51 protein-coding genes and 1 pseudogene (2 of these 52 running past the window's edge) are annotated in these 56,238 nt (G+C 67.8%); 31 read left to right on the forward strand and 21 right to left on the reverse strand.

Going from position 1 to position 56,238, the window contains the following annotated elements:
* On the reverse strand, positions 1–733 hold the 5' portion of the coding sequence (locus AC3IFE_RS21900) for a chemotaxis response regulator protein-glutamate methylesterase (protein WP_089469513.1). 266 nt of this gene lie to the left of the window's left edge; the window shows 733 of its 999 coding nt (coding positions 1–733); the start codon lies at positions 731–733; its stop codon lies off the left edge, out of view.
* Positions 734–1,048: 315 nt separating this feature from the next.
* On the opposite strand from AC3IFE_RS21900, the gene AC3IFE_RS21905 reads away from it, so the two are divergent.
* Positions 1,049–1,483, forward strand: coding sequence for a hypothetical protein (locus AC3IFE_RS21905; protein WP_489191935.1), 435 nt, complete (start codon positions 1,049–1,051; stop codon positions 1,481–1,483).
* A gap of 54 nt (positions 1,484–1,537) precedes the next feature.
* Here the strand turns inward: AC3IFE_RS21905 and AC3IFE_RS21910 are convergent, their stop codons facing one another.
* Positions 1,538–1,762: a hypothetical protein gene (locus AC3IFE_RS21910; protein WP_050013757.1), complete on the reverse strand. Its 225-nt coding sequence runs from the start codon at positions 1,760–1,762 to the stop codon at positions 1,538–1,540.
* 274 nt (positions 1,763–2,036) lie between these two features.
* Between AC3IFE_RS21910 and AC3IFE_RS21915 the strand changes: the two genes are divergently transcribed.
* The 4 genes from AC3IFE_RS21915 (at position 2,037) to AC3IFE_RS21930 (ending at position 5,161) form a co-directional block, all read left to right on the forward strand.
* Positions 2,037–2,726, forward strand: a complete 690-nt coding sequence (locus tag AC3IFE_RS21915; RefSeq protein ID WP_301739380.1) for a DUF969 domain-containing protein — start codon at positions 2,037–2,039, stop codon at positions 2,724–2,726.
* A complete protein-coding gene (locus AC3IFE_RS21920; protein WP_489191936.1) occupies positions 2,723–3,673 on the forward strand; it encodes a DUF979 domain-containing protein in 951 nt (316 codons plus the stop codon). The genes AC3IFE_RS21915 and AC3IFE_RS21920 overlap by 4 nt, the downstream gene beginning before the upstream one ends.
* Before the next feature lie 19 nt (positions 3,674–3,692).
* On the forward strand, positions 3,693–4,715 hold the full coding sequence (locus tag AC3IFE_RS21925) for a DUF2891 domain-containing protein (RefSeq protein WP_489191937.1): 1,023 nt from the start codon (positions 3,693–3,695) through the stop codon (positions 4,713–4,715).
* A gap of 122 nt (positions 4,716–4,837) precedes the next feature.
* Positions 4,838–5,161: a hypothetical protein gene (locus tag AC3IFE_RS21930; protein WP_089469517.1), complete on the forward strand. Its 324-nt coding sequence runs from the start codon at positions 4,838–4,840 to the stop codon at positions 5,159–5,161.
* 41 nt (positions 5,162–5,202) lie between these two features.
* On the opposite strand, the pseudogene AC3IFE_RS21935 reads toward AC3IFE_RS21930, so the two are convergent.
* Positions 5,203–5,298, reverse strand: a pseudogene (locus tag AC3IFE_RS21935) (nuclear transport factor 2 family protein); the annotation flags it as partial.
* A gap of 1,043 nt (positions 5,299–6,341) precedes the next feature.
* Here AC3IFE_RS21935 and AC3IFE_RS21940 point away from each other — a divergent pair.
* Positions 6,342–7,412 carry an asparaginase gene (locus AC3IFE_RS21940; protein ID WP_489191938.1) on the forward strand — a complete coding sequence of 357 codons (1,071 nt, stop codon included), beginning with the start codon at positions 6,342–6,344 and terminating at the stop codon, positions 7,410–7,412.
* A gap of 57 nt (positions 7,413–7,469) precedes the next feature.
* Here AC3IFE_RS21940 and AC3IFE_RS21945 read toward each other — a convergent pair whose 3' ends face one another.
* Positions 7,470–8,444 (reverse strand): LysR family transcriptional regulator, encoded by a 975-nt coding sequence (locus tag AC3IFE_RS21945; RefSeq protein WP_089469520.1) that lies wholly within the window; start codon positions 8,442–8,444, stop codon positions 7,470–7,472.
* A 142-nt stretch (positions 8,445–8,586) separates the two neighbouring features.
* Here AC3IFE_RS21945 and aspA point away from each other — a divergent pair, with 142 nt between their 5' ends.
* Both aspA and AC3IFE_RS21955 read left to right on the forward strand, forming a co-directional pair.
* Complete coding sequence (aspA, locus tag AC3IFE_RS21950; RefSeq protein WP_489191939.1) at positions 8,587–9,993, forward strand: aspartate ammonia-lyase; 1,407 nt, start codon at positions 8,587–8,589, stop codon at positions 9,991–9,993.
* A 77-nt stretch (positions 9,994–10,070) separates the two neighbouring features.
* On the forward strand, positions 10,071–11,576 hold the full coding sequence (locus AC3IFE_RS21955) for an amino acid permease (RefSeq protein WP_489191940.1): 1,506 nt from the start codon (positions 10,071–10,073) through the stop codon (positions 11,574–11,576).
* An 82-nt stretch (positions 11,577–11,658) separates the two neighbouring features.
* On the opposite strand, the gene AC3IFE_RS21960 is transcribed toward AC3IFE_RS21955, so the two are convergent.
* Entirely contained in the window at positions 11,659–12,342 is a 684-nt protein-coding gene (locus AC3IFE_RS21960; RefSeq protein ID WP_089469523.1) for an alpha/beta hydrolase, read from the reverse strand.
* A 33-nt stretch (positions 12,343–12,375) separates the two neighbouring features.
* Entirely contained in the window at positions 12,376–12,666 is a 291-nt protein-coding gene (locus tag AC3IFE_RS21965; protein ID WP_489191941.1) for a hypothetical protein, read from the reverse strand.
* A gap of 259 nt (positions 12,667–12,925) precedes the next feature.
* Between AC3IFE_RS21965 and AC3IFE_RS21970 the strand changes: the two genes are divergently transcribed.
* The 8 genes from AC3IFE_RS21970 (at position 12,926) to AC3IFE_RS22005 (ending at position 20,212) form a co-directional block, all read left to right on the forward strand.
* On the forward strand, positions 12,926–15,313 hold the full coding sequence (locus AC3IFE_RS21970) for an MCP four helix bundle domain-containing protein (protein WP_489191942.1): 2,388 nt from the start codon (positions 12,926–12,928) through the stop codon (positions 15,311–15,313).
* Positions 15,314–15,335: 22 nt separating this feature from the next.
* Positions 15,336–16,064, forward strand: a complete 729-nt coding sequence (locus AC3IFE_RS21975; protein ID WP_489192057.1) for a methyl-accepting chemotaxis protein — start codon at positions 15,336–15,338, stop codon at positions 16,062–16,064.
* A complete protein-coding gene (locus AC3IFE_RS21980) occupies positions 16,061–16,642 on the forward strand; it encodes a hypothetical protein (protein WP_489191943.1) in 582 nt (193 codons plus the stop codon). The genes AC3IFE_RS21975 and AC3IFE_RS21980 overlap by 4 nt, the downstream gene beginning before the upstream one ends.
* 22 nt (positions 16,643–16,664) lie before the next feature.
* Positions 16,665–17,624 carry a chemotaxis protein CheX gene (locus AC3IFE_RS21985; RefSeq protein ID WP_489191944.1) on the forward strand — a complete coding sequence of 320 codons (960 nt, stop codon included), beginning with the start codon at positions 16,665–16,667 and terminating at the stop codon, positions 17,622–17,624.
* 37 nt (positions 17,625–17,661) lie between these two features.
* On the forward strand, positions 17,662–18,027 hold the full coding sequence (locus AC3IFE_RS21990; protein ID WP_006486240.1) for a response regulator: 366 nt from the start codon (positions 17,662–17,664) through the stop codon (positions 18,025–18,027).
* A gap of 143 nt (positions 18,028–18,170) precedes the next feature.
* The gene (locus tag AC3IFE_RS21995; protein ID WP_489191945.1) at positions 18,171–18,755 is read left to right on the forward strand and encodes a hypothetical protein; all 585 of its coding nucleotides are present in this window, start codon (positions 18,171–18,173) and stop codon (positions 18,753–18,755) included.
* A gap of 10 nt (positions 18,756–18,765) precedes the next feature.
* Positions 18,766–19,218, forward strand: coding sequence for a DUF3592 domain-containing protein (locus tag AC3IFE_RS22000; RefSeq protein ID WP_489191946.1), 453 nt, complete (start codon positions 18,766–18,768; stop codon positions 19,216–19,218).
* Between the two features lie 40 nt (positions 19,219–19,258).
* The gene (locus AC3IFE_RS22005) at positions 19,259–20,212 is read left to right on the forward strand and encodes a hypothetical protein (RefSeq protein ID WP_489191947.1); all 954 of its coding nucleotides are present in this window, start codon (positions 19,259–19,261) and stop codon (positions 20,210–20,212) included.
* Between the two features lie 23 nt (positions 20,213–20,235).
* Here AC3IFE_RS22005 and AC3IFE_RS22010 read toward each other — a convergent pair whose 3' ends face one another.
* Positions 20,236–21,114: a LysR family transcriptional regulator gene (locus AC3IFE_RS22010; RefSeq protein WP_489191948.1), complete on the reverse strand. Its 879-nt coding sequence runs from the start codon at positions 21,112–21,114 to the stop codon at positions 20,236–20,238.
* Positions 21,115–21,251: 137 nt separating this feature from the next.
* On the opposite strand from AC3IFE_RS22010, the gene AC3IFE_RS22015 reads away from it, so the two are divergent.
* Together AC3IFE_RS22015 and AC3IFE_RS22020 are read left to right on the forward strand one after the other, a co-directional pair.
* Complete coding sequence (locus tag AC3IFE_RS22015; RefSeq protein WP_489191949.1) at positions 21,252–22,691, forward strand: MFS transporter; 1,440 nt, start codon at positions 21,252–21,254, stop codon at positions 22,689–22,691.
* Positions 22,692–22,884: 193 nt separating this feature from the next.
* Entirely contained in the window at positions 22,885–23,679 is a 795-nt protein-coding gene (locus AC3IFE_RS22020; RefSeq protein WP_489191950.1) for an enoyl-CoA hydratase, read from the forward strand.
* A 244-nt stretch (positions 23,680–23,923) separates the two neighbouring features.
* Here the strand turns inward: AC3IFE_RS22020 and alr are convergent, their stop codons facing one another.
* Positions 23,924–25,045, reverse strand: a complete 1,122-nt coding sequence (gene alr, locus AC3IFE_RS22025) for an alanine racemase (protein WP_489191951.1) — start codon at positions 25,043–25,045, stop codon at positions 23,924–23,926.
* 274 nt (positions 25,046–25,319) lie between these two features.
* On the opposite strand from alr, the gene AC3IFE_RS22030 reads away from it, so the two are divergent.
* Entirely contained in the window at positions 25,320–25,691 is a 372-nt protein-coding gene (locus AC3IFE_RS22030) for an MAPEG family protein (protein WP_089469534.1), read from the forward strand.
* Between the two features lie 49 nt (positions 25,692–25,740).
* Here AC3IFE_RS22030 and AC3IFE_RS22035 read toward each other — a convergent pair whose 3' ends face one another.
* On the reverse strand, positions 25,741–26,688 hold the full coding sequence (locus AC3IFE_RS22035; protein ID WP_089469535.1) for a LysR family transcriptional regulator: 948 nt from the start codon (positions 26,686–26,688) through the stop codon (positions 25,741–25,743).
* 118 nt (positions 26,689–26,806) lie between these two features.
* On the opposite strand from AC3IFE_RS22035, the gene AC3IFE_RS22040 reads away from it, so the two are divergent.
* From AC3IFE_RS22040 to AC3IFE_RS22080, 9 genes are all read left to right on the forward strand, one after another.
* Positions 26,807–30,346: an ABC transporter ATP-binding protein/permease gene (locus AC3IFE_RS22040; RefSeq protein ID WP_489191952.1), complete on the forward strand. Its 3,540-nt coding sequence runs from the start codon at positions 26,807–26,809 to the stop codon at positions 30,344–30,346.
* Between the two features lie 519 nt (positions 30,347–30,865).
* Positions 30,866–31,618: a glutamine ABC transporter substrate-binding protein GlnH gene (gene glnH, locus AC3IFE_RS22045; protein WP_489191953.1), complete on the forward strand. Its 753-nt coding sequence runs from the start codon at positions 30,866–30,868 to the stop codon at positions 31,616–31,618.
* Positions 31,619–31,633: 15 nt separating this feature from the next.
* Positions 31,634–32,341: a glutamine ABC transporter permease GlnP gene (gene glnP / locus AC3IFE_RS22050; protein WP_179233505.1), complete on the forward strand. Its 708-nt coding sequence runs from the start codon at positions 31,634–31,636 to the stop codon at positions 32,339–32,341.
* The gene (gene glnQ, locus AC3IFE_RS22055; protein ID WP_011547980.1) at positions 32,338–33,066 is read left to right on the forward strand and encodes a glutamine ABC transporter ATP-binding protein GlnQ; all 729 of its coding nucleotides are present in this window, start codon (positions 32,338–32,340) and stop codon (positions 33,064–33,066) included. Before glnP ends, glnQ begins: the two co-directional genes overlap by 4 nt.
* 20 nt (positions 33,067–33,086) lie before the next feature.
* Positions 33,087–34,136, forward strand: a complete 1,050-nt coding sequence (locus AC3IFE_RS22060) for a C45 family autoproteolytic acyltransferase/hydrolase (protein WP_489191954.1) — start codon at positions 33,087–33,089, stop codon at positions 34,134–34,136.
* Positions 34,137–34,151: 15 nt separating this feature from the next.
* Positions 34,152–35,486, forward strand: a complete 1,335-nt coding sequence (locus tag AC3IFE_RS22065; protein WP_489191955.1) for an aspartate aminotransferase family protein — start codon at positions 34,152–34,154, stop codon at positions 35,484–35,486.
* A 25-nt stretch (positions 35,487–35,511) separates the two neighbouring features.
* Positions 35,512–36,066 (forward strand): carboxymuconolactone decarboxylase family protein, encoded by a 555-nt coding sequence (locus tag AC3IFE_RS22070; RefSeq protein ID WP_089469541.1) that lies wholly within the window; start codon positions 35,512–35,514, stop codon positions 36,064–36,066.
* A gap of 207 nt (positions 36,067–36,273) precedes the next feature.
* Entirely contained in the window at positions 36,274–37,173 is a 900-nt protein-coding gene (lpxO, locus tag AC3IFE_RS22075; protein WP_489191956.1) for a lipid A hydroxylase LpxO, read from the forward strand.
* 166 nt (positions 37,174–37,339) lie between these two features.
* A complete protein-coding gene (locus AC3IFE_RS22080) occupies positions 37,340–38,125 on the forward strand; it encodes an extensin (RefSeq protein ID WP_489191957.1) in 786 nt (261 codons plus the stop codon).
* A 95-nt stretch (positions 38,126–38,220) separates the two neighbouring features.
* Here the strand turns inward: AC3IFE_RS22080 and ahpF are convergent, their stop codons facing one another.
* The 4 genes from ahpF to AC3IFE_RS22100 form a co-directional block, all read right to left on the reverse strand.
* Positions 38,221–39,819: an alkyl hydroperoxide reductase subunit F gene (ahpF, locus tag AC3IFE_RS22085; RefSeq protein ID WP_089469544.1), complete on the reverse strand. Its 1,599-nt coding sequence runs from the start codon at positions 39,817–39,819 to the stop codon at positions 38,221–38,223.
* Positions 39,820–39,942: 123 nt separating this feature from the next.
* Positions 39,943–40,506, reverse strand: coding sequence for an alkyl hydroperoxide reductase subunit C (gene ahpC / locus AC3IFE_RS22090; protein ID WP_034179823.1), 564 nt, complete (start codon positions 40,504–40,506; stop codon positions 39,943–39,945).
* A 179-nt stretch (positions 40,507–40,685) separates the two neighbouring features.
* A complete protein-coding gene (locus AC3IFE_RS22095; protein ID WP_489191958.1) occupies positions 40,686–40,895 on the reverse strand; it encodes a CopG family ribbon-helix-helix protein in 210 nt (69 codons plus the stop codon).
* A 98-nt stretch (positions 40,896–40,993) separates the two neighbouring features.
* A complete protein-coding gene (locus AC3IFE_RS22100) occupies positions 40,994–41,890 on the reverse strand; it encodes a LysR substrate-binding domain-containing protein (RefSeq protein ID WP_089469547.1) in 897 nt (298 codons plus the stop codon).
* Between the two features lie 178 nt (positions 41,891–42,068).
* On the opposite strand from AC3IFE_RS22100, the gene AC3IFE_RS22105 reads away from it, so the two are divergent.
* From AC3IFE_RS22105 to AC3IFE_RS22115, 3 genes are read left to right on the forward strand one after another with little or no spacing between them, the layout of a single operon-like run.
* Positions 42,069–43,235 (forward strand): branched-chain amino acid ABC transporter substrate-binding protein, encoded by a 1,167-nt coding sequence (locus tag AC3IFE_RS22105; protein WP_489191959.1) that lies wholly within the window; start codon positions 42,069–42,071, stop codon positions 43,233–43,235.
* A 33-nt stretch (positions 43,236–43,268) separates the two neighbouring features.
* Positions 43,269–43,793 carry an L-2-amino-thiazoline-4-carboxylic acid hydrolase gene (locus AC3IFE_RS22110; RefSeq protein ID WP_489191960.1) on the forward strand — a complete coding sequence of 175 codons (525 nt, stop codon included), beginning with the start codon at positions 43,269–43,271 and terminating at the stop codon, positions 43,791–43,793.
* Positions 43,786–45,042: a Zn-dependent hydrolase gene (locus tag AC3IFE_RS22115; protein WP_489191961.1), complete on the forward strand. Its 1,257-nt coding sequence runs from the start codon at positions 43,786–43,788 to the stop codon at positions 45,040–45,042. Before AC3IFE_RS22110 ends, AC3IFE_RS22115 begins: the two co-directional genes overlap by 8 nt.
* Before the next feature lie 35 nt (positions 45,043–45,077).
* Here AC3IFE_RS22115 and AC3IFE_RS22120 read toward each other — a convergent pair whose 3' ends face one another.
* The 8 genes from AC3IFE_RS22120 to AC3IFE_RS22155 form a co-directional block, all read right to left on the reverse strand.
* Complete coding sequence (locus AC3IFE_RS22120; protein WP_089469551.1) at positions 45,078–45,914, reverse strand: c-type cytochrome; 837 nt, start codon at positions 45,912–45,914, stop codon at positions 45,078–45,080.
* Positions 45,915–46,190: 276 nt separating this feature from the next.
* The gene (locus AC3IFE_RS22125) at positions 46,191–47,456 is read right to left on the reverse strand and encodes a hypothetical protein (protein ID WP_489191962.1); all 1,266 of its coding nucleotides are present in this window, start codon (positions 47,454–47,456) and stop codon (positions 46,191–46,193) included.
* Positions 47,453–49,276, reverse strand: a complete 1,824-nt coding sequence (gene glmS / locus AC3IFE_RS22130; protein ID WP_489191963.1) for a glutamine--fructose-6-phosphate transaminase (isomerizing) — start codon at positions 49,274–49,276, stop codon at positions 47,453–47,455. The genes AC3IFE_RS22125 and glmS overlap by 4 nt, the downstream gene beginning before the upstream one ends.
* A 118-nt stretch (positions 49,277–49,394) precedes the next feature.
* Positions 49,395–49,883 (reverse strand): Biofilm PGA synthesis auxiliary protein PgaD, encoded by a 489-nt coding sequence (locus AC3IFE_RS22135; RefSeq protein WP_089469554.1) that lies wholly within the window; start codon positions 49,881–49,883, stop codon positions 49,395–49,397.
* The gene (gene pgaC / locus AC3IFE_RS22140) at positions 49,861–51,132 is read right to left on the reverse strand and encodes a poly-beta-1,6-N-acetyl-D-glucosamine synthase (protein WP_089469555.1); all 1,272 of its coding nucleotides are present in this window, start codon (positions 51,130–51,132) and stop codon (positions 49,861–49,863) included. The genes AC3IFE_RS22135 and pgaC overlap by 23 nt, the downstream gene beginning before the upstream one ends.
* Positions 51,129–53,222, reverse strand: a complete 2,094-nt coding sequence (gene pgaB, locus AC3IFE_RS22145; RefSeq protein ID WP_489191964.1) for a poly-beta-1,6-N-acetyl-D-glucosamine N-deacetylase PgaB — start codon at positions 53,220–53,222, stop codon at positions 51,129–51,131. Before pgaB ends, pgaC begins: the two co-directional genes overlap by 4 nt.
* Before the next feature lie 13 nt (positions 53,223–53,235).
* Entirely contained in the window at positions 53,236–55,755 is a 2,520-nt protein-coding gene (pgaA, locus tag AC3IFE_RS22150; RefSeq protein WP_489191965.1) for a poly-beta-1,6 N-acetyl-D-glucosamine export porin PgaA, read from the reverse strand.
* A gap of 104 nt (positions 55,756–55,859) precedes the next feature.
* Positions 55,860–56,238 carry the 3' portion of a hypothetical protein gene (locus tag AC3IFE_RS22155; RefSeq protein WP_489191966.1) on the reverse strand. The gene runs 401 nt beyond the window's last position, so the window shows 379 of its 780 coding nt (coding positions 402–780); the start codon falls outside the window, past its right edge — the gene reads right to left on this strand; its stop codon occupies positions 55,860–55,862.

Consider the following 56,238-nt stretch of genomic DNA (forward strand, 5'->3'; position numbering starts at 1 on the left):
ACGGCGTCGCGGCCGGTTCCCGCGTGTATTCGAGCGTGCCGTCGCGCGTGATGCGCAGGTGATCGTCGGTCGCGGCGAGCAGCGCGACGCCCGGCTGCGGGCGGTCGCCTTCGTGCGCGACGCGTACGGCGAGCCGGGTCTGACCGTCGAGCCATTGCGCCATGCCTTCGGCGAATGCGCGATCGACGTGCTGCACGATCACGATCGGCGCGTTGAAATCGGCCGGCAGGCTGCCGAGGATCGACGCGAGCGCGCCGGGGCCGCCGGCCGATGCGCCGATCGCGACCAGCGGGCCGCCGCGCGCAGCCGCGCCCGCGACGCGCGCGCCGGCCGGCGCGTCGAGCAGGCGGCCGATCTGGTCGATTTTCGCGAGCAGCAGTTTCGTCGTGTCGCCGGCCGCGCCGTCGCCGAGCCTTGGCGTATCGACCGCGTCGAGCGCACCGGCGCCCATCGCCTCGAACACGCGCCACGCGTTCGCGCCGATGCAGCTCGTCACGATCAGGATCGCGCACGGTCGTTCGGAGCGCATGATCCGCCGCGTCGCTTCGATCCCGTCGAACTTCGGCATGATCAGATCCATCAGCACGATGTCGGGCGGCTGCGCGGCGCACAGTTCGACGGCCTGCGCGCCGTCGGTCGCGACCCACAGCACGCGGTGCTCGGGCCGGCGCGCGATCGCGCGGCGCATCGCCTCGACGGCAAGCGGGAGGTCGTTGACGATGCCGATGTTCACAAGCGGAATTCTCCGGTCGGTTCGTCGTGTTGTTGGAGGTGGGCCGGGTTCATGGAAGGTACAGCCTGTGCGGCGCGGCCGGACGGCATCGGCGGCCGGGCGGCGCGGCATTCTTTTCGGTTGGCGACGCCCGAATGCTGTCATGCGGCGCGGGCGGCGGCAATCGAAAAATTTGCGCATTGTGCCGTTTCAGTGCGTTTCCTCTATGGCGATGCCGCATTGCGTGCAAGCGGGCCAGTCGATCCTGTCCGGACCGGCCGCAAAAGCCCGCATGTTACCGTGCCGGCATCGACAAAAAGGACAGGAGAGAACCGGATGACCGCGCCCGATACCGTCCTCGTCAGCCGCGACCCGTACGCGCCGATCGTGATCGAGCAGGACGGCCGTTTGCTGTACCGGATCTACATCGAGAGCGGACACGCGTCGTTCTACCGCGATTTTCCGGTCGACCTCGATGTGGTGCGCGTGCTGCGCGACGACGCCGAACGCTATTACTTCCTGTTCGCGGCGCTTCACCATCCGTACCAGTTGAGCGCGACGAACCTCACCGACGCGGAGCGCGAGCGTTATTTCAGCACGATCCTGTTTGCCGGCCGCGACGAGGTCGAAGCGTTCATGACGGCGCTCGACCGCGCCAGCAACGGCGCGGTGGCGAATTTGCCGAGGATCTTCACGCAGGCCGACTACCGGCAACCGCGCGAGGGCCGGTGGTTCGGCGTGGGCGTGGGCGCGGGCACGCCGGCCGCGTAGCGGGCCGCGCCGTGGCATCGGGGGCCGCGCGGCGGACGCGCCGCCGCCGCGCCGTCAATGGCTGCGCGCGTAGCCCTGGATCAGCGCGCGCATCATCCCCTCGACCGTCGCGTCGCGCAGGTCGTCTTCCTGCTCGGCTTCCTCGACGAGCGCGGCATAGGCCGTCGCGAGCGTCACGCGGTCGACTTCATGGCGTTGCTCCATCAGCGTCACCATCCCGTCCTTCGCCAGATGCGCGGAGAACGCGCGGCTGCCGATGGTCTGGAATACGTCAATCATGGCGGCTCTCCCTTACGTTGCCGATGCTTTCCAGTGTAGTCGGCGTCCCACGGCCGCGCCACGCGCGCCGCCCGGCCCGCCCGATTCGTCCGATGAAACGCGGTCGACACGTGCCGCGTGCACGGTGTCCGCGGCTTCAACGTTTACCCGAACCGCCAAATTGTCGACTTTTTATCGATAAAGTCTCGTGTTAGATTTCGCCGTCCGAGCCCGAGGCAAACCGGGCCGGCAGCGCACGGCCGACGTGCCGCGCGTCCAGACACAAGGAGGGGAAATGCTGGTGCTGATTGGGGTGCCGATCGTCGTGATCGGCTTCGCGCTGCGCTTCAATGCGCTGCTGGTGGTCACGATCGCCGGGCTCGCGACCGGGCTGGCGGGCGGGCTGAATCTCGTCGACATCGTCAGCGCGTTCGGCAAGGCGTTCACCGAGAACCGCTACATGGGGCTGATCTGGCTCACGCTGCCGGTGATCGCGCTGCTCGAGCGCAACGGGCTCAAGGAGCAGGCGAAGCGGATGATCGCGCGCGTGCAGGCGGCTACCACAGGCCGAGTGCTGATGCTGTACTTCGTGCTGCGCCAGGCGAGCGCCGCACTCGGCCTCACGTCGCTCGGCGGCCACGCGCAGATGGTGCGGCCGCTGATCGCGCCGATGGCCGAGGCCGCCGCGGTCGGGCGGCACGGCGAGCTGCCCGAGGCGGTGCGCCAGCAGATCCGCGCGCATGCGTCGGGCGCCGACAACGTCGCCGTGTTCTTCGGCGAGGACATCTTCATCGCGATCCAGTCGATCCTGCTGATCAAGGGTTTTCTCGAACAGAACGGCATCGCCATCGAGCCGCTGCACCTGTCGGTGTGGGCGATCCCGACCGCGATCGCCGCGCTGCTGATTCACTGCACGCGCCTCGCGCTGCTCGACCGCCGGCTCGCGCGCGGCTTCGGCCTGGTGAAGCAGGAGGGCGCGCGATGATCGGCCTCGAACCGCTGTACACGCTCGCGGGGCTGATGTTCGCCGCGTTCGCGTACTTCAACCTGACGGATCGCACGAACCCGCGGCGCGTCGTCAATTTCGCGTTCTGGGCCGTCTACGCGGCCACGTTCCTGTTCGGTGCGCTGCTGCCGCATTTCATGACGGGCTGCCTGGCTATCGCGCTCGCGCTGATCGCCGGTTCGGGCAAGCTCGGCCGCGGGCGGTCCGACGAGGCAGGTCAAGCGGCGGCCGTGCGGCGCGAGACGCTCGCGCAGCGCTTCGGCAACCGGTTGTTCCTGCCCGCGCTGCTGATTCCGCTCGTCACGCTGATCGGCACGTTCGCGCTGAAACTCGTGCCGTTCGTCGAGCCGAAGAGCGTGACGCTCATCTCGCTCGTGCTCGGCACGATCGTCGCGTTCGTCGTCGCGCTCGCGATGCTGCGCGATTCGCCCGTGCATGCGCTGAAGGAAGCACGCCACACGATGGACGCGGTCGGCTGGGCCGCGATCCTGCCGCAGATGCTCGCGGCGCTCGGCGCGCTGTTCGCGGTCGCGGGCGTCGGCGGCGTGGTGTCGGGGCTCGTGAAGGAGTGGGTGCCGATCGATTCGCCGTTCGCGGTGGTCGCGGCCTATACGGTCGGCATGGCGCTGTTCACGATGATCATGGGCAACGGCTTCGCCGCGTTCCCGGTGATGACGGCCGGCATCGGCCTGCCGCTGATCGTCCACCAGTTCCACGGCAATCCGGCGATCATGGGCGCGATCGGGATGCTGAGCGGCTTCTGCGGTACGCTGATGACGCCGATGGCCGCGAACTTCAACATCGTGCCCGCGGCGCTGCTCGAACTGAAGGACAAGAACGGCGTGATCAAGGCGCAGTGGCCGACCGCCGTGCTGCTGCTGGCCGTGAACACGCTGCTGATGTACGCGTTCGTATTCCGCTTCTGATTCGATGGACGAGATCCTCATGACCGACCGACTTACCCCCGAATTCGCGTCGAAATTCGCGTCGCTCGCGCTCGCGCACCTGACCCGCGAATATCCGAACAAGCTCGCGCATGCGCTCGAAGGTCCGCACGACGTGCAGGGGCCGCGCGCGCTGCACCCGATCTTCTACGGCAGCTACGACTGGCACTCGTGCGTGCACGGCTACTGGCTCGTGCTGCGCGTGCTCGAACGCTATCCGGCATTGCCGGAGGCCGAGCGCATCGTCGCGATCGTCGACGCGCACTTCACCGACGCGAACGTCGCCGGCGAGCGCGCGTATCTCGCGCTGCCGCACAACGCCGGCTTCGAGCGGCCGTACGGCTGGGCATGGCTGCTCGCGCTCGTCGCGCAGCTCGAGCGGCTCGCGCTGAAGGGCGTGCTGCCGCAGGCCGCGCGCTGGGCGAAGACGATGGCGCCGCTGGCCGACCTGTTCGTGTCGCGCTTCGAGACTTTCCTGCCGAAGGCGACCTATCCGCTGCGCGTCGGCACCCACTTCAATACCGCGTTCGCGCTGGCGCTCACGCTCGATTTCGCGCGCGATACGCAGCGCGACGGGCTCGCCGCGCTGATCGTCGATACCGCGAAGCGCTGGCACCTGAACGACGTCGCCTGCCAGGCGTGGGAGCCGTCGGGCGACGAATTCCTGTCGCCCGCGCTGATGGAAGCCGAACTGATGCGCCGCGTGCTGCCGGCCGCCGAATTCGACGGCTGGTTCGCGCGCTTCCTGCCCGACCTCGCGCGCGGCGAGCCGGCGACGCTGTTCGAGCCGGCGACGGTCAGCGACCGCAGCGACGGCAAGATCGCGCATCTGGACGGGCTGAACCTGAGCCGCGCGTGGTGCCAGCGTTCGCTGGCCGGCGCGCTGCCGGAAGGCGATGCGCGGCGCGCGAAGCTGCTCGAGGCGGCCGACCGGCATCTCGCGAGCGCGCTCGCGCACGTGGCCGGCGACTACATGGGCGAGCACTGGCTCGCGACGTTCGCGTTGCTCGCGCTGGACGCGTAGCGCGCGAGGGCGAAACCCTGCCGGCGGCAAGGTCATCGACGCGCGGCTATACTCGCCGCTCGGACCGCTTCGCGCTGCATGCGTGGCGCGAAACGCGCCATCCGCCAGTTCGCCGCCATGCCATGGACAAGCTTATTTCCTACGTCGCCGCGATCCACGGGCTCGCCGGCTCCGTGTCGATCGTGTCGCACGCGACATCGCACGATCGCTGGACCGACGAGGACGTCGAGGTCACCCGCGAGGAAACCGAATACCGGTTCGACACCGGCGCGATCGTGCGCCGCTCGGTCGAGCAGGACCGTGCGCCTTCCGACCTGCTGTGCGCCGAATGCTGGATTGACTACGACGTGCTGCGCCATCCTGATGCGCAGCCGATCAACCCGTCGCGGTTGACGTTCGACAACGCGTGCCGCGAAACCTTCTGGCTGCGGTACCCCCTCGCGTGAACGTGCGCGCATGCATGCGTGCTTGAGGCCGCATCAGTCCTGCGGCCGACGAAGCGCGTGCCGGGGGTGTCGGCGCCGCCGGTGTCGTCGAATACGCAGTCCTCGGTCATGAAGCCCATCAGCGCGTGAGCGTCATGCGGACTGAGCTCGGGACGGGATGATTAAGTTGATTTTTTGAAAATCAATCGGATAAGTTATAAATATATTGATTTTTAAATTTCCGATATTCAACAATCGTTTAAATTTTCCCCATGATCTCATGGCAATGAGCTTGCTGGTGTTCTTCGAGCAAGATTGCCAACAGAGACGATGAATAAAAAGGCCTGCCGCCTGATGTATGCCAGGTGCCGGGGAATGGTACTGGCCCTCGAGGAAGCGGCAAGCACCTTGGGCGCACGCGCTTGCCGATTGCCGCTGCTTCGCGGGCGGCGAGCCATCCATTGATCGGTATGCAGGTGGTCCAGATGCACAGCGGATTGCCGCAGGTAAATACCACGAAACCATCGGATACCGGGGAGGGCAGTCAATAGCTCTATTGTGTTATCCCGTTTTGCAATGCAGATTGATCTAAAAAGCGGAGCACCAGGGATGCCTCGGTAACTCTCGATTTAGGTTCAGGAAAACGCGCGACGTTGACTCGCGCCCCAGGTTCTATCGGTGCATGCCGATCGATGGGGCAACGCAGCGCCGTTTCGGAATTGATGCTGCACCGGCCGAAATATGCGGGCCTCACTGCCAACGCGTTGGCGTACATGCGGCAACTCGGTCCGGACGTGCTTCAGGGGTGATCGTGTGCCCTACGTGTCGGACGCTACCCGCCAGCTGATTGAATCAGTCGGGGCAGCGATCGAGATCGACGAATATCGATAGCGTCCACGGCTGCTGGCGTTTCCGTGACGCCTGACGCGACGCGCGTACCTCGATCCGCCTCCGGCCCGGCACAGGCGCGAGCTTGCCGGCAGTTCCCGCTGCAGCGCGCCGCTGAGCGGTAAATAGCTGACCGATCGGAGCGTCTTTGTACTAATTCAGTCCATCTTTCGTGGAAGGCGACCGCCTTTGCGTCGCATGCAACACCGCTTTCCATGACGACGGCCGACGCGCGGCGGCGACGACTCGCTACACTGCCGTACCGGTTGGACGGGCCCCGGCATCAGGCCCGCGAGCAAGGAGACAGAAGAGGATGGACACCCCACGCGCAGCGGTCGTCACGTACCGCGGGAATGCGATCGAGAACACGCACGTCGCCCATGTGGCGGTCGTCGATGCACGCGGCCGGCTGCTGGCCCGGTTCGGCGATCCGTTCCGGATGACGCTCGCGCGGTCGGCGGCCAAGCCGGCCCAGGCGCTGTCGGTGATCGAGACGGGCGCGCCGGAGCGTTTCGGCTTCGACGACGCGGACATCGCGCTGATGTGCGCATCGCACAGCAGCGAGGATCGTCACATCGAACGCACGCGCGCGATGCTCGCGAAGGTCGCCGCGCACGAATCCGATCTGCGCTGCGGCGGCCATCCGCCGTTGTCCGACGCGGTGTACCGGGCGTGGATCAAGCGCGACTACACGCCGACCGGCGTATGCAGCAACTGTTCGGGCAAGCATGTCGGGATGCTGGCCGGCGCGCGGGCGATCGGCGCCGCGATCGCCGATTACCATCTGCCCGACCATCCGATGCAGGTGCGTGTGAAGCGGGTGATGGCCGACGCATGCGGCCTGCGCGACGACGAGGTCGAATGGGGCATCGACGGCTGCAACCTGCCGACGCCGGCGTTCTCGCTGGACCGGCTGGCGCGCCTGTACGCGTCGCTGGCCGACGGCGCGGACGCGGTGGAAGCGGTGGAAACGGGCGGCGCGCTCACGGGCCGCATTCGCGCACTGGCGCGCATTCACCGTGCGATGACCGCCCATCCGGAACTGGTCGCAGGCGAAGGGCGCTATTGCACGGTGCTGATGAATGCGTTCGGCGGCCAGGTGGTCGGCAAGCTCGGCGCGGATGCGTGCTATGGAATCGGCGTGCGCGCGTCGGAACGCACGCGGCAACTCGGTGCGGACGGCGCGCTCGGCATCTCGGTGAAGATCGAGGACGGCAATCTCGACGTGCTCTATATGGTCGTCAGCGAAATCCTCGAGCGGCTGCAGATCGGCACGGCCGCGCAGCGCGCGCAACTGGGCGGCTTCCACCGGCCGCCGATGCTCAACACGCAGGGCGTCGAGTTCGGGCACGCGACGTTCCCGTTCGAATTGCAGGCAGCCTGAACGCGGTCGCCGCGCCGATGCCGCCGGCCCGCGGTCCGGGCCGCGCATCGGCGCACGCTACGCGCGGGCGTCGCGAATCTTCGCCAGTTCCCGATCCGACAGCTCGCCGATCTGCGCGAGGTGTTCCGCGAGAAAATCCTTCAGCACGCGCAGCTTCGCCGAGCTGCGCCGGTTCGCCAGATACGCGATGTAGATGAACTCGCCGGTCAGCCGGTTCTGCAGCCGGTAGCGCGGCAGCACGGCTTCGAGCTGGCCGCTCGCGAGCAGATCGCGCACCAGCCAGATCTCGAATTCCGCGATGCCGAGCCCCGCGCAGGTCGCCTCCAGCAGCAGCTCCGAATGGTCGGTGACGAGATTGCCGGCCGGCAGCACGCTGTGCCGCGCATCGCCGCGCACGAGTTCCCAGCGCGGATCGCCTTCCGGGTGCACGTAGCGCAGGCAGTTGTGGTGTTTCAGGTCGTCCGGCGTCGCCGGGCGCCCGCAGCGGTCGAGGTAGCCGGGCGTCGCGCACAGGATGCTGTCGTTGCGCGACAGCCGGTGGACGACCAGGTTGTCCAGGTAGTTCTCGCCCTCGTGGATATCGAGGTCGAAGCCGCCGGCCACGAGGTCGTTGTGGTTGTCGGTGAGCCGCACGTCGAGCTGGATCGTCGGATAGCGTGCGAGAAACGGCGCGATCAGCGGCGCGAGATGGCGGCGGCCGAACGCGACCGGCGCGGTCAGCTTCAACGGGCCGCTCGGCTGCGCATTCAGCTCGGCGACGACGCGCAGCGTGTCGTCGAGATCGGCGATCAGCGTGACCGCACGCTCCAGATAGATGTGGCCGGCTTCGGTGAGCGTCACGCTGTGCGTGGAGCGGTGCAGCAGCGCGACGCCGAGCACCTCCTCGATCGCGGTCACCTTGCGTGCGACCGTCGACGTCGACACGTGCATCTCCTTCGCGACCGCCGAAAAACTTCCCGTTTCGACCACCCGCACGAACGCGCGCATCGCGCCTAGATGATCGATGCCGGGTTCTCTCGCGCCTTTTTTCATTCGATTCTCGCTATTGCGTCCCACGCAAAACCGCTTTCGATAATACAGAAGAGAGCTTGTTTTTGCAAAGGCATAGAATGCGAACCCGTCGTGTCGGCAAGCGGCGGCCGGCGAGCGGCACGAGACATTTCAGGAGGGCACGATGGCAGAAAACGGCTTCCGCGTCGAAGCGGATCTTTTAGGCAGACGAAGTATTCCGGATACCGCCTATTACGGCGTCCACACGCTGCGCGCGAAAGAGAATTTCGACATTTCGGGCCGCACCATCGCATCGCTGCCGTACCTCGTGATGGCGCTCGCGTCGGTGAAGGAAGCGGCGGCCGACGCCAATTGCGAACTCGGGCTGCTGCCGCGGCCGTACCGTGACGCGATCGCCGCCGCATGCGTCGAGATCCGCGAAGGGCGGCTGCACGACCAGTTCGTCGTCGACGTGATCCAGGGCGGCGCCGGCACGTCGACCAACATGAACGCGAACGAGGTGATCTGCAACCGTGCGCTCGAAATCATGGGGCACGCACGCGGGCAGTACGAATACCTGCATCCGAACGAGCACGTCAATCTCGCGCAGAGCACCAACGACGTCTATCCGACCGCGATTCGGATCGCGACGTGCTTCGCGGTCGAACATCTGCTCGAAGCGATGGCGCGGCTGCGCGATGCCTTCGCGGAGCGGGCCGACGCGTTCGCCGGCTTGCTCAAGCTCGGCCGCACGCAGTTGCAGGACGCGGTGCCGATGACGCTCGGCCAGGAATTCTCGACCTACGCGGTGATGCTGACGGAAGACATCGCGCGGCTGCAGGAAGCCGGCTGGCTGATTCGCGAGATCAACCTCGGCGCGACCGCGATCGGCACGGGCATCACCGCGCATCCGCAGTACGCGGAGAAGGCGCTGGCCGCGCTGCGCCGCATCACCGGGCTCGACCTGAGCACCGCGCCGAACCTGATCGAGGCGACGCAGGATTGCGGCGCGTTCGTCCAGGTGTCGGGCGTGCTCAAGCGGATCGCCGTCAAGCTGTCGAAGATCTGCAACGACTTGCGGCTGCTGTCGAGCGGCCCGCGCGCGGGCTTCGGCGAAATCAACCTGCCGCCCGTGCAGGCCGGCTCGTCGATCATGCCCGGCAAGGTGAACCCGGTGATCCCGGAAGTCGTCAACCAGGTGGCGTTCGAGGTGTTCGGCAACGACGTGACCATCACCTTCGCGGCCGAGGCCGGCCAGCTTCAGCTCAACGCGTTCGAACCGGTGATCGCGAGCGCGCTGTTCCGCAGCTTCAGCCACCTGACGGCCGCGTGCACGACGCTCGCGCAGCGATGCGTGAGCGGCATCACCGCGAATCCCGAGCGGCTGCGCGAAACGATGGAGCGCTCGGTGGCGCTCGCGACCGCGCTGAATCCGTACATCGGCTACAAGCGCGCGACCGCCGTGGCCGCCGAAGCGCATGCGACCGGCAAGTCGATCCGCGAGGTCGTGCTGGCGCGCGAACTGATGACCGAGGCGCAACTCGACGAAGCGCTGCACCCCGAAGCGCTGATCCGGCCGCGCGCGTTCTGACGCGAGCCGGTGCGCGGTCGTACCGAAAGCGCCCACGGAGCGGGGCGCGACACATCTACAAACAACGGAGACTCACGATGAAACACCCCAGCGAGCGCCCGGCCGGTCCGGCCGGCGGCGCAGATGCCGCGCATGCCGATCCCGATGCGATGTTCGCGTCGCACGAAGCCGGCTATGCGAAGCAGTTGAAGCCCCGGCACGTGCAGATGATCGCGATGGGCGGTGCGATCGGCACCGGCCTCTTTCTCGGCGCGGGCGGCCGCCTGCAAAGCGCGGGGCCCGCGCTCGCGCTCGTGTATCTCGTGTGCGGCGTGTTCGCGTTCCTGATCATGCGCGCGCTCGGCGAACTCGTGATGCACCGGCCGACCAGCGGCAGCTTCGTGTCGTACGCACGGGAGTTCATGGGCGAACGCGCGTCGTTCGTCGCGGGCTGGATGTACTACCTGAACTGGGCGACGACCGGCATCGTCGACATCACCGCGGTCGCGATCTACATGAAGTACTGGGCCGTGTTCACTGACGTGCCGCAATGGGTGTTCGCGCTGGGCGCGCTCGGCATCGTGTCGGTGATGAACATGATCGGCGTGAAGGTGTTCGGCGAGATGGAGTTCTGGTTCTCGCTCGTCAAGGTCGGCACGCTTGCGGTGTTTCTCGCGGTCGGCGCCGTGTTTCTCGCGAGCGGCCATCCGGTGGCGGGGCAGATGACGGGGCTGCATCTCGTCGCGGATCACGGCGGGATCTTTCCGCACGGGATTCTGCCGGCCGTGCTGATCGTGCAGGGCGTCGTGTTCGCGTATGCGAGCATCGAACTCGTCGGCGTCGCGGCGGGCGAGACGGCCGACGCGCGCAAGGTGCTGCCGAAGGCGATCAACAGCGTGATGTGGCGTATCGCGCTGTTCTACGTCGGTTCGGTCGTGCTGTTGACGCTGCTGCTGCCGTGGACCGCGTACAGCTCGCACGAAAGCCCGTTCGTCACGTTCTTCAGCAAGCTCGGCGTGCCGTACGTCGGCACGGTGATGAACGTCGTGGTGCTGACGGCCGCGCTGTCGAGCCTGAATTCCGGGCTCTATTCGACGGGCCGCGTGCTGCGCTCGCTCGCGATGGGCGGCTCGGCGCCGCGTTTCGTGTCGCGGATGAACGCGCGCGGCGTGCCGTACGGCGGGATCCTGATCACGGTCGCGATCAACGCGATCGGCGTGCCGCTGAACTACATCGTGCCGGCGCAGGCGTTCGAGATCGTGCTGAACATGGCGTCGCTCGGGATCATCACGACGTGGGGCTTCATCGTGATGTGCCAGATCCTGTTCCGTCGCGCGGTCGATCGCGGCGAGATGAAGGCCGTGTCGTTCCGGATGCCCGGCGCACCGTTCACGTCGTGGCTCACGCTCGCCTTCCTCGTCGGCGTGCTGGTGCTGATGGCGTTCGACTACCCGGGCGGCACGTGGACCGTCGCGATGATTCCGGTCGTCGTGCTCGCGCTGGTGATCGGCTGGAAGCTGGCGAAACGCGGCGCCGAGCGCGAGCGGGCGGCGGCGATGCCGGCATCCGTGCGTGCCGTCGCGGATCCCGCGCGGAACGCGTGACGAACGCTTGACGTCATGCACCGGTGCGCCGGTCCGTTCGCGGGCCGGCGCCCCGGTGCGTTCGATTCCGTTCAATGCAACTTCAGTTCAACCCGGCGCGCTCGCCGACCCATCGGCCGAAATCGCCGGCCATCTCCGCGGTCAGCTCGTGGCCGGCCGCATACAGCCGCGTGTCGTGCGCAACGCCGAGCGCCGCGAGTGTCGCATCGGCCTTGCTCGCCCAAGCGACGGGCAGCTTGTCGTCGAAGCGGCCATGCACGATCAGCGCATGAAGCGGGCGAAGCGCGTCGCGCGGCGCGACCAGCGGATCGATTTCCGGCAGGATGCGCCCGCACAGCACGGCGAACGCGCCGACGTCGCCCGGCGACGTGAGGCCGACGCTCGCACTCATGATGCCGCCCTGGCTGAAGCCGGCGATCACGGTCGGCAATGCGGGCGCCGAGCCATCCCGCGCGCGGAGCGCATGCAGCAGCGTGATCAGTTGCACGCGGCTCTCGTCCGCGCGCGCCGCATCGATTTCAGGGCCGTTCGGGCCGAACCGCACCGGAAACCACGCATGCTGATTGGGCCCGAACGTGAGCGGGCCGCGCAGGAATGCAATTTCGATGCGCGGATCGATCGTGTCGGCCACGGTCAGCAGGTTGGTCTCGTTACCGCCGACGCCATGCAGCAGCAACAGGCGGGCGGCCGGGCGGCCGGTGGCCGGACGTAGCAGATATTGAAGGCCGGATTCGGGTTCGGTGGTCAGCGGCAGGACGTCGGTCATCGCATGGGTCCGGAAGGGGAACGATGCGACAGTCTAGAGCGGGCGGATCGGCAGGGGAATCGCCGGGACGGGATTGATTGTTTCCTGTCGGGAATGAATCGGGGCTTCGATCGTTTCGAGCGCCGTCGCGGCATCAAGCGGCCCAGGCAGGGACCGACGGCCCGGCAGTCCCGAGCAAAGGCTGAACGGTCGATCATGCTGGTTCGACATCAGCGAACCAGCCGGGCAATATTGCAAGATTATAAAAAATACCAAAACAAACCCGCTCGTCGATAATGCGCGGCCGTTTTGCCCCCATTCAATAAAGCGAATGCTGCGAATCATGAATAAAACAATGAATTCCCACTATTCCGGCGATTCGTCCAGGGCCTCGGCCGCCTGGAGCGGGACGGCGGGAAGTTAACGGCCAATCCGCGAAAAACTTTAGACTTTTCCGCATGCAATTATTCATTTCAATTTCCTCAATGAACGATTAATTTTCGGTCATCGGACAGTCATACACCATCCCCGATAATTCGGCGCTCACATTCTTTCAATAGACCAAAGGGCGATCGAAACCCGATCGCCGCGGGGAGCCGTGTTCATGACCATCCGTCATCGCATTACGCTGCTAGTCGTCCTGACGTTCTTCGCGCTGTCCGCGATCGGCGTCTACGCCGTGTACCAGACGCGCAAGAGCGCGTCCGAGGTGCGTCAGGTCACCCAGGGAATCGTGCCGAGCGCGCTCGCGTCGGCGGATCTCGTCGCCGACGTGAAGAACATCCAGATCGCGACGATGACGCTCGTCTACGCGCCCGACGCGAACACCGCCGCGCAGGCGCGCGACGAGCTGAAGGCGAAGCAGGCCGCGCTGCGCGCCGCGCTCGACGCGCAGGCGAAATCGGCGGTCGGCCGCGCGCAGGAAGGCCTCGTCGCGCAGGCGAAAGACAGCGCCGCGAACTATTTCGCAGCGATCGCCGACACCGTGAAGATGAAGACGGACGGCAAGGCCGAGATGGCGCAGGCCTACCTGTTCGCGAACGTCGCGCAGTATCGCGACGAACTCGAAAGCATCGTCGACACGCTGCGCGTCGAGAAGAACCGCCAGAAGGACGACGCGATCGGCGCGCTGAACGGGATGCTCGCGACCACGGCCACCGCGATCGCGGGCGTCGCCGGCACGGTGATCGTGCTGCTGACCGCGCTCGGCTTCGTGCTGTATCGCCAGATCACGCGCCCGCTGATCGGGATGCAGACGGCGATGAGCGAGATCGCGACGAGCCAGGATTTCACGCGCCGCGTGCCGGTGGGCCGGATGGACGAAATCGGCCATTCGATCGTGGCGTTCAACGGGATGATCGAGAAGATCCAGGAGAACGCCGCGCAACTGAAGCAGAAGACGGCCGACATCCAGGCGATGCTGCAGAACATGCAGCAGGGCATCCTGACCGTCGTCGAAGGCGGCGTCGTGCATGCGGAATATTCGGCGTACCTCGAAACCATCTTCGAGACGAACGACATCGCCGGCCGCGACCTGATGGCGCTCGTGTTCGACGATTCGTCGATCGGCGCCGACGCGCGCTCGCAGATCGATGCGGCCGTGCATGCGTGCCTCGGCGAGGACAGCATGAACTTCGGCTTCAACGAACACCTGCTCGTCAACGAAGTCGCGAAGCGGATGCCGGACGGCCGCGAGAAGTGGCTGGACCTGAGCTGGTCGGCGATTACCGACGAGACCGACACGGTGGTGCGCCTGATGCTGTGCGTGCGCGACGTGACCGAGATCCGCGAGCTGACCGCGCAGGCCGGCGAACAGCAGCGGCGCCTCGAGATGATCGGCGAGATTCTGTCGATCAGCCAGGACAAGTTCCACGACTTCGTGCACAGCGCGAAGGGCTTCCTCAGCGAGAACGAGCGGATGATCCGCCAGCACGAGCGCGCCGATCACTCGATCGTCGCGGCGCTGTTCCGCAACATGCACACGATCAAGGGCAATGCGCGCACGTACAGCCTCCAGCATCTGACGAACATCGTCCACGAAGCGGAGCAGGCGTACGAATCGCTGCGCCGCGCCGACAGCGGCCCCGAGTGGAACCGCGATGCGCTGATGGATGACCTGGCGCGTGTACGCGAAGCCGTCGACCACTATGCGACGATCAATGCGGTCACGCTCGGCCGCAGCGGCGAGCCGGCGCAGAATGGCGCCGATTTCCTGATGGTCGAGCGCGCGCACATCAGCGAGAGCCTGCGCGTGCTCGATGGCGCTGATCCCGCGAACGCGTCCGACTGGCACGTGGCGCGCGATGCGGTGCGCCGCATGCTGAGCCAGCTCGGCACGCAAGGGATCGGCGACGCGCTCGGCGGCGTGATCGAATCGCTGCCGTCGCTCGCGGCCGAGCTCGGCAAGCCGGCGCCCGTCGTGCACATCGACAGCCACGGCCAGCGCGTGCGCAGCGAGATCGTCGCGACGCTGAGGAACGTGTTCATGCACCTGCTGCGCAATGCGATCGACCACGGGATTGAATCGTCCGACGCGCGGCGCGCGGCCGGCAAGCCGGCGTCCGGCACGATCGACATCGCGGTCGGCGTGGGCGGCGGCGAACTGTGGTTCGTGCTCGGCGACGACGGCCGCGGCCTCGCGCTCGACCGGATTCGCGGCATCGCGCGCGAGCGCGGCTGGATCGATGCCGCGAGCGAGGCTGCGCTGTCCGACGAAGACGTCGCCGAGCTGATCTTCCGGCCGGGCTTCTCGACCGCGCAGGCGGTGACCGAAGTATCGGGGCGCGGCGTCGGCATGGACGCGGTGCGCAATTTCCTGAAGCGCGACGGCGGCGATATCGCGCTGCGCTTCACCGACGATCGCGTCGGTGCGCCGTATCGTGCGTTCGAGACGATCGTGTCGCTGCCGGCGCGCTTCGCGGCGGACGGTGCCGCGCACGGCGCGGGGCACGCGCCGCGCGCGCGCAGCGCGGCTATCGGCGCGGCGGAGTGACGGCGTGATCGTGCAGGCGTGGATGATCCAGATGGCCGCCGCGCTCGCGGGCGGCGTGGTCGTCGCGGTGGCGGCGGCGATCGTGTTTCGCGTGATGCGCCGACGGCTCGTCGCGTCGATGGCGCGCGACGCACACGCGTTGCGCGATGCGCTCCGCGCGGCCGATGCGCGGGCGGAAGAGGCGGCGTCGGCGCATGCGCGGGCGGCCGACGCATGGGCGCAACGCGAGGCGCAGCTCGAGGAGGCATTGACGAACGAGGCATCCGCGAACGGCGCGCAGCGCGACGCGTTGCAGGCGCTGTCGGCCGATCGTGCCGCGCTCGCGCAGCAGGCGATGAAGATCGCCGACGAAGCCGCGCGCCTGCGCGGGCTCGCCGGCACGTTCGAGCGCTGGCACGAGCAGATGATCTCGCTGACCACGCAGAACCAGGACATGCGCGCGAAGAATCAGGAGCTGTCGGCGATCGTCGCGCACGTGTCGATCGTGTCGCTGAACGCGTCGATCGAGGCCGCGCGTGCAGGCACGGCCGGGCGCGGCTTCTCGATCGTCGCGAGCGAAGTACGCGGGCTGGCCGCGCGCTCGCAGGAACTGTCGAACAGCTATCGCGACAGCCTGAACCGCAACGATCTCGTGACGGCCGCGACGTTCCAGGACATCCAGGCCGGCGGCAAGATGATCACGGCCGCGCTCGCGACCGTCGAGACGCTGGCCGGGCAACTGCATGCACGGATCGAAGGAGAGGCCGCGTGATCAGCGCGCAGGCGAGGGCCGGTTTCGAGCGGATCTTTTTCGATGCCGCGCGCACGCGGCTCGCGGCCGGCGGTGCGTGCGACATCCAGCCGGCCGCCGATCACGAACACGACGCGCCGGACCGTGTGCACGCGCAGTCGCGATCGAGGCCGAAGGTGGCCGAGCATGGGGTCGCGCTGACGATCTCCGCGCTGCACTTCCGCCTGCTGCTCGCGCTGCGCTTCAGCGACGACGATGCGACGCGCCGCCATTTCGCCGGCGCGACGGCGGGCACGAACAGCCAGCGGCCGCTGACCGACGCGTTCATGGAAGTCGCGAACCTGTGTTGCGGCGCGATCAACCAGGCGCTGACCGCGCCGTTTCCCGATCTCGGGATGTCGACGCCTTACCTGCTGAGCGGCGCGAGCATCGACTTCATGCACGCGCTCTCGCCCGATTACGTGGCCGCGTACGACCTGACGCTCGACGGCGGCGTGCGGATCGGCGCGACGCTGTGCGTGTGCGCGAACGCGCCGGTCGACTTCCACGTGGCGGAGACGGCCACGCTGGACACCGGCGGCGAGCTCGAACTGTTCTGACCGACCATCAGGAATCCATCAGATGACCGAAGACCGACCCGTCAGCAAGGTGCTCGTACTCGACGACAGCCGCGTGCACGCCGACGCGATCAAGCGTTTCTGCGACGCGCACCACCTGGTCGGCCTGACCGTGCGGCGCAGCCGGCTGCTGAAGGTGCTGCGCTCGAACATCGATCTCGGCGCGATCCTGCTCGCCGAGGATTACGGCGGCTCGCCGGCCGAGAGCGCGATCGTCGCGACGCAGATCGACGCGCTGCGGCCCGAGCTGCCGATCATCCTGCGGCGCGAATCGCTCGCGTCGCGCGACGGGCTGCCCGATGCGCTCGCCCGTGTCGCGTGCGCGGCCTACGTCGCCGACGACATGACGCCGCTCGAGCGCGCGATCGACGAATACCTGTTCGGCCGCGACTACCCGAACGCGCTCGTGCGCGGCATCTCGGAGATCACCGAGGCGCGCCTCGACAGCCTGTTCCCGGGCATGACGATCGAGCACGACACGCCGTGCATCGTCCGCGACCAGATCATCTTCGGCGAGGTGTTCAGCCTGATCGCGCTCGAAAGCGCATGGTGCCGCGGCTACATGCTGTTGCAGACGAGCGAGCAGCCGCTGCTCGACATGCTCGGCGGCACGCGCGACGGCGGTCGCGCGCCGGATTTCCGCGACGTGAACAGCGTGCTGGGCGAGCTGACCAACCTCGTGTGGGGCGCGTTCAAGAACCGCTATCTCGGCGACGCGGAGGCGCTGGCGCGCCATCCGGTGCAGGTGCCGCTCGTCGTCAATCACAAGCAGAAGTTCATCTCGTTTGGCGGCGACTGTCCGCAGCTCTGCTTCAAGTACCGGATGACCGACCCGGCCTCGGGGCGCTCGGTCCATCTCGACCAGCGTTTCGTGTTCAGCCTGAGCTGGTCGCCGGAGGATTTCCGCGAATCGGTGCAGGACGTCGGGCCGATGGTCGAAGCGGGCGAACTCGAACTGTTTTGAATGTTGAAGTCGGCAACGACGAAAAGGGGAAGACGACATGGCAAAGATTCTGGTGGTGGACGATTCGGGCACGGTGCGCGACGAAGTCGCGGGCTTCCTGCGCAATCACGGGCTCGACGTCGCGACGGCCGTCGACGGCAAGGACGGCCTCGCGAAGCTCAAGGCGACGCCCGGCGTGCGCCTCGTGATCAGCGACGTGAACATGCCGAACATGGACGGCCTGACGATGGTCGAGAAGATTCGCGGCGAACTGGCGAACACGGCCGTCAACGTCGTGATGCTGACGACCGAAAGCAGCCCGGCGATGAAGGAGCGCGGCAAGGCCGCCGGCGTGAAGGGCTGGATCGTGAAGCCGTTCAAGGGCGACGCGGTGCTCGACGCGCTGAAGAAGCTCGCCGGCTGACGCACCAGCGGGACGTCGAGGGATGGCGCGCGCGATTTACAGCGCGCCGGGATGTCCGTATCCTGCCGGATGCCGAGGGCGGCGTGCCTGTGCCATGCGCGGCACGCCCGGCATTGACAACATCGGGAACGGAACACCCTCCAATGAAAACCGGAATGGGTCGGGCCGCGCTCCTGCGCGGCGCGTGCGTATCGCTGGTCGCCGCGCTGGCGGGTGGATGCGCGAACACAGCGCAACAGAACGCACAAGCGGCGGCCGCGGACAGCGGCTCGTCGTACACGTGCCATCCCACGCAGGCCGACGGGCAGGCGTCGGCCGGGCGGGGCGCAAACGGCTGCTATTTCGTGCTGCACGATCCGGCCACCCGGCAGGCGCTGCCGAATACGCGCTATGCGTTCGCGCTTTACACCAGCGCGGCCCAGGACAGCCGGGAACTCGAAGTCGAAGGCACGACCGACGCGCAGGGACGCACGATCTACATGCGTTCCGCCGCGCCGATCGATGCGGCGCGCATGGTGCTCGTGCGCATGATCGGCGATGGCCCGACGGGGCGCATGCCGGTGCGGGTCCGTCCGATGGACGGCAAGCGCATCCCGTTCGCGCGGTACAAGGTGGTGGGCTGTAACGGGCCGTACGAAGGCGTGACCGACGAAACGGGGCGCGGCGTGATGTATCGCTGCAAGACACAGTCCCGGATCGACGTGTCGTTCTACCCGTCGCGTCCGTAGCGCGAACCGGATGATGACCGAATCCGGCCGCGCTGCGGCCCAACCCATCGAGATGCTGATCGCGAAGGGCATCGTTTTTTCCATCGTGGGCGCGTGCATGCTGATCGGCGCCGCGCTGTACGCGCAGTCGACCCGGGAATTCATGCGGACGTCGGCCGTCGTGCCGGGGCGTGTCGTCAAGCTGAACGCGGGCCCGCATCATCCGGAGATCGCGTTCACGACGCTCGCGGGCGAGCACGTCGAATATGCGCAGGGCGGCGACGTCAGTGTCGAGGACGGCGCGACGGTGGAGGTGCGCTATGCGCCGGACGCGCCGAGGATGACCGCGCGGATGAACACGTTCGGCGCGCTCTGGGGCGATGCGCTGGCAATCGGCGGGATGGGCGCGGTCTTTTTCGTCGCGGGCGTCGGACAGTTGTGGTCGGGCGTGCGCAGGTGGCGCGGCGGGCGCAAGCGAATGTGACCGCCCGTTGTGCACCGAACTCTTCACAGGACATTCCAACATGACAATTCGCTTGATGCCGTGGCTCGTCGTGATCGGCGCGGCATTCGCGGGCTTCCCCGCGTACGCGGCGGGTACCGCGCATTCGCTTGACCAGGTGCCCGGCAAGTTCGATTCGCCCGAAGCACGCGCCGCGTATGCGCGCGACATGAGCGGCGCGCCGGAAGCGGATGGCTTCGGCGTGCACCTGCCGCCCGGCTTCACGCGGAAGGGGCTGGTGGCGCAACTTGCCCCGGGCCAGCCGCTTGCGCGAGTCGTGCTGGCCGGCGCGAAACCGTGGCCGCAACGCCCCGGTGCGTTCGTCGCGATCGTGTGCGTGGCACCGACCGACGAGATTGCGCGCGACGTGCTGCGATTCCGTGCGCCTACCGATTGCGAAGACTTCGCGCGCGGCGCCGACGCCGATGACCGGAAAGAGCGGGTCTGGCTGGGCGTATTCGAGCGCGGCCCGGACGGCGTGCCGCGCCTGGTCGCGCGTACCGAACAGCCGCTCGACCAGGCGACCGACTGGAGCAACACGAATCTCGACGCTCCCGACTATCTCGAGGAGACGAAGCAGTCGGGGGACCGCGCGTTACGGCCCGAGCGGTGGTCGCGGTTCGATCTCGCGCCGTATGCGCTGCGGGCGGGCGATGCCGCGTTCGGGGTGCGAGCCGGCTGGTCGATCGGCTATTCCGGCGGCGGCGCATCGTTCGAGGCGTTGTACCTGTTCCGGATCGAAGGCAAGATGCTGCGCGTGGTGTTCGCGCAGCCGATGATGTTCTACCGGGATATCGCCGGGGATTGGCATCGCAACGGCACGCGAGATCACGACATCACGGAAGGCAGCAATACGCTCAGTGTGCTGTCGTCCTCGACGGACGGCTTCCGCGACTTGCAGTTGCGAGAGCGCGGCGGCAAATGGCGCCAGACGTTTCGCTGGTCTGCTGCCGATGGCGAGTATCGGCCGCGCTGACGCACCGGCCCGTTAGCGGGCCACTACCGGCCCGCCGCCGCCGTCGCGAATTCGTCGACGACGGCCTCGATCACCGCCTGCACGCGCGCGGTCTTGTAGAGGTCGGCATGGGCGACGAGCCACACGTCGAAATGATTGCACCGCTGCGGCATGAGCCGCACCAGTTCCGGCTCGGTGTCCGCGCGGAAGCACGGCAACTCCGAAATCCCGAGCCCCGCCAGCGTCGCCTCCACCAGCATCATCGTCGACGAGGTCTGGAACATCACGCGGCCGCGCGATGTCGGCTCGCCGCACAGCGCGTCCCACATCGTCGGCACCACCGGCTGCTGATACATCACCAGATCGTGCCCGTCGAACGCGCTGCCCGCGACCGGTTCGCCCCGTTCGGTCAGGTAGCCGCGCGATGCGTAGATGCCCGTTTCGAGATGCCCGAGCCGCCGGGTGATCAGGTCCGGCGATTCCGGCCGCAACGTGCGGATCGCGAGATCCGCCTCGCGGCGCGTGAGGTTGGTGATTTGCGCCGACGTCACGCACACGACGTCGATGCCGGCATGCCGGCGCCGCACGCGGGCGATCGCGGGAACGACGAAGCGCTTGCCGAGCGTGTCGGTCGTCGCGATCCGCACCGATCCCGCCAGTTGCTCGTCGAGCCCCATTACCCGGCGTTCGATCGTGAGCGACGCGCGCTCCATCGTTTCGGCCGGCTCGAGCAGCGCTTCGCCCGCGGTCGTCAGTACATAGAGGGACGGTGTGCGCAGAAACAGCCGGGCCGCCAGTTCGTCCTCGAGCGCGGCGATCCGGCGTCCGACCGTTGCCTGATCGACGTTCAGTTGCGCCGCGGCGCCGCGCAGCGTGCCGGTGCGCGCCAGTGCAAGGAAGAAGCGGGCGTTGTCCCAGTTCATGCGGATCGATTGTGGCATCGGACAGGCGGCGACGGACAGGAAACGGTGATGCAGATTTGCATCGGGGAAATGCGAAATTATCACTTTTGCGCATCGCGCGCCCGGTCCTAGACTTCCGGCATCTGCAGGGAGGTGTCATGTCCGAGTGCCATTCCGTTTCCGTCCCGGTTTCTTCCGTCGCGCCGACGGCGCCGAGCCGCGCGACGGCGCGCGAGCAGCGCCTGACGCTCGCGTTCGTCGCGGTCGGCATGTTCATGGCGGTGCTCGATTCGACGATCGTCAACGTCGCGCTGCCGGCGATGCGCACCAGCCTCGGCGCGACGGTCGCGGAGCTCGCGTGGATCGTCGACGCCTATACGCTCAGCTTCGCCGCGCTGATCCTCGCGGGCGGCGCGCTGTCCGACCGGTTCGGCGCGAAGCGCGTGTACCTGGCCGGGCTGGCGCTGTTCGTCGGCGCATCGGCGGCGTGCGGCGGCGCGTCGTCGGTGGCGATCCTCGTGGCCGCGCGGTTCGCGCAGGGCATGGGCGCCGCGCTCTTTTTGCCCGCGTCGCTCGCGATCGTGCGCAGCACCTTCGACGTGCCGGCCGAGCGGGCGCGGGCGATCGCGGTGTGGGCCGGCATCGCGTCGGTCGCGGTCGCGGTGGGGCCGGTGCTGGGCGGCATCCTGGTCGACGATTTCGGCTGGCGCAGCGCGTTCCTGATCAACGTGCCGACCGGCGCGGTCGCCTTTGCCGGCGCGGCGGCGTGCGTTCGCGCGTCGGTCGCGCGGGACGTGCGCCATTTCGACTGGGCCGGCCAGGGCGTCGGTGCGGCGGCGCTCGGCGCGCTGTGTTTCGTGGTGATCGAATTGCCGACACGCGGCGCGGGCGCCGCGGAGGTCCGCGCCGCGTTGCTGATCGCCGCGCTCGCCGCCGGAGTGCTGGTCGTCGTCGAGCGGCGTGCGCGCCATCCGATGGTGCCGCTCGCGTGGTTTCGCAATCGCGTCTTCGTCGCGATGAACCTGATGGGCAGCCTCGTCTATGTCGGCTACTTCGGATTGCTGTTCGTGCTGAGCCTGTACCTGCACGGGCGCTTCGGCATGAGCGCGCGGCAGATCGGGCTGACGCTGCTGCCGTTCGCGTTGAGTCTGTCGCTCGGCAATCTGCTGTCGGGGAAACTGCATGGCCGCGTTCGTCCGGTCACGCTGATGGCCAACGGTCTCGCGATGGCGGCACTCGCCATTCCGGCGATCGCGATTGCGCTCGCGCTGCATGGGCCGTGGCCGGTGGTCTGGGGGGCGATGGCCGCGTTCGGCACCGGCACCGCGTTGTCGGTCGCACCGATGATCGCGACGGTGCTCGAACAGGTGCCTGCCGACGCGGCGGGCGTGGCATCCGGGTTCCTCAACGCGGCGCGACAGGCCGGCAGCCTGCTCGGCGTGGCCGTCGCAGGCGCCGCGACGATCCTGTTGCCGGATCTGACCGGTGCGCTGTGGGCGGTCGCGGTGCTCGGCTGTGTCGCCTATGCGATCGCCGCGCTGGCCGCGAGGACGGCAGGCCGCGCGCAAGCCGCGCAAGCCGCGCGACGACGCCGTTGACGCCGTTGACGCGAGACGGGCACGGTCGTTGCGCCGTGGCCGGCAGGCCGTCGCGCACGCGCGTGCGGCACCGCGGCTGGACGCCGTGCGGAATGTGGAGGACCATTTCGTGACGCTGCCGCGGGCGGCCGGATACGCGTTTCGTCCGCCCGCGCCGCATCGAATCCTGTCGAACCCCGTCGAGCGGAACACCATGGAACCCATTCACGAGACAGCCGAGCCGATCCTGCTGCGCGATGCGCACGACGGCGTCGTCACGCTGCGCCTGAATCGCCCGCAGCAGTTCAACGCGTTGTCCGAAGCGATGCTCTCGGCGCTGCACGATGCATTCGATACGCTGGCTGCCGATCCGCACGTGCGCTGCGTCGTGCTGGCCGCCGAAGGCAAGGCGTTCTGCGCCGGCCACGACTTGCGCCAAATGCGCGCCAAGCCTGAACTCGACTACTACCGCACGCTGTTCGCGCAGTGCAGCCGCGTGATGCTCGCGATGCGCGCGTTGCCGGTGCCGGTGATCGCGCGCGTGCACGGCATCGCGACGGCGGCCGGCTGCCAGCTCGTCGCGGCATGCGACCTCGCGATCGCGGCCGATACCGCGCGCTTCGCGGTGTCGGGCATCAACGTCGGGCTGTTCTGCTCGACGCCGGCCGTCGCGTTGAGCCGCAACGTCGCGGCCAAGCGCGCGTTCGACATGCTGGTGACCGGCCGTTTCGTCGATGCGGCGACGGCCGCCGCGTGGGGGCTCGTCAACGAAGCCGTGCCCGAGGACGCGCTCGATGCGGCCGTCGCGCGCAAGGTCGCCGAGATCGTCGCGAAGAGCCCGGCCGCGGTGCGGGTCGGCAAGCAGATGTTCTACCGTCAGCGCGAATTGCCGCTCGACGAAGCGTATGCGTACGCGGGCGACGTGATGGCGCGCAACATGATGGAAGAGGATGCGGGCGAAGGGATCGACGCGTTCCTCGAGAAGCGCAAGCCGACGTGGCGTTCGTGATGCGGTGACGGGAGCGGGCAGGGCGCGCGTTGTCACCCCACCGTGGGTGCAACGCGCAACGACGTAGCGCGTCGTGGCCGGCGCGAGAGGGCGGTTCGCCGCAAAGCAGACGGGCCGCCAAGGCGGCCCGCAAGCAAGTGGAACGGCATGCGCGGCGACGCGGTCACGCACTGCCGTACTGCCGTACTGCCGTACTGCCGTACTGCCGTACTGCCGTACTGCCGCACCGCCGCGGCGGCGCCGGTCAGCGGCCGTAGCTTCCCGTCCGCAGCGCCGGCTGCACGGTCGACGCGCCGGGCGGCACGATCACCACCGGCACGCGGCGCGCGAGCGCGCACATCAGCTCGTAGCCGATCGTGCCGCTGGCTTCGGCGACATCGTCCACTTTCACCTGGTCGCCCCACAGCTCGACGCTCGCGCCGATGCCCGCGTTCGGGCACGGCGTCAGGTCGACGGTCAGCATGTCCATCGACACGCGGCCGACGACGCGCGTCATCACGCCGTCCACCGCGATCGGCGTGCCGGTCGGCGCGTGGCGCGGATAGCCGTCCGCGTAGCCGCACGCGACGACGCCGATCCGCATCGGTCGGTCGGCCGTGAAGCGGCGGCCGTAGCCGACCGTTTCCCCGGGCGCGAGCGTCTGCACGCCGATGATCTTGCTGGTCAGCGTCATCGCGGCCGCCAGCGGCGTGTCGGCGATATCCCGCGCCGCGCCGGTCGGCGACGCGCCGTACAGGATCGTGCCGGGCCGCACCCAATCGCGGTGCGCGCGCGGATGCCACAGCACGGCCGCCGAATTCGACACCGAGCGCTCGCCCGGAATCCCGGCCGTGGTCGCGTCGAACTGATCGAGCTGCCAGTCGACTTCGCCTTCGTCGGCGTTCGCGAAATGCATCATCAGCGTGATCTTGCCGATCGACGGCGCGCTCGCCGCGCGCTCCCACGCGGCGCGGAACGCGGCCGGCCGGTAGCCGAGCCGGTTCATGCCGGAATTCATCTTCAGCTGGATGTCGATCGGCTGCTGCGGCTTCGCGGCGATCAGCAGGTCGAGCTGTTCGTCGCAGTGCACGGCGACCGTCAGCCGATGGCGATCGGCCAGCTCGACGTCGGCCGGCTCGAAGATCCCTTCGAGCAGCAGCACGGGCTTGTCCCAGCCGAGTTCGCGCACGCGCACGGCTTCGTCGAGATCGAGCAGCGCGATGCCGTCGGCGGCCGCGAGGCCCGGGTAGATCCGTTCGATGCCGTGGCCGTACGCATTGGCCTTGATCACGGCCCACACGCGCGATTGCGCGGCGGTGCGGCGGATGAAGTCGAGGTTGTGGCGAACGGCGTCGGGGCGGATGTGGGCGACGATGGGACGGGGCATGGCAAGGGCTCGGGTCGGATGTCGTTCGGCGCGCGGCGGCGCGGGGGAAACCGGCTGGCCGGGCGCGGCGGCGCGTCAAGCCAGTGTCGAGCGCTATGTTATGAGTGTTCGACCAGTTTTAATTAACGTATTTATCGGTGATTTGGTGGAAATTGTGGCGTCGTCGTGGGCCGAGCCTCCCGTCTAGAAAACCGATGCGCGGACAGCACGATGCAGTGCTAAGCTCTCGGCGATCTTGTCATTGATCAATGTAATCATAACGGAGGAGACTTTGATGACGACGTCCCAGCTGTGCCTGTTCATCGTGGCGCTGTTGCCGTTCCCGATGACGTTTCTCGCCAAGGCCCGCAAGGGTTACGACAACCGTATGCCGCGCGACTATCTGGCGAAGCTCGAAGGCTGGCGCGCACGCGCGCAGGCCGCGCATCAGAATGCGTGGGAAGCGCTCGTGCTGTTCGCGGTCGCGCTGGTGGTGGCGTGGCACAACGGCGCGAACGTGCATCGCGTCGACCAGCTCGCGATTGCGTTCGTCGCGATCCGCGTCGTCTATGCGCTGATGTATCTGTTGAACTGGGCGTCGCTGCGTTCGCTCGTGTGGTTCGGCGGCATGGCGTGCGTCGTCGGGTTGTTCTTCGCGACGCCGTAAGCGGCCGTTCATGCGCAAAACGTGCAGCCGGCGTTGCATGCTCGCGCCGTCAGGCGCCGCCCGCGCCCCGTGCGTGACTGTCGTTGGATGCGGGCGCAACCTTTTTCGCGACGAACGGCGGCGCGCCGGCTTCGCTGCGCAGGAACGCGATCAACGGATCGAGCAACCGGTGCCGCGTCGACGGATGGCGGCGCAGCACGAAGCGCCATGACGCCTCGCGCGCGAGGCCCGGCACCAGCGGCACCAGGCGCCCGCTGCGCAGTTCGGGTTCGATCAGCGGCACGCGGCCGAGCGCGATGCCCGCGCCGCCGACGGCCGCGCCGATCACCTGGCTGAAGCTGCTGTAGCGGACGATCTTCGTGTCGAAGTCGTCCGGCAAGCCGAAATGCACGGCCCAGTTGCGCCAGTCGATCTCGGGGCTGTCCTCGTGCATTTCCTGCAGCAGCCGCGAGCGGCATACGTGCTCCGATGCGTACGGAAACAGTTCGGGGCTGCACACCGGAAACACGGTTTCCCGCATCAGCACGTCGTCGTCGGCCCGCAGCCGGTGCGCGGGCACGTGCACGATCGCCAGGTCGACACTGCTGCGCGCGAAATCCGGCTCGTCGTCGAGCACGACCGCATGCAGCGGGGTGTCGGGATGCAGCGACGAGAATTCCGCCAGCCGGCGCGCGAGCCACATCGACGAAAACGGCGCGTTGGCGGACACGGTGAGCCGTTGCGCGGTGCCGCGAATGTCGGCGCACGCGTCGGTGAGACGCGACAGCGCATCGCCGACGGCCGGCAGCAGACGCGCGCCGGCCGGCGTGAGGCTGATGCCGCCGAGCCCCGTGCTGCGTTCGAGCAGCCGGGCGCCGAGCGATTCCTCGAGCGAACGGATCTGGTGGCTCACCGCGCTGGTCGACACGTTCAGCTCGGCCGCCGCGCGCGCGAACCCGCCGAGGCGGACGGCCGCCTCGAAAGCACGCAGTGCGCTGAGGGGAGGGAGGTGCGACATGCGGGGTATTGTAGTTGACTCAACACCCGTTGAAAAATCATCTTTTGCCGCGCGGGGGCGGCGCGGGTAGCCTCGATCCGGTCCAGAAAAACGCAACGAAACACGACCGGAGGGCTGCATGTATTTCGACCGACGACTATGGGCCATGATGGCGGGACTGCGCTGGCGGGTGGCGGCGGCCGTCGCGCTCGGGCTGCTCGCGATGGGGGTCGGCATCCTGCGCTTCGTGTTTCTCGGCCGCGTGCTGGCGCTGGTGTTTTCCGGCGCGCCGGCGCGCGGCATCAGCGAGGCCGTCGCCGCAACGGCGGCTTGCGTGCTGCTGCGTGCATGGCTCGACCATCGCCGCACGGTGCTCGCGCAGCATACGGCGGGCCGCGTGCAGGCGACGCTGCGCGCGCGGCTGTTCGACCGGATCGCCGCGCTCGGCCCCGCATGGTTCAGCGGCGAACGCACGGGTGGCGTGATGCTGGCCGTCGTCGACGGCGTCGAGCAATTGCAGACCTTCTTCGGCGTCTATCTGCCGCAGCTCGTGATCGCCGCGTGCGCGCCGCTGATGATCTTCGCGGTGCTCGCGTGGTGGGACGTGCCGACGGCCGCGATCCTGCTCGTCGCGGCGCTCGTCACGCTCGCGCTGCCGCAGCTCGTGCATCGCGCCGACAAGCGCGCGGCGCTCGCGCGCTCGGCCGCGTTCAAGGCGTTCGGCGAGGAGTTTCTCGACGCGGTGCAGGGCCTGCCGACGCTGAAGGCGTTCGGGCAGAGCACCGCGTTCGGCGCGAAGCTGGCCGCGAAGGCGCGCGCGCTGTCGGACAGCACGTTCTGGGTGCTCGCGCTCGGGCTGCTGACGCGGCTCTTCACGGATCTCGGCACCGGCCTCGGCGCGGCCGCGGCGATCGCGGTGGGCGCGTGGCGCGTGCAGCACGGCGACATGAGCCTCGAAGCGCTGCTGATCGTGCTGATGGCCGGCAGCGAGATCTTCCGGCCGCTGCGCGACCTGCGCGCGGTGCTGCATCAGGGGATGATCGGCCAGTCGGCGGCGAATGCGATCCATGCGCTGCTCGATGCGGGCGGCCATGCGCGTGCCGTCGACACGCCGCGCGTGGCGGGCCTGCGGCCGGAGATCGCATTCGACGACGTCAGCTTCGCGTATCCGGGGCGCCGCGTGGACGCCCATGCGGCGCTGCGTTTCTCGGTGCGCGAGGGCGAGACGGTCGCGATCGTCGGGCCGAGCGGGGCCGGCAAGTCGACCATCGTGCGCCTGCTGCTGCGCCAGCACGACGCGCAGGGCGGGGCGGTCCGGATCGGCGGCCACGACGTGCGCACGCTCGATGCCGACCAGGTGCGCGACATGATCGCAGTCGTCGCGCAGGATGCGACGCTGTTCGACGGCAGCGTCGCCGACAACCTGCGGCTCGGCCGCCCTGACGCGAGCGATGCGGACATGATCGCGGCCGCGCGCGCGGCCAATGCGCACGACTTCATCTCGGCGCTGCCCGACGGCTACGCGACGCGCATCGGCGAACGCGGGCTGATGCTGTCGGGCGGCCAGCGCCAGCGCATCGCGATTGCCCGCGCGCTGCTGCGCGACGCGCCGATCCTGCTGCTCGACGAGGCGCTGTCGTCGGTCGATGCGGAGAACGAAGCGCTGATCCAGCAGGCGCTCGACCGGCTCACGCGCGGACGGACGACGCTCGTGCTCGCGCACCGGCTGTCCAGCGTGATCGGCGCCGATCGCATCCTGGTGCTCGACCAGGGGCAGGTCGTCGACGAAGGGACGCATGCCGCGCTGATCGCGCGCGACGGCCCGTACCGCCGGCTGATGGGCCCGCAGCTGGAAGCGGTCGCCGAATCCGTCGGCGCGACGGCGGCGGCTGGCGCGACCGCGCGCGCGTCGTCGGGCCCACAGGTGCGGCCGCTGAACGACGACGCGGCGACGATCGGCTGGCGGGAAACGTTGCAGACGCTGCTGCGCTTCGTGCGGCCGTGGCGGGGCAAGGTTGCGCTGACCGTGCTGTTCGGGATCGGCCGCGTGCTCGCGTTCATCGGCGTCGGCGTGATCGGCGCAATGGTGGTCGGCGCGGTGCCGACCGGCCATGTCGGCACCGGGCTGGTGGCCGCGCTGCTCGTGATCGCGCCGGTCGCGGCCGTGCTGCACTGGCTCGAATCGTGGCTCGCGCACGACATGGCGTACCGGCTGCTCGCGGAAATGCGCATCGCGCTGTTCGCGACGCTCGAACGGCTCGCGCCGGCCGGGCTGCTGCGCCGCCGTTCCGGCGATCTCGTGGCGCTCGCGACGCAGGACGTCGAGACCGTCGAATATTTCTACGCGCATACGCTCGCGCCTGCGTTCGTCGCGGTGCTCGTGCCGGCCGGCGTGCTGATGCTGCTCGCGTCGGTCGCATGGCCGCTCGCGCTCGTGCTGCTGCCGTTCCTGCTGTGGGCCGGGCTCGCGCCCGTGCTGGCCCGGCGCGACGTCGACCGGCTCGGCACCGGCGCGCGCGAGGCGCTCGGCCAGCTCGGCGCACACCTGACCGAAACGATCCAGGGGCTCGCGGAACTGACCGCGTTCCAGGCGATCGATCGCCGGCGCGCGGCGTTCGTCGCCGAAGTCGATGCGTATCGCCGGCAGCGCGCGAAGCTGCTCGACGATCTGTCGACGCAAAGCGCCGCGCTGGAAGTCGCGAGCGGGCTCGGCGGGCTGGCCGTCGCGGCGCTCGGCGCGTGGTTGTGCGCACGCGGCGGGTTCCCGCGCGAATCGTTGCCGCTGCTGGTGCTGATCGCGGTGGCGGCGTTCATGCCGGTGGCCGAGATCGGCCAGGTCGCGCGCCAGCTTGCCGACACGATCGCGTCGACGCGCCGCTTGCGCGCGCTGGAGAAGGAGCCCGTGACGGTGACGGACGGCGCGCACGCGATGCCGGGCGATTCGGCGGTGCGGTTCGACGCGGCGTCGTTCACGTATCCGGGGCGCAGCGTGCCCGCGCTCGACCGCGTGAGCTTCGAGGTGCCGGCCGGCAGCACGGTCGCGCTGGTCGGCGCGTCGGGCGCCGGCAAGTCGACGATCGCGAGCCTGCTGCTGCGCTTCTGGGATCCGCAGCAGGGCCGCGTGACGCTCGGTGGCATCGACCTGCGCGACCTGCGGCTCGACGACCTGCGGCAGCACATCGCGCTCGTCGCGCAGGATACCTACCTGTTCAACGACACGCTCGAGGCAAACATCCGGCTCGCCGCGAACGACGCGTCCGACGCGGATGTTCGGCGCGCGATCGACCATGCGGCGCTCGGCGACTTCGTCGCGCGGCTGCCGGACGGGCTCGCGACGCGCGTCGGCGAGCGCGGCGTGCAGTTGTCGGGCGGCCAGCGCCAGCGTGTGGCGATCGCGCGCGCGTTCCTGAAGGATGCGCCGGTGCTGATCCTCGACGAGGCGACGTCGCACCTGGACACGATCAGCGAACAGCAGATCCGCGCGGCGCTGGAGGATCTGATGACGCAGCGCACGTCGATCATCATCGCGCACCGCCTGTCGACCGTGCGCAATGCCGACCTGATCCTCGTGATCGAGCAGGGCGCGGTGATCGAGTCCGGCCGCCACGCGGAACTGATGGCGCGACAGGGTGCGTATGCGCGGCTCGTGTCGCATCAGGCGAGCGGGGTTGCGGCGTGAACGACGCGGGAGCGGTGCGCCGCCGTTCGGCGATGCCGCGCGCATCCCGCAACCTGCGTTGAGCCGCGCCGGCGGTTGCCGGCCTGGCGGCACGGCCGTCCCGACAAGCAGCCTGGTTGAATCGCCGGCCGTCCGCGCAAACCGATGTGCGGGGGCGGCGATGGCACGGCCGTCATCCTGCCGCCCGCGTTGCACGGGATGGCCCTCGTGCCGGCGCGCACCCGCTGCTGCAACCCTCCCTTCAGCCCGCTGCCTGGAGCCTGCCTCCGCCGCCCGCCCCCCCGGACCGTGCATTTCAACCGCCGTCCGCCGCTTTCCTCCGATCTATCCGCGCCGCGCGGCTCGGGTTTGTCTCGACGCATTTATTTGTTGCGGACTTTTTTGTTGTCGTAGTATCGCCATTGACAACACTTGTTGCACTAAGGTCTAATTCAACATCGCATGTTGCGGTGCGGCTTGCTGTCGTCGTTCCGCCGGCCCGGTGGCCGGTTACATCGCTCAATCATGCGGAGAGAAACCATGAGTCGCCGTTCCTTCCTGAAAGCCGTCGCGGTCGTCGCCGCGCTCGGCGCCAGCCTCGCCCACGCGGACACCAAGACGCTCGTCGTCGGGACCGATACGTCGTTCATGCCGTTCGAGTTCAAGCAGGGCGACAAGTACGTCGGCTTCGATCTCGACCTGTGGGCCGAGATCGCGAAGGACCAGGGCTGGAAATACACGATCCAGCCGATGGATTTCGCGGGCCTGATCCCCGCGCTGCAGACGCAGAACATCGACGTCGCGCTGTCCGGGATGACGATCAAGGAAGAGCGCAAGAAGGCGATCGACTTCTCCGCGCCCTACTACGACAGCGGCCTCGCCGCGATGGTGCAAACCGGCAATACGTCGATCAAGTCGATCGACGACCTGAACGGCAAGGTGGTCGCCGCGAAGACGGGCACCGCGACGATCGACTGGATCAAGGCGCACCTGAAGCCGAAGGAAGTCCGCCAGTTCCCGAACATCGACCAGGCGTACCTCGCGCTCGAAGCCGGCCGCGTCGACGCGGCGATGCACGACACGCCGAACGTGCTGTTCTTCGTGAACAACGAAGGCAAGGGCAAGGTGAAGGTCGCGGGGCAGCCGGTCAGCGGCGACAAGTACGGGATCGGCTTCCCGAAGGGCAGCCCGCTCGTGCCGAAGGTCAATGCGTCGCTCGTGAAGATCAAGGCCGACGGCCGCTACGCGCAGATCTACAAGAAGTGGTTCGGCGCCGAGCCGCCGAAGATGTGAGCGTGACCATGCGCCATGGCGCGGCCGAGCGGCCGCGCCGGTCTTGAATCGAACGGGGAGCGACAAGTGAATTTCGATTGGTCGGCGATCTGGGCGGCGTTGCCGGACCTGATGGACGGGGTCCGGTTGACGGTGTTCATCGCATTGGTGGGGCTGGTGGGCGGTTTCATCGTCGGGATGATCGCGGGGATGTTCCGCGCATACGGACCGAAGGTGATGAACGTGCTCGCCCAGATCTATATTGAGTTGATTCGCGGCACGCCGATCGTCGTGCAGGTGATGTTCCTGTATTTCGCGCTGCCGCTGCTCGCGCATATCCGCATCGACGGCCTGACGGCCGCGATCATCGCGATCACGGTGAATTCCGGCGCGTATCTCGCGGAAGTGGTGCGCGGCGCGCTGCTGTCGATCCCGAAGGGGCTGACGGAAGCGGGGCTCGCGATGGGGCTGTCGATGCCGCGCGTGCTGCTGAAGATCGTCGGGCCGCTGGCGTTCCGGCGGCTGATTCCGCCGCTCGGCAACCAATGCATCGTGAGCCTGAAGGATACGTCGCTGTTCATCGTGATCGGCGTGGGCGAGCTGACGCGCAAGGGGCAGGAAATCATCGCGGGCAATTTCCAGGCGGTCGAGATTTGGAGCGCGGTGGCCGTCATCTACCTGATACTGACCGGCGCGATGACGCTGACGCTTCGGATCGTCGAAAAGCGGATGAAAATCTTATGAGCATGATCGAATTCCAGAACGTGTCGAAGAGCTTCGGCCACGTGCCGGTGTTGAAGAACATCGATCTGAAGATCGACGCGGGCGAGGTGGTCGTCGTGGTCGGCCCGTCGGGCTCGGGCAAATCGACGATGCTGCGCTGTATCAACGCGCTTGAGAAAATCACCGGCGGCGAGCTGCTGGTCGACGGCCAGAGCGTGCGCGGCAACGCGACGACGATCCGCAACATCCGGCTCGAAGCCGGCATGGTGTTCCAGCAGTTCAACCTGTTCCCGCAAATGACCGCGCTCGAGAACGTGATGTTCGGGCCGATGCAGGTGCGCGGCGCGTCGCGCGCCGACGCGCGCGACCAGGCGATGGCGCTGCTCGACAAGGTCGGCCTCGAATCGCGCGCGAATCATTATCCGTCGGAGCTGTCGGGCGGCCAGCAGCAGCGTGTCGCGATCGCGCGTGCGCTTGCGATCCGGCCGCGGCTGATGCTGTTCGACGAGCCGACGTCGGCGCTCGATCCGGAATTGCGTCACGAAGTGCTGAAAGTGATGCAGGATCTCGCGACCGAAGGGATGACGATGATCGTCGTCACGCACGAGATCGGTTTCGCGAAGCGGGTCGGCACGCGGCTGCTGTTCATGGATCAGGGCGGCATTGCCGAGGACGGCCATCCGGTCGACCTGATCGACCGGCCGCCGACGCCGCGTCTGAAGGAATTCCTGAAACACGTGTCCTGAACGGAACCGAATCCACCGACATGCCGCTTTCCCTTTCCCCCGTCATCGCCGGCACGCCGTTCGACATCGGCGTGCGCCTCGGCGAGCTTGCCCGCCCGGTGTTCGACGCGTACATGCAACAGAGCAGCGCATGGCAGGCCGTGCGCCGCTGGCGCGGCCATCCGTTCGTCGACGCATTGCGGCAGGCCGCGCTCGCCGCGTACCCCGATCTCGTCGCGGAACTGGACGGGATCGCGGCGGGTATCGGCTGGCCGGCCGAAGATATCTTCCTGTGGAATTGCCGCGGCGAACTGATCCACAACGCGCCGGACGGCTGCACGACGCTCGCCGCGCGCGAGGCGAACGGCACGCGCTGGATCGCGCACAACGAGGACGGCGATCCGTATCTGCGCGAACGCTGCCTGCTCGTCGACGTGCAGCCGCAGGGGAAGCCCGGCTTCATCAGCTTCTATTACCCGGGCTCGCTGCCCGGGCATACGTTCGCCGCGAACCGCGCGGGCATCGCGCAGGCGATCAACAACCTGCGGATTCGCACGCCGGCGGTTGGCGTGCCGCGGATGATCCTCGCGCGCGCGGTGCTCGATGCGACGTCGCTCGATGCGGCGGCCGACGTGCTGCGTTCGCATGCGCGCGCGAGCGGCTTTCATCACACGATCGCTGCGACCGGCGATGCGCGAGTGCTCAGCATCGAGGCGAGCGTCGCGCGCTGTTCGGTTATCGACGTCGCGCATCTCAGTGGGCACGCGAACCATCTCGTGCATGCCGGTTGCGACGCGGAAGCGCAGATCATCACGCAGTCGTCGGGCGACCGTCAGCGACGCGTCGACGCGTTGACGCCCGGCATCGACACGATCGACGCAGCCGCGCTGCTGCGCGTGCTCGGCGATCGCGCGCCGGAAGGGCTGCCGATCTATCGCGACGATCCGGCCGATCCCGACGACGAGAACACGCTCGCGACCGCGGTGTTCGAGATTCATGACACCGCGATCGACTTCACCGTTCATCAACACGGCACGCAGCGCTTCGCGACGCACATCGTGCCGTCCGCGCACGCGCCCAGCGCGTCCTGATCCTTGAGGCAACGCATGACGACCGTTTTCCATCGCGCCCCGCGCGCCACCTTGCCCGTTGCCGTCGCAGGCGACGGCATCGAGATCATCGATTCGACCGGTAAACGCTATATCGACGCTTGCGGCGGCGCGGCCGTCTCGTGTCTCGGCCACAGCAACCAGCGCGTGATCGACGCGATCAAGCGGCAGGCGCAGCAATTGCCTTACGCGCATACGTCGTTCTTCACGACCGAGGTGGCCGAGAAACTGGCCGACCGGCTCGTCGACGGCGCGCCGGCCGGGCTCGACCACGTGTATTTCGTGTCGGGCGGCTCCGAGGCGATCGAGGCCGCGCTGAAGCTCGCGCGCCAGTATTTCGTCGAGAAGGGCGAGCCGCAGCGCCGTCATTTCATCGCCCGGCGCCAGAGCTATCACGGCAATACGCTCGGCGCGCTCGCGATCGGCGGCAACGCATGGCGGCGCGAGCCGTTCCTGCCGCTGCTGATCGAAGCGCACCACGTGAGCCCGTGCTATGCATACCGTGACCAGCAGGCGGGCGAAACCGACGAAGCGTACGCGCAGCGTCTGGCCGACGAGCTCGAACGGAAGATCGTCGAACTCGGCGCGGAAAACGTCGCGGCGTTCGTCGCGGAAACGGTGGTCGGCGCGACGGCCGGCGCGGTGCCGCCGGTGCGCACGTACCTGAAGAAAATTCGCGCGGTGTGCGACAAGTACGGCGTGCTGCTGATCCTCGACGAGATCATGTCGGGGATGGGGCGCACGGGCTACCTGTACGCATGCGATGAAGACGACGTCGCGCCCGATCTGCTGACGATCGCGAAAGGGCTCGGCGCCGGCTATCAGCCGATCGGGGCGACGCTGGTGAGCGACCGCATCTATCGCACGATCGTCGACGGCTCGGGCTTCTTTCAGCACGGTCACACGTACCTCGGCCACGCGACCGCATGCGCGGCCGCGCTTGAAGTGCAGCGCGTGATCGCGGAAGACAAGCTGCTCGACAACGTGAAGGCGCGCGGCGAGCAGTTGCGAGCGTCGTTGCGCGAGCATTACGGCACGCATCCGCATGTCGGCGACGTGCGCGGCCGCGGACTGTTCGTCGGCGTCGAACTCGTGCGCGATCGCGATACCAAGGCGACGTTCGACCCCGCGTTGAAGCTGCATGTGGCGGTCAAGCGCGAAGCGATGCAGCGGGGGTTGATGGTATATCCGATGGGTGGCACGATCGACGGCGTGCACGGCGATCACATCCTGATCGCGCCGCCGTTCGTGTGCACCGCGCAGCAGATCGACACGATCGTCGAGCGGCTGTCGGGCGCGATCGGCGCGGCGCTCGCGTCGGCCGGCGCGTGAGCCCCGACTTCAACGATTCCTCGCCATGACAGACAGACTGCCTCCTTTCGATCCCGCATCGGCCACCGACGAACAGAAGGCCGTGCTCGCCGATATTCTCAGCGGCCCGCGCGGCAACCTGAACGGGCCGTTCCTCGGCTGGATCGCGAGCCCTGAACTGGCCCAGCACGCACAGAAGCTTGGCGCGTTCTGTCGCTATCGCACCGGGCTGCCGCTGCGTCTGTCGGAACTCGCGATTCTCGTGACGGCCGCGCGCTGGCGCTCGCAGGCCGAGTGGCACATCCATCACCCGATCGCGCTCGATGCCGGCGTGCCGGCCGCGACGGCCGATGCGATCCGCCTTGGGGTCGCGCCCGCATTCGAATCGGACGACGACGCGCTGATCCATGCGTTCGCGACGGAGTTGTACGACACGAAGCGCGTGAGCGATGCCACGTTCGCGCGTGCGCAGGCGCGCTTCGGGCACGAGACCGTCGTGAATCTCGTCGCGCTGCTCGGCTATTACGCGCTCGTCGCGATGACGCTCAACACGTTCGGGATGCGCGCGGACGGACAAACTGATTTGCCGTTTCCGGAATAATCGCCGCCGGCGTGTGCGTCGGTAGCCTGCCGCGCATGCATGCAGATTGCCCGAAAAGCCCGTATCTACGGGCTTTTCGGCGTTTTGGCACGGATCGATCGGCCATCTCGTCGCGTTGCGAGACCTACACCACGCGATCTCACCGTCAGAGCAAGAAATTTTTCCCGTACCTAGAATTCTCGCAAACGGCTTACGGGAGAAATATCGATGCGCTGGGTCCTGTTGATCGTGTTTATTGCGTGTGTCGTCTACACGCATCGGCGCGGCAAGGTTCGGCACCGGTTGTTCAGGCAACTATCCGACCACTCGACCTTTACCGCACCGCTGAACTGCTTTTCGTATGCGTTCTCGTCGGTGCCGACCACGCCGTTTCTCGACACCGATCTCTTTCCGGAGCTCGCGGTACTGCAACGCGAATGGCGCACGTTTCGCCGCGAAGCGCTCGCATTGCGCGACGCGAGCCGGATCAAGGCGTCGGGCGAGTACGACGACATCGGCTTCAATTCGTTTTTTCGCCGCGGCTGGAAGCGGTTCTACCTGAAGTGGTACGACGCGCCCCATCCGTCCGCGCAGGCGCTGTGTCCGGGCTCGGTCGAGATCCTGTCGCGGATTCCGTCGATCAAGGCGGCGATGTTCGCGCAGTTGCCGCCGGACGGGCAACTCGGGCTGCATCGCGATCCGTATGCGGGCTCGCTGCGCTATCACCTGGGGCTCGATACGCCGAACGACGATGCGTGCCGGATCGTCGTCGACGGCGAATCGTATGCGTGGCGCGACGGCGACGCCGTGATGTTCGACGAGACGTACCTGCACTGGGCCGAAAACCGCACCGCGCACGATCGCGTGATCCTGTTCTGCGACGTCGCGCGCCCGATGAAATATCGCTGGGCGCAGCGCGTCAACGATGCGGTCGGGCAACTGCTGATGCGCGCGGCCGCATCGCCGAACGAAACGGGCGATCGTACGGGCGGGCTCAATCGCGCGTTCCGGTACCTGTATGCGATTCGCCGCGCCGGCAAGCGGCTCAAGGCGTGGAATCGTACCGTGTATTACATCGTCAAGTGGCTGCTGTTCGGCGGGATCGCGGTCGCGATTTTCTGCATCTGACCGGCGAGGGCGAGCGGTTTCTTCTCGTCTGACGATAGGCGGCGCGGCCTCGCGCGGCGTCGGCGGCCCCGCGCCGTCATCAATGCAACCAAATGTATTCGTGCGAGATCAACGCGCATTGGCCGCGTATGATGGCCTGTTCACATCGATATGTCGGTGAGCAAGCATGACGAGTACCCGTAAAACCATGTTGATCGCCGGCGGGCTCCTGGTAGCCGCGGCCGGCACCGCGTACGTGATGCTCCTGCGCGCGGACCACCGTGCGATCGAAGACGCCGGCATCGCCGATTCGGCCGCACCTGTTGCCGCGGCGCCCGCGGGCAACGATCACGCGGTGCAGGGCGCGATCGTGCCGCCGGCGCCGGCTGCTGCGACAGCGCCGAAACAGGCGGCCGCCGTGCCGCCTCCCGCACCAACCGCATCCACCGCACCCCCGCCCGCGCCGGCCGCAACCGCGCGCGTCGACGCCGCGCCTGCACCCGTGCCGGTCGTCAGCGACAAGCCGCAACCGGTGACGAAGCCGGCCGCACCGCCGCCGAAGGTCAACGTCGTGACGGTGGATGCACAGGATTCGACCCCATCGGCCCCGGCCCCGGCCGCGAAACCCGCTCAGTCGGCTCCCGCCGCACAGGTCACGCAACGCGCGCCGCGCAAGCGCGACGGCCTCGAACGCCACGCCGCCGCGGCGTCGCCGGCCGCGACGAAATCCGAAACGCCGGAGACGGCCGCGCTCGTCAGGGAGTCGGCGAAGCTCGATCCGGCGTTGCCGCCGCCGTCGATGTCGACGGTGTCGTCGATGCCGGCGAACACGGGTTCGTACCGGCAGGGCGGTTCGTCGTCCGGCGCGAATCCCGTGGCGGCCGCGATGACCGAGCAACTGGTCAGGCAGTCGAGCAGTTTCAAATCGACGGCGCCTGCGCCAGCGGACGGCGGCTCGACCGCGACCAAGTAATCGCGAACGCCGCCGGCATAAAAAACGCCCCGCACGCCGACCAAAGCATGCGGGGCCAAGAGAGACAAACTTCGATGTCGTCGGGCTGACGTCCGTCAGGCGGCGACCGCTTCTTCGGCCTGCGGTTGAGCGGTTGCCACCGGCGCCACGTCCTGCCGGATCAGGTGGTCGAACGCACCGAGCGACGCCTTCGCGCCTTCGCCGACCGCGATCACGATCTGCTTGAACGGCACCGTCGTCACGTCGCCGGCGGCGAACACGCCCGGCACCGACGTCGCGCCGCGCGCATCGACGACGATCTCGCCATGCTTCGACAGTTCGACCGTGCCTTTCAGCCATTCGGTGTTCGGCACGAGGCCGATCTGCACGAACACGCCTTCGAGATCGATGCGCTGCGTGTCGCCCGAACGCAGATCCTTGTACACGAGCCCGTTCAGCTTGCTGCCGTCGCCGGTCAGCTCGGTCGTCTGCGCCTGCGTGACGATCGTCACGTTCGGCAGGCTGCGCAGCTTGCGCTGCAGCACTTCGTCCGCGCGCAGTTGCGTGCCGAATTCGATCAGCGTGACTGCCTTGACGATGCCGGCGAGGTCGATCGCCGCCTCGACACCCGAGTTGCCGCCGCCGACCACCGCGACGCGCTTGCCCTTGAACAGCGGCCCGTCGCAGTGCGGGCAGTACGCGACCCCGCGGTTGCGGTATTCGCGCTCGCCCGGCACGTTGATTTCGCGCCAGCGTGCGCCGGTCGCGAGGACGATCGTCTTCGCTTTCAGCACCGCGCCGTTCGCGAGGCGGATCTCGTGCACGTCGCCCGGAATCAGCGCGTCGGCGCGCTGCACGTCCATGATGTCGACGTCGTACTGCTTCACGTGCTGTTCGAGTGCGGTCGCGAACTTCGGCCCTTCGGTTTCCTGCACCGATACGAAGTTCTCGATCGCCATCGTGTCCAGCACCTGGCCGCCGAAACGCTCGGCGACGACACCCGTCGCGATGCCCTTGCGTGCCGAGTAGATCGCCGCGGCCGCGCCTGCCGGGCCGCCGCCGACGATCAGCGTGTCGAACACCGGCTTGTTCTCGAGCGACTTCGCCGCGCGTTCGCTCGCACCCGTGTCGAGCTTCGCGAGGATTTCCTTTACGCTGCTGCGGCCCTGGCCGAACGATGCACCGTTGAGGAACATCGTCGGCACGGCCATGATCTGGCGCGACTCGACTTCGTTCTGGAACAGCGCGCCGTCGATCGCGACGTGGCGGATGCGCGGGTTGATCAGCGACATCACGTTCAGTGCCTGCACGACTTCCGGGCAGTTCTGGCACGACAGCGAGAAATACGTTTCGAACGCGTAGTCGCCGTCGAGCGCGCGAATCTGCTCGATCACGTCGTCGTCGAGCTTGATCGGATGGCCGCCCGTCTGCAGCAGCGCGAGCACGAGCGACGTGAATTCATGGCCCATCGGGATGCCGGCGAAGCGGATGCCGGCCGGCTTGCCGGGCTCGCCGATCGAGAACGACGGTTTGCGCTCGGCGTCGTCGCGGCGTTCGGCTACGGTCACGCGATCCGTCAGCGACGCAATCTCGGTCAGCAGCGCCAGCAGTTCCTGCGATTTCGCGCTGTCGTCGAGCGAGGCGACGAGTTCGATCGGGCGCGTGATCTTTTCGAGGTACGCTTTGAGTTGGTTCTTGAGATTGGCGTCGAGCATGGCGTTTCGGATTCCGTATTGATGATTCTGGTCGGGCACGTCGTGCCGGAGGAGGGCGCGGGCCGTGCGAGGCGGCCCGGGGTGATGCATGTCGCGCGCCCCGTGCGAGGCGCGCGGCGACCCTTAGATCTTGCCGATCAGGTCGAGCGACGGGGTCAGCGTTTCCGCACCCGGCGTCCACTTGGCCGGGCACACTTCACCCGGGTGAGCGGCGATGTATTGCGCGGCCTGGACCTTGCGCAGCAGTTCGCCCGCGTCGCGGCCGATGCCGTTGTCGTGGATTTCGCACAGCTTGATCTCGCCTTCCGGGTTGATCACGAACGTGCCGCGCAGCGCCATCCCTTCTTCCTCGATCAGTACGTCGAAGTTGCGCGACAACGTGAGCGTCGGGTCGCCGATCATCGGGTACTTGATCTTGCCGATCGTGTCCGACGTGTCGTGCCATGCCTTGTGCGTGAAGTGCGTGTCGGTCGACACGCCATAGATTTCGACACCCAGCTTCTGGAATTCCGCGTAACGGTCGGCGAGGTCGCCCAGTTCGGTCGGGCAGACGAACGTGAAGTCGGCCGGGTAGAACACGACGACGGACCACTTGCCCTTGAAGTTCTCTTCCGAGACGGGCACGAATTCGCCGTTGTGGTAAGCGGTTGCCTTGAACGGCTTGATTTGGGTGTTGATGATCGGCATCTGGACAATTCCTTTTCGTCAGGGGTGAGTGGAGTGTTGCCAGTATCCGGGTTCACCCTGAACTTGTGAAATTGCTTGTTTCAATCCGGGGCATCGGGATTTTCTATCTGCTTCCGGCCCTTGATTGGCGGGGCGGGGAGGGATGCATCGGGTGGGCAGGAGATGGGCTGTACATGTCTTCACCATGCCGGGCCCAGGTCCTCTTGGCTGACGATCTCGCGCCCCTTCCATAGACCGAACACATTGTTGACGAGTGTGTGTTCGTGTCGCGCGATATAGGCATCGATTGCGTCGCCGATGATTTCGGCGCGGGAGCGGTTCTTGGCCCCTGCGATGATGCTCAACACGGCGTGCTGGTCGTCCGACAGATCGATCGGGATCGTGCGCATGACGCATCCATCATTGGTATGCGACCGCGTAAATGCAAGGTTGCACCTATCTGAAGCGCATGCCGCTTTGCGGTTCGGTTGGCGGGGCAAACCCCCGCTCAAATCCCCGCCATCTTCCGCAACCACGCCGCCAGCCGCCGCGCTCCGTCCGGCATGTCCGCGTCCTCGCGCGTGCACAGGTAGTAATCGCGCCCGTCGTCGAGCGCGTGATCGAACAACTGCACGAGCTCGCCGTTCGCCAGTTCGCGCTGGACCAGCGGCGCGCGCAGCAACGCGGCCCCGAGATCCGCGCGGGCGGCGCTCAGCGTGAGCTGGCCATCCTCGAACATCGGCCCCACCGCGTGCGACACGTGCCGCACGCCGGCGCCCTGCAGCCAGTTGACCCACGTGCTGCGATCCTCGTCGTGCACGAGCGGCGCGCGCGAGAGATCGGCCGGCGTGCGGAACGGCCCGTGACGCTTCAGGAACGACGGGCTGCACATCGGCACCATCGCACCCGGCAGCAGCCGCTCGCAGCGATAGCCGGGCCAGTCGCCGGTGCCGAAGCGGATCGACAGGTCCGACGCGTCGCTTCGGTAGTTGCGGTGGTGCGCGTACAGCACCGTGACGTCGACATCGGTGTTGTCGGCGAGGAACGCATGCAGCCGCGGGATGAACCAGCCGATGCCGAGCAGCGGAATCAGGCTGACGGTGATCTGGCGCAGCGACGAACGGTCGCGCACGAAGCGCGTCGCGCTGCGCAGCACCGAGAACGCCGCGCTGATCGACCGGTAGTAGTCGCGGCCTTCGTCGGTGAGCGCGAGCAGCCGGCCTTCGCGTACCGTCAGCGGCGTCTGGATGAACGCCTCGAGCAGTTGCAGCTGATGGCTGACCGCCGACGGCGTGATGTCGAGTTCGCCTGCCGCCGCGGTGACCGAGCCGAGACGCGCGAACGCTTCGAACGCACGCACCGCGCGCAGTGGGGGATCGTGCGGCAATTGTTCGATATTTTTCATGTATCGAATTTTATCGAAAAGTCATGGCGAGCGGCAACACAAAAATATCCATTATTTACAGGGTGATACGTTAATGTGGCGGGAACGGTATAAGCATCCAACAATTGGGTATTTGGGGTTTGGATGCCGAATATTTAATATTTTTCATGTTTAAGATCCAGCCGACCAATCTCCTCACATGAAAATCGCTTTCCTCTCCGCCAGCTTCGCCTTCTCGACGGCCGCCCTGGTCGCCGCCGCTCCCGCGTCCGCGCAGTCCGCGCCCCAGACCGTCCTGATCGGTCTCGCCGCGCCGCTCACCGGCCCGTCCGCGCGGATCGGCAAGGATCTGCAGAACGGCGCGCAACTCGCGATCGACGACGCGAACGCGAAACATCCAACCATCGGCGGCAAGCCGGTCGTCTACAAGCTCATCGCGGCCGACGACCAGTCCGACCCGCGCACGGCCGTCGCGGTCGCACAGCAACTCGTCGACCAGCACGTGATCGGCGTCGTCGGTCACTGGAACACGGGCTGCAGCGTGCCGGCGTCGCGCGTGTACCGCGATGCGGGCATCCCGCAGATCGCGCCGGCGTCCACCGGCCATCAATACACGCAGCAGGGCTACGCGACCGCGTTCCGCATCATGGGGCACGACGATGCCGGTGGCCACTTCACCGGTGCGTACGCGGTGAAGACGCTGAAGGCGAAGCGCATCGCGGTGATCGACGATCGCACGTCGTTCGGCGCGGGGCTGGCCGACCAGTTCATCAAGGGCGTGCAGGCGAACGGCGGCGCGATCGTCGATCGTCAGTACGTGAACGACAAGACGACCGACTTCAGCGGCGTGCTGACCGCGATCAAGGGCAAGCGCTCGGATCTCGTGTTCTTCGGCGGCCTCGACGCGCAGGCCGCGCCGATCGCGCGCCGGATGCGTCAGCTCGGCGTGAACGCGCCGCTGCTCGGTGCGGGCGGCTTCGTCAGTCAGACCTTCCTGTCGCTCGCCGGCAAGGACGGCGACGGCGTGACGGCGCTCGAACCGGGCCTGCCGCTCGACCGGATGCCGGGCGGCAAGGCGTTCGACACGCAATACCAGGCACGCTTTCACGCGCCGATCGAGCTACACGCGCCGTTCGCGTACGACGCGGCCGCCACGCTGATCGCGGCCGCGCAGAAGGCCGGCACGACGCAGCCGGCGAAGCTGGTCGCGGCCGTTCGTGCCATCGAGCGGCCCGGCGGGACCGGGCGCATCGCGTTCGACGCCGAAGGCAACCTGAAGGACCCGGCCTTCACGATCTACCGGGTGCGCGGCGACAAGTGGGCCGTCGTCGACGTGCTCGGCGGCTCGCGCACCGCGGCCCAGTGACGACACGACGACACAACGACCGAGACGATTCCCATGACACAAGCGAACCCGACATCCGCCGCCGCACCCGAGGACACGCGCCTCGGGATCCTCGCGCGGCGCCGCATCGAAGCGGAAATCATCAAGCCGATCTACGAGATCATGAAGCGCGAATTCGGCGCCGAGCGCGCACAGGCCGTGATCGCGGAAGCCGTACGCGGCGCGGCCGTCGACGCGGGCCGCACGTTCGCCGCGCAGGAGCCGGACGGCACGAGCGTGAAGTCGTTCGTCGCGCTGCAGGTGCTGTGGGAGAAGGACGATGCGCTCGACGTCGAGGTGCGGCGCGCCGACGACGCGCACTACGACTACGACGTGCATCGCTGCAGTTATGCGGAGATGTATCACGCGATGGGGCTCGGCGAGATCGGGCATCTGCTGAGCTGCGCGCGCGACAGCTATTTCATCCAGGGCTATGCGCCGGACATCGCGCTCACGCGCACGAGCACGATCATGCAGGGCGGCAAGCGCTGCGATTTCCGCTATGCGCTGCAACACGCGCAGGAGAACGGCGATGCGTGACGATACCGATATGGCGAGCATGCCGCGCGTCGACGGCGAGCGCCTGTGGGCGTCGCTCGAACGGATGGCGCAGATCGGCGCGACGCCGAAGGGCGGCGTCTGCCGTCTCGCGCTGACCGATCTCGACCGCGAGTCGCGCGACCTGTTCGTGCAGTGGGCGCGCGACGCCGGCTGCACGGTGCGCGTCGACCGGATGGGCAACGTGTTCGCGCGCCGCGCGGGCCGCCGCCCCGACGCCGCGCCGGTGATGACGGGCTCGCACGCCGATTCGCAGCCGACCGGCGGCCGCTACGACGGCATCTACGGCGTGCTCGGCGGGCTCGAGGTCGTGCGCGCGCTGAACGACGCGGGCATCGAGACCGAGCGCCCGATCGACGTCGTGATCTGGACCAACGAGGAAGGCTCGCGCTTCGCGCCGGCGATGGTGTCGGCCGGCGTGTTCTCGGGCGTCTATACGCTCGAATACGGGCTGTCGCGCACCGACGGCGCGGGCCGGACGATCGGCGAGGAACTCGAACGGATCGGCTACGCGGGCGCGGAGCCGGTCGGCGGCTATCCGGTGCACGCGGCATACGAACTGCATATCGAGCAGGGCGCGATTCTGGAGCGCGCCGGCAAGACGATCGGCGTCGTGACGGCCGGGCAGGGGCAGCGCTGGTACGAGGTGACGCTTACCGGTGTCGACGCGCACGCCGGTACGACGCCGATGGCGTTCCGGCGCGACGCGCTGGTCGGCGCGGCGCGGATGATCTCGTTCATCGAACTGCTCGGCCGCCGTTACGCACCGGATGCGCGCGCAACGGTCGGGATGATCGAGGCCCGGCCGAATTCGCGCAACACGGTGCCGGGCGGCTGCTTCTTCACGGTCGAATTCCGTCACCCCGACGATGCGGTACTCGACGAACTGGACGCGGCGCTGCGCGCGGAACTCGCACGTGTGGCCGACGAAGCCGGCCTCGGCGCGCGGATCGAGCAGATCTTCACGTATGCGCCGGTGCCGTTCGCGCCGCGCTGCATCGACACGGTGCGTGATGCGGCGCGCTCGCTCGGGCTGTCGCACATGGACATCGTGTCCGGCGCGGGCCACGACGCGTGCTATGTCGCGCGGGTCGCGCCGACCGGGATGATCTTCGTGCCGTGCGTCGACGGGCTGAGCCACAACGAGGCCGAAGCGATTACGCCGGAATGGGCGACGGCCGGCGCCGACGTGCTGTTGCGCGCGGTGCTGCAGAGCGCGCGGGAAGCGTAAGCGCGACGCGTGCGGCCGGGCGGCGGCCACGCGCGTTACTTTGCCGCCTTGCGCCGCGCCATATACGCGAGATACGCGACGATCTGGTCGAGTTCGCGGTCGCTCAGCTGATCGGGCGGAAACGCCGGCATGCTGCGGCCCGGCCAGTCGCGCACCGACGCCGGGTTGCGGATGTAGCGGCGCAGCGCGGCGGGCTGGAAGTAGTCGACCGGGTTCATCGGCGTGTTCAGGTCGGGGCCGGCGCGGCTGCTGCCGGCGCCGTCGATGCGATGACACGCGAGGCATTGCGTGACGAACAGCCGCTGGCCCGCGCGGGCCGGATCGTTCGCCGGCAATGCGGCGTCGACCGCGAGCGACGGCCAGCGCGCGAGCGGCGACGATTCGATCGTGATGCGCACGATCTGGTACGGCCACTGCTCGCCGCGCACCGACGACGCGTCCGGCCCCAGCCAGACGAGATAGAACGGCCCCGCGCCGACCTGCTTGCCGGGCAGCTTCGGCCACGGATGAGCCGGGTCCTCGATCGCGAGCCACGGGGTCGCGCCGGCCGGCGCGCGGCGGCGCACGAGATCGAGCGGCAGTTGCGCGGCGAACCCGTCGGCCGCGCGCGTTTCGAGCACGCCGTCGGCCGGCAGCGGCGTGTCGCCGAGCAGCGCGGCGAACGGCACAGCGCGGAACGTCATCGGCCGGCCGTATGCGATGTCACGCGGCACGTGGATGTCGGTCGCATCGGCGCGCGCGAGCAGCGTCTGGCGGGTGAGGGTGCGGGCCGTGCCGTCGGTGTCGAGTTCGAGCGTGGACTGGGCCGACGCGCGTTGCCCGAGCAGGCAAACCGTCAGCAGCACGAGCGAAAACCACTGGCGCTTCAGCATTCGTTCTCCGGGAAGGGGCGTTCCGGCGGCGGCAGGAGGCGGGACGCCGCGGCCGATGGAAGGAATCGGGCGACAGTCTATCCGGTACGGGCGGCGCTGGCGAATTCGGCAGAGGAAAGGCACGGCGGTCGTGGTCGGCAGGCCCGCGACGGCGCGTCCGACTACCGGGTTGGCGAAGCGGGGGCGCAGCGCAGTTCGGGACGCGGAAGACGAAGCGCACGCCGGCGACACGCGGCCCGCCCGCGTTCACGACGACATGGCGTTACCGGCCCACCGTCAATGATTCGAGCACGACACGTCTTTCCTCGGCATCGGCGTGTCCTGCTTCGGTTCGACATCGGCTTCGCGCATCCCCGACGGCGTCAGCGACACGAAATGCATCGCCGTGCCGCGTGCCGGAAAACCGGCGATGCCGGTCGAGCCCCACGGAATCGGCGAGCGCTGTACGCCGCTCACCGCGATGTCCGCCGGCGCGAGCGCGAGCGTCAGCAGCCGCCCGTCGCGGGTCGGCACGTACGCGTGCGTGCCGGACACGCCGATGTCCGATTCGCGCACCGATGCGGGCAGGCAATCGAGCGTCGCCGTGCGGCGGCCGTCCGGTGCGATCAGCATCGCGACGCCGCGATCGTCCGCCGTCGTCGTGACGACGATGAAACGGTCGATCTCCGGCACATAGGCGGCCGAATACACGTAGTACTGGATCGCGCCGTTCAGCGATCCGAACGTTTGCAGCTTCGCGGTGACCGGGTCGAACATCGCATATTCGAGCGTCGCGTCCGTGCTGCCTTCGATGAACTTCTGCCATACCAGCAGCGCGTTGCGCGGCGAGCCCGCGATCACGGGCCACCACTCGCGGCGGTGCGGCGCGACCGCGACGTGGTTCAGCACGCGCCCGGCCGCGTCGTAGGTTTTCAGGTACACGCCGTTGCCGCTGCCGAGGTTGTCGACCCCGCCGCCGTTGACCCAGTCGGCCGAATAGAACACGACGAAGCGGTCGGCGACCGTCGCGACGTGCCCCGAATGGCCGCCCGATTCGACGTCGTTCGGGTAGGGCTTGATCGGCTTCAGGTCGCGTCGGTAGACGCCATAGCGCTGGCTGACTTCCTGCGGCGCGTTCCAGCCGTCCTCGAACGTGACGAAGATGTCGCCGCGCGCGTTCTGCGCGATCGACACGGGTTCCTGCGCCTCGGGGCGGCTGATGAACGTGCGCACGTGCAGCAGGCGCGGCTCGCCGGGCCGCCATTCGCCGACGTACACGTTGTGCGGCCAGTTGCCGCTGCGCAGCGCACCGCGCGGCACGATGCCCGAGCTGCTGAAGAACACCCAGCGTTTGCCGTCGCCGGCGTCGGCCACGCCGATGCCGTGCATGAAGCGCCGCGGGTCGCCGCTGTCTCGCGGCGACGGGGCGCTCGACACGGTGACCGTATGCACGGCCGGCGCGCCGGCCAAGGCCGGCGACGCCGCGCCGATGCCGCCCGCGCCGCAGAGCACGGCCGCGGCCAGCCGCGTGAGCGCCCGTACCGGGCGTGGTCGCCGGATCATTCGACGGTCACCGATTTCGCGAGGTTGCGCGGCTTGTCGACATCGGCGCCGCGCGCGCAGCCGACGTGATACGCGAGCAGTTGCAGCGGGATCACGTTGACGATCGGCGACAGCAGGTCGCCCGATTCGCGCACGCGGATCAGGTGCGTGTCGCGGTCGGCGTCGATTTCGAGCTGATTGCCGGCCAGCACGTAGAGCCGGCCGCCGCGCGCACGCACCTCGGCCATGTTGGACTTCAGCTTCTGGAACAGGCGGTCGTCCGGCGCGATCGTGACGACCGGCATCGCGCTCGTGACGAGCGCGAGCGGCCCGTGCTTCAGCTCGCCGGCCGCATAGCCTTCCGCGTGGATGTACGACACTTCCTTGAGCTTCAGCGCGCCTTCCAGCGCGATCGGGAAATGGATGCCGCGGCCGAGGAACAGCGCGTTCTCGGTGCGCGCGAATTTCGTGGCCCAGCCCATGATCTGCGTTTCCAGCGCGAGCGCATGGCCGATGCGGTCCGGCAGCGCGCGCAATTGCTTCAGGTGCGTCGCGACTTGCGCGGCATCGAGCCGGCCGCGCAGTTGCGCGAGCGTCAGTGTCAGCACGAACAGCGCGACGAGCTGCGTCGTGAACGCCTTGGTGGACGCGACGCCGAGTTCGGCTCCGGCTCGCGTCAGGAACCGCAGCGGCGCGTTGCGCGCGATCGTACTGGTCGCGACGTTGCAGATCGCCATCGACAAATCCTGGCCCATCGCGCGCGCCTGCTCGATCGCGCCGATGGTGTCGGCCGTTTCGCCCGACTGCGAGATGCCGACGACGAGCGTGCGCGGATCGGCCACCGTGTCGCGGTAGCGGTATTCGCTGGCGATTTCGACCTGGGCCGGCACGCCCGCGATGCTTTCGAGCCAGTACTTCGCGGTCAGCCCCGCGTAGTAGCTGGTGCCGCAGCCGAGCAGCAGCACGCTTCTGACCCGCGACAGCAGCGCGCGCGTGCCGTCCGTCGCGTCGAACAGCGCCGGCGAGATCGCGTCGATGCCGTCGAGCGTGCTGTCGATCGCCTTCGGCTGCTCGAAGATTTCCTTCTGCATGAAGTGCTGGTACGGGCCGAGCGCGGCGTCGTCCGCGCGCGCCTTCACCTCGCACAACGGGCGCCGCGCTTCCTGCCCGCCCGCATCGACCACGGCGATGCGATCCGGCGTGATCAGCGCGACGTCGCCGTCCTCCAGGTACACGAAGCGGTCGGTCAGGTCGCCGAGCGCCGCGCAATCGGACGCGAGGTAGTTCTGCTCGGCGCCGATGCCGATCACGAGCGGCGAGCCGGCGCGCGCGGCGACGAGGCGCTGCGGCTCGCGCGCGCCGAGCACCGCGATCGCGTATGCGCCGTGCAGCCGTTTGACGGCGCGCACCACCGCGTCGAACAAGTCGTCGCGATAGAGGCTGTGGATCAGATGCGCGATGACCTCGGTGTCGGTCTGTCCGCGAAACGTATAGCCGCGTTGCTTCAGTTCGGCACGCAGCGTGTCGTGGTTCTCGATGATCCCGTTGTGCACGACGGCGATCGTGTCGCCCGACATGATCGGGTGCGCGTTCATTTCAGACGGCGCGCCGTGCGTCGCCCAGCGCGTATGTGCGATGCAGGTTCGCGCTTCGAGGCCGAGCGTCAGCACGCGATCCTGCAGGTCCGTCACGCGTCGCAGCGTACGTTCGCTGCGCAGGCGGCCGTCGCCCTGCACGGCGATGCCGCACGAATCGTAGCCGCGATATTCGAGCCGGCTCAGCGCATTGACCAGTTGCGGCACCTGATTGTTCAGGCCGCTTGCTCCGACGATTCCGCACATGATTCACCTCGTCTCCAGGAAGTTGCCGGCAGGCGCGCGACGCGCGCCAGCACATTGTCAGAAGCGGTGCCGCGTCGCGCGGCAGGTGTCGCGCCCGGCGCGACACGTCTTCGGCGAGCTATTCGCGGGGTTGCGGCTCCGCGTGTGCGATCCACTCGATGCCCGAGATCGACCCGTTCGCATCGTGCGACGCGACGAGAATGCGCGTCGTGCGCCGCGCGCCGCGCCGGCGCGCGCTCGCGAACGCGGTCGGCGGCACCGAGCGCACCTTCACGCTGGCCGAGCGCCGCAGCATCTTCGATACGCGTAACCGATAGGCGAAGGGATGCACGACGCGCCCCGCGATCAGCCACATGACGATCGTGCCGGCGATCAGCGCGATGCTCGTCACGTAGAACACGATCTGTTCGATCGGCATCTCGGCCTCGTTGAACGGCAACAGGTAGCGGTACGTATAAATGCAGATCGATGCCCATACGCCCCCGACCAGCGCGGGCCGCACGAGGCGGAACCACGCGACGAGCACGGGCCCGACGATGCTGCCGCGTTCGGCGATCATGTCGCGCGGTGCACGCAGGGAGAGATCAATAATCGGCGCGTTCTTCATGTTGAATGCCTCGGTCGGGACTGACCCAAACGGCGCGCTTGCCGCGGCCCCGCAGTACGACGGCGGGCAGGGCGACGACGGTGGTGATCATGCTGATCAGCCAGAACGCGACGGGGTACCAGATGGTGTCAAGGAAGTACATCAGGAGTTTTTCGTCGTAACGACGATCGATCATGCTGCCGATGATCAGCTGCAGGATGCAGGTCGCGACCAGCAGCATCCCGTGCCAGTGCGGCACCACGGACACATGCCAGTTCGGCGGAAGCGGGTAGACGACGTCGATCAGCGCGAGCAGCAGGATGAACGTCATCGAGTACGCCCATGCGATGCCGATCAGGTACTCGGCGAACAGCGGCCACATCATCATCTGCGTCGGCCGCATCAGCGTGCCCGCATACTTGAGCAGCACCTGGATGCCGCCCTTCGACCAGCGCAGCCGCTGCCGGTAGAGCCCCTTGATCGTCTCGGGCATCAGGATCCAGCTGAGCGCGTGCGGCTCGTACACGATGCGCCAGTCGCGGCATTGCAGCTTCCAGCTGATGTCGATGTCCTCGGTCAGCATGTCGGAGCTCCAGTAGCCGACGTCGGCGAGCGCGGTCTTGCGGAACATCGTGATCACGCCCGACACCGTGAAGATGCGGCCGTACACCTGCTGCGTGCGCTTGATCAGCCCGACGATCGACGAGAATTCGCCCACCTGCATGCGGCCGAGCAGCGACGTGCGCGTGCGGATGCGCGGGTTGCCGGTCACCGCGCCGACGCCCGGGTCGGTCAGGAAGTGCTCGAGCATCCAGCCGATCGCGTCGTGCGCGAGCAGCGCGTCGCCGTCGATGCACAGCAGGTACTCCGCGTTCGACACGGCCGCCGCGGTCGTGAGCCCGACCGCCTTGCCTTCGTTGCGCGCGTGATGGATCACGAGCAGCCGCGGGATCTCGACGGCCAGCGCGTTGAGGATCTCGCCCGTGCGATCCTTGCTGCCGTCGTTGACCGCGATGATGTCGTAGTTCGGATACTGCATCCCGTTCAGATGGGTGATCACGCTGCGCGCGTTCGCGGCTTCGTTGAAGCAGGGCACGACGATCGAGACCTTCGGGATGCCGCTCGACGCGATCGTGCGCGTCGACAGCTCGCGGCCTTCCTCGAGCAGGAAGTAGTGCACGACGCCACCGATCATCCACAGATACGACATGAAGAACGGATAGTAGAAGACGAAATCCTGCAGGCGCTGGATGAGGCTGTGGGAGGTCATGGCGTCTTGGTTCCCTGCGTGTGCTGCATCTGCATCAGCGCGTTGATCGAGGTGGGGTCGAGGCGCGACTTCAGCGACATCACGTCCCGCATCGCGTCGAGCTCCGGCTGGCCGTTCAGGAAGTTGTCGGGGTAGTAGCCGAAATTCACGGCCCCCTCGCCGCGCAGCCTCCGCATCTGCGCGAGCAGCGTGCTGGCGGGCACCGCCTTCCGCCCGTGCCAGTCGTACGACTGCAGTTCGAACACGGTGCGCTGCAGCCCGCGCTGCTTCGTGCGTACCGCCTTCACGAGCTGGTCGAGCCAGCCTTCCGGGTCCTTCGCCTGTTCCATGTACGGCATCGCCATCAGCGCGACGTAGTCGTAGGCGGCGAGGAAATCGTCGTAGTTCTGCGCATACCACGCTTCCGATTCGGGCTTGAGCACCGGCATCGCGAAGATGTTGCGCGCGGTCAGCACGTCGCCGACGTTCTGATGGGCCAGCACGATCTGTTCGAGCTGCCGGGTCAGGTCGATCAGGTAGCGCGTCTTCTGGCGCGTCCAGCGCTTCATCAGATCGGGGTTCTCGCGGATCTTGCCGACGTCGGCCGGCAGCCCCCATTGCGAATACACGCGCAGCGCATGCCGGCTCGCGTCCTCGTAGTCGTCGAGCACCGCATCGTCGCTGAACAGGATGCCGCTGAACGACGCGTGCTTGCTGAGATCCTCGTAGATCTGCTGGATCATCAGTCGCGCATCGGGATCGAACGGGCTCAGCCGGAACACGCGCGTGCCGTTCTCGCGGGCCGGCGCACCGCCGTATGCGGTGACGGCCTCGAGGCCGCGCTGCTTGTCGGCCGGCGGCCGGAACGCGAGCACCGGCATCCATGCGTACACCTGCACGTTGGCGCGCGTATTGAGTTGCCATGCGGCGCGCGAGAACAGGTCGGAACGCATCGGCAGGTGCCGGTTCGGGAAATACACCGCTTCGGCCACGCCCGTGCCCTTCGGGTCCGCATACGCTTGCAGGTACACCGATTTCGGCTGCATCCGGTAGATGCGCTCGATCAGCTTGCCGAGATTCGTTTCCTGCCGCGCGGGATCGGGATCGTAGACCTGGTCGAGGTCGACCTGCACGGTGCGCTCGGGCACGTCGACGTCGCCGCGGTTCGACGCCGGCTCGCGCATCGAGCGCTCGAACCCGCCGATGTCGACGTCGTACATCATCAGGATCCGTCTCAGCCGGTCGAGCGGCACGTCAGGCGTATTCGGGCCGGCGTCGAGGCTGAACTGGACGTCCATGCCGAGCGACGTCGAGATCTGGCGCACGGGCTGGTTTTCCGCGCCGTACGGCCACACCATCGAGCGCGCGACGATGCCGGTGCGTTCGCGAATCTGCCGGACGCACGTCTGCAGGTCGTCGTGCACGCGTGCATGGAATTCCGCGTCGGTCTCATAGCGTTTCTGGTCTTGCAGGTAGAGATGCGACGTGGTCGCCGGCAGCTCGTTGCCTTGCGGATTCGCGACCGCGCCGTGATGGAGGTTGTGGGTGTGGCAGCCGAGCTCGACGAATTCCGACTGCCCGAGCTTCTTCACCTCGTCCCACGACAGGAAGTAGTCGCGCGGCACCTGAACCTTGTCGCTGATGCGGATCGGCGTATCCGGCGGCGTGTCGATCCACGCGGTGACGAGGCCCATCACGGCCGGATACTTGAAACGCTCCAGCAGCGGCAGCACCTTCGTGTAGTGGCTGCGGAAGCCGTCGTCGAACGTGAGCAGCACCGAGCGCGGCGGCAGCGGCTTGCCGCCGCGCCGCGATTCCTCGATCTGCTTGACCGTGATGGTGTGGTAATTGTTGGTCTGCAGCCACGAGAAGATCGCGGTGAGCGTGCCGGTGTCGACCGCGAACGGATCGATGATGGCCGACGGCGACGAAAACGACGCCATCAGGTTGTCGCGCACGTCGTGCATGCAGATCACGCGAAACGTCTTGCCGTCGGCCGGATCGGACGGCGGCAGCAAGTCGATCATCTTGGCGCCGGTCACGCTCGGGAACAGCGAACAGGCGGCGAACGTGCCGAGGCATCCGCACATGAAGGTCCGTCTGGATTGCATTCAGAGCTCCTTGCTAAAACGGCAGGTTGAGCGACAGGAAGCCGGTTTCGGAGCGCTCGCGCTGGCCGTCGTATGCGTGACTGCTGACCTCGACGCCGTAACTCAGCGTGATGTCGTGCTTGAACGTCCACGCGTGCTCGAGGCGCGCGCTCCACAGCGGGCTGGAGCCGAAGCCGCGCTCGTTGTACACGCCGCCCGACACCGACACGCGCTGTCGCAGCCCCATGTCGCCCTTCTTCCACAGCGTCAGCTGATGCATGACGGTCGCGGCGGCCGCGTAGTCGCGACCGGGGCTGAAGTAGGGCGCGTCCTGACGCGTGTTGCTGTCCGTGCCCAGATTCAGCGAGACGTTGACGAGCTGGTTCGCGGCCGTGTATACGCGCTGGGTGGCGGTCGCCGAGATCTCCTGGTGGAAGTTCGAATCGCTGTAGCGGCTCACGCCGTAGTTCAGCCTGACTTCGCGCCGGTCGTTCTGGCGATACACGACCTCGACGTTCGCGGAGCGGCCCCAGATGTGCGTGGCATACGCCTTCCACGGCAGCGAGTTGTCGTTGGTGTCGAGCCCCGCGCTGACGGTCCAGTAGTCGTTCAGCGCGTATGCGATCGTCCCGCGGCCGCCGGTTCGGCCGTCCGAGCCCAGCGAGCGCGTGACTTCGCCCAGCACCGTGAGCGGCCCGTGCCGGTAGTCGCCGCCGATGCCCGTGCGCGTGCGGCTGAGGTTCCCGCCGTCGGTCTGCGCGAAGCCGTAGAACGTGTGCGAGAACACGCGCCAGTTGTCGCCGAACGGTTGCGAATACACATAGCTGTCCGACGTGAAGCTGTTGTCGGCCAGCGCGCTGTTGCCGTGCTCGAAGCTCAGGTCGGTCGTGAACACCGGGCTGCGGTAAGCCTTGTAGTCGCGCTTGAAGCCGCGCACGGCGCCGCTGTCCGGGAACGTGTCGCCGAGCGTCTGGTCGACGGTCTTCGCGCTCGCGTAGTCGTCCGCCACGAGCGATGCGCGGCCGAGGCCCGCGAGCATTTCGACGCTGTCCGGATGATCGGTCAGCGACGCGCGATACATCGAGATCGCCTGGCGCGGATGCGACTGGCCCGACACGGCGTCGGCATGCGCGGCGCGGATTTCCGCGTTGAAGGGCACCTGTTGCTCGAGCGCTTCGAGCGCGGCGATTCCCTGATCGACGTGTCCCGTGAAGATCAGGTACTGCGCGCGCAGCCGGTAGTAGCGCAGATAGTCGCTTTCTCCCGGGCCGACGTTGGTCACCTGCTTGACCGGCGGCAGCGATTTCTCCATGTCGTCGAGCACCTGCTTCGCTTCCGGCGCGCGCGCCTGGTCGACGTACGACCAGAACAGCCCTTCGCGCAGCTCGATCGGCTGCGTGCGGGCGCCGTACTGGAAGCCGCGGGTCGCGCGATCGGTCGGCGACGCGGTGGCCTGCTGCAGCGCCCGCGCGTAGACGGCGTTCGCCTTGGCCGGTTCGCTCAGGTACAGGTACGCATCGCCGACGGCCGCGAGCGCGTCGATCGAGATCTCCGCGTTGGACGGAATCGTCTCGAACGTCGCGACGGCCTGCTTCATGTCGCCGCGCGCCGCAAGGGCGACGACCCGGTCGCCCGCGAGTGCGGTGCGGACCGGGGTGTACTCGGGCGTGGGCGGGATCCGCTTGTCGAGGTCGTTCGCCTCGCGCAGGGCGTTGTCGATGCCGTCGAAGCGGTCCGAACTCGTCATCGAACGCGACTTGTCGCGTCCGCCGCGCACTTGCTGGCGAATCGACAGTTCTTCCAGTTGCGCGATGTCGACGGCGGAGAACGCATCGGGCCGGGCCTTCGCTTCTTCGAGCGCCTTGACCGCGCCGCCGCTCGCGGCAAGACCGAACACGTCGTTGCGCACCGTCGCGACGTCGGCGGTGCGCAGATTCGGCGCCTGCGCATTCGGCGCCTCGACGTCGGGCCCTTGCGATCGCTGGATCGGCTCGCCGGGGAGCTGCGCGCCCGGCGACTGCGAATTCGGTTGCCGGGACGACGGCGGCTCGGCGCCGGATGGCTGGGTCACGGGCGCGGGCGAATTCGGCATCGGCGTGCCGGATGCCTGCGCGATGAGCGTCGGCGTAGCGCGCGTATCCGGCGAGGCGGGGGGCGCGGCTTGGGCGAGTTGCTGTGGGGCATCCGACGTGCGCGCACGTGGCGCCGGCGCATCCGGCGGCGCGGTGTCGACGAATGCCTGCGCAAGCAGCATGGGTGCATCCGATGATGGTGCGCTCGGCTGCGGCGCATCGGGGTCCACCACGACCGTGGTCGGCATCGCCGGAGCGGCTCCATGGGCTATCCGCATCGACGCATCCGAGGCCCGCGCGATCGGCGTCGGCGCTGGAGGAGGCTGCGTACCCGAACCCAGGGCGACCTGCGGCTTCGCGTCGCCTTCGGCGGCAAGGCATGGGCCGGACGCGACGAGCAGGCACAGCAGCGGCGCATGCAGGAGGATCCGCCGGGTCGGCGGAACGACGGTGGTGCATTGTTGTTGACGATTGTTAGCCACGATGTCTCCTCACTGTGAAACGTTCACATCCGTTGCACGCCCGACGGCGCGCGTCACCGGCCGTCGTCCCGCCGGGCGGCGAGGCCCGGCGGCATTCGACCGGCTCACAGGCGATTGCGGATCGCCTGTCCAAGCAGCGCGCGCGATTCGCTGTTCGTCGGGTCGATGGCAAGCGCGCGACTCGCGTTTTGCTCCACACAGATCCATTCGTCGATCTGTGCGCACCAGCGTGCCTTGGCCAGCGCGCGGGCGCCTTCCAGCTCGTCGTGCGTGACGCGGGCGTTTTCCATGTGCGACGTGCCGGCGAGATACGACTGCGGTTGCTGTTTCGGCAAGGGGGCGGGGCGTTTTCTCGTCCGCGCCAGCGCCTGCGAACGTGACGTCCGGTGCGCGTCGCCCGGGCGCGCCGTGCGTCTGACGGTCGAGGCGGCATGCGGCTCGGCGGCGAGCGTCGTCGCCGCCACGTGCGCGGGCGGTGCGGGT

It is taken from the genome of Burkholderia sp. APQ4-4ca (assembly GCF_057837105.1).

Bases quoted from the DNA above. Each gene is read 5' to 3' on its own strand.
- AC3IFE_RS22135 (WP_089469554.1), bottom strand. From the start codon at position 49,883: ATGAAGAACGCGCCGATTATTGATCTCTCCCTGCGTGCACCGCGCGAC.
- AC3IFE_RS21915 (WP_301739380.1), top strand. From the start codon at position 2,037: ATGCTGGTGCTGATTGGGGTGCCGATCGTCGTGATCGGCTTCGCGCTG.
- AC3IFE_RS22005 (WP_489191947.1), top strand. From the start codon at position 19,259: ATGACAATTCGCTTGATGCCGTGGCTCGTCGTGATCGGCGCGGCATTC.
- AC3IFE_RS22015 (WP_489191949.1), top strand. From the start codon at position 21,252: ATGTCCGAGTGCCATTCCGTTTCCGTCCCGGTTTCTTCCGTCGCGCCG.
- glmS (WP_489191963.1), bottom strand. From the start codon at position 49,276: ATGTGCGGAATCGTCGGAGCAAGCGGCCTGAACAATCAGGTGCCGCAA.
- AC3IFE_RS22080 (WP_489191957.1), top strand. From the start codon at position 37,340: ATGACGAGTACCCGTAAAACCATGTTGATCGCCGGCGGGCTCCTGGTA.
- glnP (WP_179233505.1), top strand. From the start codon at position 31,634: ATGGCGCGGCCGAGCGGCCGCGCCGGTCTTGAATCGAACGGGGAGCGA.
- AC3IFE_RS22115 (WP_489191961.1), top strand. From the start codon at position 43,786: ATGCGTGACGATACCGATATGGCGAGCATGCCGCGCGTCGACGGCGAG.
- AC3IFE_RS21920 (WP_489191936.1), top strand. From the start codon at position 2,723: ATGATCGGCCTCGAACCGCTGTACACGCTCGCGGGGCTGATGTTCGCC.
- ahpF (WP_089469544.1), bottom strand. From the start codon at position 39,819: ATGCTCGACGCCAATCTCAAGAACCAACTCAAAGCGTACCTCGAAAAG.
- AC3IFE_RS21905 (WP_489191935.1), top strand. From the start codon at position 1,049: ATGACCGCGCCCGATACCGTCCTCGTCAGCCGCGACCCGTACGCGCCG.
- AC3IFE_RS21985 (WP_489191944.1), top strand. From the start codon at position 16,665: ATGACCGAAGACCGACCCGTCAGCAAGGTGCTCGTACTCGACGACAGC.
- AC3IFE_RS22040 (WP_489191952.1), top strand. From the start codon at position 26,807: ATGTATTTCGACCGACGACTATGGGCCATGATGGCGGGACTGCGCTGG.
- glnH (WP_489191953.1), top strand. From the start codon at position 30,866: ATGAGTCGCCGTTCCTTCCTGAAAGCCGTCGCGGTCGTCGCCGCGCTC.
- AC3IFE_RS21925 (WP_489191937.1), top strand. From the start codon at position 3,693: ATGACCGACCGACTTACCCCCGAATTCGCGTCGAAATTCGCGTCGCTC.
- AC3IFE_RS22110 (WP_489191960.1), top strand. From the start codon at position 43,269: ATGACACAAGCGAACCCGACATCCGCCGCCGCACCCGAGGACACGCGC.
- pgaC (WP_089469555.1), bottom strand. From the start codon at position 51,132: ATGACCTCCCACAGCCTCATCCAGCGCCTGCAGGATTTCGTCTTCTAC.
- AC3IFE_RS22105 (WP_489191959.1), top strand. From the start codon at position 42,069: ATGAAAATCGCTTTCCTCTCCGCCAGCTTCGCCTTCTCGACGGCCGCC.
- AC3IFE_RS21975 (WP_489192057.1), top strand. From the start codon at position 15,336: ATGATCCAGATGGCCGCCGCGCTCGCGGGCGGCGTGGTCGTCGCGGTG.
- AC3IFE_RS22065 (WP_489191955.1), top strand. From the start codon at position 34,152: ATGACGACCGTTTTCCATCGCGCCCCGCGCGCCACCTTGCCCGTTGCC.
- pgaB (WP_489191964.1), bottom strand. From the start codon at position 53,222: ATGCAATCCAGACGGACCTTCATGTGCGGATGCCTCGGCACGTTCGCC.
- AC3IFE_RS22020 (WP_489191950.1), top strand. From the start codon at position 22,885: ATGGAACCCATTCACGAGACAGCCGAGCCGATCCTGCTGCGCGATGCG.
- AC3IFE_RS22030 (WP_089469534.1), top strand. From the start codon at position 25,320: ATGACGACGTCCCAGCTGTGCCTGTTCATCGTGGCGCTGTTGCCGTTC.
- AC3IFE_RS22010 (WP_489191948.1), bottom strand. From the start codon at position 21,114: ATGAACTGGGACAACGCCCGCTTCTTCCTTGCACTGGCGCGCACCGGC.
- AC3IFE_RS21930 (WP_089469517.1), top strand. From the start codon at position 4,838: ATGGACAAGCTTATTTCCTACGTCGCCGCGATCCACGGGCTCGCCGGC.
- aspA (WP_489191939.1), top strand. From the start codon at position 8,587: ATGGCAGAAAACGGCTTCCGCGTCGAAGCGGATCTTTTAGGCAGACGA.
- AC3IFE_RS21945 (WP_089469520.1), bottom strand. From the start codon at position 8,444: ATGAAAAAAGGCGCGAGAGAACCCGGCATCGATCATCTAGGCGCGATG.
- AC3IFE_RS22000 (WP_489191946.1), top strand. From the start codon at position 18,766: ATGATGACCGAATCCGGCCGCGCTGCGGCCCAACCCATCGAGATGCTG.
- AC3IFE_RS22095 (WP_489191958.1), bottom strand. From the start codon at position 40,895: ATGCGCACGATCCCGATCGATCTGTCGGACGACCAGCACGCCGTGTTG.
- AC3IFE_RS22120 (WP_089469551.1), bottom strand. From the start codon at position 45,914: ATGCTGAAGCGCCAGTGGTTTTCGCTCGTGCTGCTGACGGTTTGCCTG.
- alr (WP_489191951.1), bottom strand. From the start codon at position 25,045: ATGCCCCGTCCCATCGTCGCCCACATCCGCCCCGACGCCGTTCGCCAC.
- glnQ (WP_011547980.1), top strand. From the start codon at position 32,338: ATGAGCATGATCGAATTCCAGAACGTGTCGAAGAGCTTCGGCCACGTG.
- AC3IFE_RS21970 (WP_489191942.1), top strand. From the start codon at position 12,926: ATGACCATCCGTCATCGCATTACGCTGCTAGTCGTCCTGACGTTCTTC.
- AC3IFE_RS22070 (WP_089469541.1), top strand. From the start codon at position 35,512: ATGACAGACAGACTGCCTCCTTTCGATCCCGCATCGGCCACCGACGAA.
- lpxO (WP_489191956.1), top strand. From the start codon at position 36,274: ATGCGCTGGGTCCTGTTGATCGTGTTTATTGCGTGTGTCGTCTACACG.
- AC3IFE_RS21960 (WP_089469523.1), bottom strand. From the start codon at position 12,342: ATGACCGACGTCCTGCCGCTGACCACCGAACCCGAATCCGGCCTTCAA.
- AC3IFE_RS21995 (WP_489191945.1), top strand. From the start codon at position 18,171: ATGAAAACCGGAATGGGTCGGGCCGCGCTCCTGCGCGGCGCGTGCGTA.
- AC3IFE_RS22125 (WP_489191962.1), bottom strand. From the start codon at position 47,456: ATGATCCGGCGACCACGCCCGGTACGGGCGCTCACGCGGCTGGCCGCG.
- AC3IFE_RS21910 (WP_050013757.1), bottom strand. From the start codon at position 1,762: ATGATTGACGTATTCCAGACCATCGGCAGCCGCGCGTTCTCCGCGCAT.
- AC3IFE_RS22060 (WP_489191954.1), top strand. From the start codon at position 33,087: ATGCCGCTTTCCCTTTCCCCCGTCATCGCCGGCACGCCGTTCGACATC.
- AC3IFE_RS21990 (WP_006486240.1), top strand. From the start codon at position 17,662: ATGGCAAAGATTCTGGTGGTGGACGATTCGGGCACGGTGCGCGACGAA.
- AC3IFE_RS21965 (WP_489191941.1), bottom strand. From the start codon at position 12,666: ATGATTCGCAGCATTCGCTTTATTGAATGGGGGCAAAACGGCCGCGCA.
- AC3IFE_RS21955 (WP_489191940.1), top strand. From the start codon at position 10,071: ATGAAACACCCCAGCGAGCGCCCGGCCGGTCCGGCCGGCGGCGCAGAT.
- AC3IFE_RS21940 (WP_489191938.1), top strand. From the start codon at position 6,342: ATGGACACCCCACGCGCAGCGGTCGTCACGTACCGCGGGAATGCGATC.
- AC3IFE_RS22100 (WP_089469547.1), bottom strand. From the start codon at position 41,890: ATGAAAAATATCGAACAATTGCCGCACGATCCCCCACTGCGCGCGGTG.
- ahpC (WP_034179823.1), bottom strand. From the start codon at position 40,506: ATGCCGATCATCAACACCCAAATCAAGCCGTTCAAGGCAACCGCTTAC.
- AC3IFE_RS22035 (WP_089469535.1), bottom strand. From the start codon at position 26,688: ATGTCGCACCTCCCTCCCCTCAGCGCACTGCGTGCTTTCGAGGCGGCC.